This window comes from Flavobacterium succinicans (assembly GCF_001662485.1).
In the GTDB taxonomy this organism is placed as follows: domain Bacteria; phylum Bacteroidota; class Bacteroidia; order Flavobacteriales; family Flavobacteriaceae; genus Flavobacterium; species Flavobacterium succinicans_A.
On record NZ_JMTM01000035.1, the window covers coordinates 57,672 to 115,342 of the forward strand.

Annotated in this window: 55 protein-coding genes, 1 tRNA gene and 1 pseudogene (1 of these 57 only partly in view); 47 read left to right on the forward strand and 10 right to left on the reverse strand. The window is 33.1% G+C overall.

All coding sequences use genetic code 11. From position 1 onward, the window contains the following. The first annotated feature begins 51 nt into the window (after positions 1 to 51). The 3 genes from FLB_RS05780 to FLB_RS05790 are packed head-to-tail and all read left to right on the forward strand — an operon-like array spanning position 52 to position 1,519. Positions 52 to 594: an RNA polymerase sigma factor gene (locus tag FLB_RS05780; protein ID WP_064715014.1), complete on the forward strand. Its 543-nt coding sequence runs from the start codon at positions 52 to 54 to the stop codon at positions 592 to 594. Between the two features lie 32 nt (positions 595 to 626). Then, positions 627 to 1,040: a hypothetical protein gene (locus FLB_RS05785; protein ID WP_064715015.1), complete on the forward strand. Its 414-nt coding sequence runs from the start codon at positions 627 to 629 to the stop codon at positions 1,038 to 1,040. Positions 1,041 to 1,069: 29 nt separating this feature from the next. Beyond that, positions 1,070 to 1,519 (forward strand): hypothetical protein, encoded by a 450-nt coding sequence (locus FLB_RS05790; protein WP_064715016.1) that lies wholly within the window; start codon positions 1,070 to 1,072, stop codon positions 1,517 to 1,519. Positions 1,520 to 1,575: 56 nt separating this feature from the next. Here the strand turns inward: FLB_RS05790 and FLB_RS05795 are convergent, their stop codons facing one another. Further along, a complete protein-coding gene (locus tag FLB_RS05795) occupies positions 1,576 to 2,637 on the reverse strand; it encodes a sialidase family protein (RefSeq protein WP_064715017.1) in 1,062 nt (353 codons plus the stop codon). Positions 2,638 to 2,753: 116 nt separating this feature from the next. Here FLB_RS05795 and FLB_RS05800 point away from each other — a divergent pair, with 116 nt between their 5' ends. The 3 genes from FLB_RS05800 (at position 2,754) to FLB_RS05810 (ending at position 6,833) form a co-directional block, all read left to right on the forward strand. Continuing rightward, the gene (locus tag FLB_RS05800; protein ID WP_064715018.1) at positions 2,754 to 3,932 is read left to right on the forward strand and encodes a hypothetical protein; all 1,179 of its coding nucleotides are present in this window, start codon (positions 2,754 to 2,756) and stop codon (positions 3,930 to 3,932) included. A gap of 18 nt (positions 3,933 to 3,950) precedes the next feature. Beyond that, the gene (gene arsC, locus FLB_RS05805) at positions 3,951 to 4,295 is read left to right on the forward strand and encodes an arsenate reductase (glutaredoxin) (RefSeq protein ID WP_064715019.1); all 345 of its coding nucleotides are present in this window, start codon (positions 3,951 to 3,953) and stop codon (positions 4,293 to 4,295) included. 90 nt (positions 4,296 to 4,385) lie between these two features. Continuing rightward, a complete protein-coding gene (locus tag FLB_RS05810) occupies positions 4,386 to 6,833 on the forward strand; it encodes an outer membrane beta-barrel family protein (RefSeq protein ID WP_064715020.1) in 2,448 nt (815 codons plus the stop codon). A gap of 102 nt (positions 6,834 to 6,935) precedes the next feature. On the opposite strand, the gene FLB_RS14360 is transcribed toward FLB_RS05810, so the two are convergent. Continuing rightward, positions 6,936 to 7,106, reverse strand: a complete 171-nt coding sequence (locus tag FLB_RS14360; RefSeq protein ID WP_197488940.1) for a hypothetical protein — start codon at positions 7,104 to 7,106, stop codon at positions 6,936 to 6,938. Between the two features lie 150 nt (positions 7,107 to 7,256). Next, positions 7,257 to 8,459, reverse strand: coding sequence for an NAD(P)-dependent oxidoreductase (locus FLB_RS05815; RefSeq protein ID WP_064715021.1), 1,203 nt, complete (start codon positions 8,457 to 8,459; stop codon positions 7,257 to 7,259). 246 nt (positions 8,460 to 8,705) lie between these two features. On the opposite strand from FLB_RS05815, the gene FLB_RS05820 reads away from it, so the two are divergent. Next, a complete protein-coding gene (locus tag FLB_RS05820) occupies positions 8,706 to 9,908 on the forward strand; it encodes a serine hydrolase domain-containing protein (protein WP_064715022.1) in 1,203 nt (400 codons plus the stop codon). 133 nt (positions 9,909 to 10,041) lie between these two features. Here FLB_RS05820 and FLB_RS05825 read toward each other — a convergent pair whose 3' ends face one another. From FLB_RS05825 to FLB_RS05845, 5 genes are all read right to left on the reverse strand, one after another. Next, complete coding sequence (locus tag FLB_RS05825) at positions 10,042 to 12,747, reverse strand: DNA gyrase/topoisomerase IV subunit A (protein ID WP_064715023.1); 2,706 nt, start codon at positions 12,745 to 12,747, stop codon at positions 10,042 to 10,044. An 11-nt stretch (positions 12,748 to 12,758) separates the two neighbouring features. Then, positions 12,759 to 13,925, reverse strand: coding sequence for a YhcG family protein (locus FLB_RS05830; protein WP_064715024.1), 1,167 nt, complete (start codon positions 13,923 to 13,925; stop codon positions 12,759 to 12,761). An 81-nt stretch (positions 13,926 to 14,006) separates the two neighbouring features. After that, positions 14,007 to 14,189: a hypothetical protein gene (locus FLB_RS05835; RefSeq protein WP_064715025.1), complete on the reverse strand. Its 183-nt coding sequence runs from the start codon at positions 14,187 to 14,189 to the stop codon at positions 14,007 to 14,009. Positions 14,190 to 14,202: 13 nt separating this feature from the next. Beyond that, positions 14,203 to 14,817 (reverse strand): hypothetical protein, encoded by a 615-nt coding sequence (locus FLB_RS05840; protein ID WP_064715026.1) that lies wholly within the window; start codon positions 14,815 to 14,817, stop codon positions 14,203 to 14,205. A gap of 28 nt (positions 14,818 to 14,845) precedes the next feature. Further along, on the reverse strand, positions 14,846 to 16,708 hold the full coding sequence (locus FLB_RS05845) for a DNA topoisomerase IV subunit B (protein ID WP_064715275.1): 1,863 nt from the start codon (positions 16,706 to 16,708) through the stop codon (positions 14,846 to 14,848). A gap of 258 nt (positions 16,709 to 16,966) precedes the next feature. Between FLB_RS05845 and tpx the strand changes: the two genes are divergently transcribed. From tpx to FLB_RS06035, 40 genes and pseudogenes are all read left to right on the forward strand, one after another. Next, positions 16,967 to 17,464 (forward strand): thiol peroxidase, encoded by a 498-nt coding sequence (gene tpx, locus FLB_RS05850; RefSeq protein ID WP_064715027.1) that lies wholly within the window; start codon positions 16,967 to 16,969, stop codon positions 17,462 to 17,464. Between the two features lie 7 nt (positions 17,465 to 17,471). Continuing rightward, a complete protein-coding gene (locus tag FLB_RS05855) occupies positions 17,472 to 17,846 on the forward strand; it encodes a diacylglycerol kinase family protein (RefSeq protein WP_064715028.1) in 375 nt (124 codons plus the stop codon). An 18-nt stretch (positions 17,847 to 17,864) separates the two neighbouring features. Continuing rightward, positions 17,865 to 20,315, forward strand: coding sequence for a DNA translocase FtsK (locus FLB_RS05860; protein WP_064715029.1), 2,451 nt, complete (start codon positions 17,865 to 17,867; stop codon positions 20,313 to 20,315). A gap of 3 nt (positions 20,316 to 20,318) precedes the next feature. Beyond that, positions 20,319 to 21,014 carry a LolA family protein gene (locus FLB_RS05865; protein ID WP_082923224.1) on the forward strand — a complete coding sequence of 232 codons (696 nt, stop codon included), beginning with the start codon at positions 20,319 to 20,321 and terminating at the stop codon, positions 21,012 to 21,014. Positions 21,015 to 21,020: 6 nt separating this feature from the next. Then, on the forward strand, positions 21,021 to 22,469 hold the full coding sequence (locus FLB_RS05870; protein ID WP_064715030.1) for an LptF/LptG family permease: 1,449 nt from the start codon (positions 21,021 to 21,023) through the stop codon (positions 22,467 to 22,469). 8 nt (positions 22,470 to 22,477) lie between these two features. Beyond that, positions 22,478 to 23,611, forward strand: coding sequence for a 3,4-dihydroxy-2-butanone-4-phosphate synthase (ribB, locus tag FLB_RS05875; RefSeq protein WP_064715031.1), 1,134 nt, complete (start codon positions 22,478 to 22,480; stop codon positions 23,609 to 23,611). A gap of 166 nt (positions 23,612 to 23,777) precedes the next feature. Beyond that, positions 23,778 to 23,865: transfer RNA gene (locus tag FLB_RS05880), tRNA-Ser, on the forward strand. A 259-nt stretch (positions 23,866 to 24,124) separates the two neighbouring features. Next, positions 24,125 to 25,369 carry a site-specific integrase gene (locus FLB_RS05885; RefSeq protein WP_064715032.1) on the forward strand — a complete coding sequence of 415 codons (1,245 nt, stop codon included), beginning with the start codon at positions 24,125 to 24,127 and terminating at the stop codon, positions 25,367 to 25,369. Positions 25,370 to 25,404: 35 nt separating this feature from the next. Beyond that, complete coding sequence (locus tag FLB_RS14115) at positions 25,405 to 25,737, forward strand: DUF6660 family protein (RefSeq protein WP_317038994.1); 333 nt, start codon at positions 25,405 to 25,407, stop codon at positions 25,735 to 25,737. A 97-nt stretch (positions 25,738 to 25,834) separates the two neighbouring features. Then, positions 25,835 to 30,151, forward strand: a complete 4,317-nt coding sequence (locus FLB_RS05890) for a CusA/CzcA family heavy metal efflux RND transporter (RefSeq protein ID WP_064715033.1) — start codon at positions 25,835 to 25,837, stop codon at positions 30,149 to 30,151. 11 nt (positions 30,152 to 30,162) lie between these two features. Continuing rightward, on the forward strand, positions 30,163 to 31,431 hold the full coding sequence (locus tag FLB_RS05895) for an efflux RND transporter periplasmic adaptor subunit (RefSeq protein ID WP_064715034.1): 1,269 nt from the start codon (positions 30,163 to 30,165) through the stop codon (positions 31,429 to 31,431). Positions 31,432 to 31,462: 31 nt separating this feature from the next. Further along, positions 31,463 to 31,819 carry a hypothetical protein gene (locus FLB_RS05900; RefSeq protein ID WP_064715035.1) on the forward strand — a complete coding sequence of 119 codons (357 nt, stop codon included), beginning with the start codon at positions 31,463 to 31,465 and terminating at the stop codon, positions 31,817 to 31,819. A 5-nt stretch (positions 31,820 to 31,824) separates the two neighbouring features. Continuing rightward, positions 31,825 to 32,451: a class I SAM-dependent methyltransferase gene (locus tag FLB_RS05905; RefSeq protein WP_064715036.1), complete on the forward strand. Its 627-nt coding sequence runs from the start codon at positions 31,825 to 31,827 to the stop codon at positions 32,449 to 32,451. Further along, positions 32,441 to 34,432 carry a heavy metal translocating P-type ATPase gene (locus FLB_RS05910; protein ID WP_064715277.1) on the forward strand — a complete coding sequence of 664 codons (1,992 nt, stop codon included), beginning with the start codon at positions 32,441 to 32,443 and terminating at the stop codon, positions 34,430 to 34,432. Before FLB_RS05905 ends, FLB_RS05910 begins: the two co-directional genes overlap by 11 nt. 59 nt (positions 34,433 to 34,491) lie before the next feature. Further along, positions 34,492 to 34,869: a hypothetical protein gene (locus tag FLB_RS14460; RefSeq protein ID WP_064715037.1), complete on the forward strand. Its 378-nt coding sequence runs from the start codon at positions 34,492 to 34,494 to the stop codon at positions 34,867 to 34,869. A gap of 200 nt (positions 34,870 to 35,069) precedes the next feature. Next, positions 35,070 to 35,927 (forward strand): DUF3347 domain-containing protein, encoded by an 858-nt coding sequence (locus tag FLB_RS05920; RefSeq protein WP_231891051.1) that lies wholly within the window; start codon positions 35,070 to 35,072, stop codon positions 35,925 to 35,927. A gap of 5 nt (positions 35,928 to 35,932) precedes the next feature. Then, a complete protein-coding gene (locus tag FLB_RS05925; RefSeq protein WP_064715039.1) occupies positions 35,933 to 36,403 on the forward strand; it encodes a TlpA family protein disulfide reductase in 471 nt (156 codons plus the stop codon). A 1-nt stretch (position 36,404) separates the two neighbouring features. Continuing rightward, positions 36,405 to 36,893 (forward strand): heavy-metal-associated domain-containing protein, encoded by a 489-nt coding sequence (locus tag FLB_RS05930; protein WP_064715040.1) that lies wholly within the window; start codon positions 36,405 to 36,407, stop codon positions 36,891 to 36,893. Further along, positions 36,893 to 37,705: a hypothetical protein gene (locus tag FLB_RS05935; protein WP_064715041.1), complete on the forward strand. Its 813-nt coding sequence runs from the start codon at positions 36,893 to 36,895 to the stop codon at positions 37,703 to 37,705. The genes FLB_RS05930 and FLB_RS05935 overlap by 1 nt, the downstream gene beginning before the upstream one ends. Positions 37,706 to 37,726: 21 nt before the next feature. Then, positions 37,727 to 38,464: a DUF3347 domain-containing protein gene (locus tag FLB_RS05940; RefSeq protein WP_064715042.1), complete on the forward strand. Its 738-nt coding sequence runs from the start codon at positions 37,727 to 37,729 to the stop codon at positions 38,462 to 38,464. 1 nt (position 38,465) lies between these two features. Then, positions 38,466 to 38,924: a heme-binding domain-containing protein gene (locus tag FLB_RS05945; RefSeq protein ID WP_064715043.1), complete on the forward strand. Its 459-nt coding sequence runs from the start codon at positions 38,466 to 38,468 to the stop codon at positions 38,922 to 38,924. Between the two features lie 5 nt (positions 38,925 to 38,929). Continuing rightward, entirely contained in the window at positions 38,930 to 39,490 is a 561-nt protein-coding gene (locus tag FLB_RS05950; RefSeq protein ID WP_064715044.1) for a helix-turn-helix domain-containing protein, read from the forward strand. 78 nt (positions 39,491 to 39,568) lie between these two features. Next, positions 39,569 to 42,106 (forward strand): heavy metal translocating P-type ATPase, encoded by a 2,538-nt coding sequence (locus FLB_RS05955; protein ID WP_064715045.1) that lies wholly within the window; start codon positions 39,569 to 39,571, stop codon positions 42,104 to 42,106. 20 nt (positions 42,107 to 42,126) lie between these two features. Then, a pseudogene (locus FLB_RS14465) lies at positions 42,127 to 42,465 on the forward strand (MerC domain-containing protein); the annotation flags it as partial. Between the two features lie 51 nt (positions 42,466 to 42,516). Next, on the forward strand, positions 42,517 to 42,735 hold the full coding sequence (locus FLB_RS14470; RefSeq protein ID WP_035124236.1) for a GDCCVxC domain-containing (seleno)protein: 219 nt from the start codon (positions 42,517 to 42,519) through the stop codon (positions 42,733 to 42,735). Positions 42,736 to 42,794: 59 nt separating this feature from the next. After that, positions 42,795 to 43,667: a DUF2911 domain-containing protein gene (locus FLB_RS05965; protein WP_064715046.1), complete on the forward strand. Its 873-nt coding sequence runs from the start codon at positions 42,795 to 42,797 to the stop codon at positions 43,665 to 43,667. Between the two features lie 32 nt (positions 43,668 to 43,699). Beyond that, positions 43,700 to 45,970, forward strand: a complete 2,271-nt coding sequence (locus FLB_RS05970; protein WP_064715047.1) for a multicopper oxidase domain-containing protein — start codon at positions 43,700 to 43,702, stop codon at positions 45,968 to 45,970. Positions 45,971 to 46,003: 33 nt separating this feature from the next. Beyond that, positions 46,004 to 46,852, forward strand: a complete 849-nt coding sequence (locus FLB_RS05975; protein WP_064715048.1) for an RteC domain-containing protein — start codon at positions 46,004 to 46,006, stop codon at positions 46,850 to 46,852. A 113-nt stretch (positions 46,853 to 46,965) separates the two neighbouring features. Beyond that, positions 46,966 to 47,253 (forward strand): helix-turn-helix domain-containing protein, encoded by a 288-nt coding sequence (locus FLB_RS05980; RefSeq protein ID WP_064715049.1) that lies wholly within the window; start codon positions 46,966 to 46,968, stop codon positions 47,251 to 47,253. An 11-nt stretch (positions 47,254 to 47,264) separates the two neighbouring features. Then, a complete protein-coding gene (locus FLB_RS05985) occupies positions 47,265 to 48,098 on the forward strand; it encodes a hypothetical protein (RefSeq protein WP_064715050.1) in 834 nt (277 codons plus the stop codon). After that, positions 48,028 to 48,693 carry a hypothetical protein gene (locus FLB_RS05990; RefSeq protein ID WP_064715051.1) on the forward strand — a complete coding sequence of 222 codons (666 nt, stop codon included), beginning with the start codon at positions 48,028 to 48,030 and terminating at the stop codon, positions 48,691 to 48,693. Before FLB_RS05985 ends, FLB_RS05990 begins: the two co-directional genes overlap by 71 nt. Positions 48,694 to 48,756: 63 nt before the next feature. Continuing rightward, positions 48,757 to 49,377 carry a hypothetical protein gene (locus FLB_RS05995; protein ID WP_064715052.1) on the forward strand — a complete coding sequence of 207 codons (621 nt, stop codon included), beginning with the start codon at positions 48,757 to 48,759 and terminating at the stop codon, positions 49,375 to 49,377. A gap of 184 nt (positions 49,378 to 49,561) precedes the next feature. Next, positions 49,562 to 51,577 carry an ATP-binding protein gene (locus tag FLB_RS06000; RefSeq protein WP_064715053.1) on the forward strand — a complete coding sequence of 672 codons (2,016 nt, stop codon included), beginning with the start codon at positions 49,562 to 49,564 and terminating at the stop codon, positions 51,575 to 51,577. A gap of 27 nt (positions 51,578 to 51,604) precedes the next feature. Next, entirely contained in the window at positions 51,605 to 52,315 is a 711-nt protein-coding gene (locus tag FLB_RS06005) for a DUF3800 domain-containing protein (protein WP_064715054.1), read from the forward strand. Further along, a complete protein-coding gene (locus FLB_RS06010; protein ID WP_082923226.1) occupies positions 52,315 to 52,800 on the forward strand; it encodes a hypothetical protein in 486 nt (161 codons plus the stop codon). The genes FLB_RS06005 and FLB_RS06010 overlap by 1 nt, the downstream gene beginning before the upstream one ends. Positions 52,801 to 53,124: 324 nt before the next feature. Then, positions 53,125 to 53,406 (forward strand): hypothetical protein, encoded by a 282-nt coding sequence (locus FLB_RS06015; protein WP_064715055.1) that lies wholly within the window; start codon positions 53,125 to 53,127, stop codon positions 53,404 to 53,406. A gap of 8 nt (positions 53,407 to 53,414) precedes the next feature. Next, positions 53,415 to 54,203 carry a hypothetical protein gene (locus FLB_RS06020; RefSeq protein WP_064715056.1) on the forward strand — a complete coding sequence of 263 codons (789 nt, stop codon included), beginning with the start codon at positions 53,415 to 53,417 and terminating at the stop codon, positions 54,201 to 54,203. Positions 54,204 to 55,697: 1,494 nt separating this feature from the next. Then, positions 55,698 to 56,120 (forward strand): DUF6943 family protein, encoded by a 423-nt coding sequence (locus FLB_RS06025; protein ID WP_064715279.1) that lies wholly within the window; start codon positions 55,698 to 55,700, stop codon positions 56,118 to 56,120. Positions 56,121 to 56,149: 29 nt separating this feature from the next. Continuing rightward, positions 56,150 to 56,329 (forward strand): hypothetical protein, encoded by a 180-nt coding sequence (locus tag FLB_RS06030; RefSeq protein ID WP_064715057.1) that lies wholly within the window; start codon positions 56,150 to 56,152, stop codon positions 56,327 to 56,329. Positions 56,330 to 56,389: 60 nt separating this feature from the next. Further along, a complete protein-coding gene (locus FLB_RS06035) occupies positions 56,390 to 57,421 on the forward strand; it encodes an SMEK domain-containing protein (protein WP_157490556.1) in 1,032 nt (343 codons plus the stop codon). A gap of 69 nt (positions 57,422 to 57,490) precedes the next feature. Here the strand turns inward: FLB_RS06035 and FLB_RS14250 are convergent, their stop codons facing one another. Both FLB_RS14250 and FLB_RS06040 read right to left on the reverse strand, forming a co-directional pair. Beyond that, positions 57,491 to 57,667, reverse strand: coding sequence for a hypothetical protein (locus FLB_RS14250; RefSeq protein ID WP_157490557.1), 177 nt, complete (start codon positions 57,665 to 57,667; stop codon positions 57,491 to 57,493). Continuing rightward, a protein-coding gene (locus FLB_RS06040; RefSeq protein ID WP_064715059.1) for a hypothetical protein crosses the window boundary here: on the reverse strand, positions 57,654 to 57,671 show its 3' end. 198 nt of this gene lie beyond the right edge of the window; 18 of the gene's 216 nt are visible here — the last part of the coding sequence; its start codon lies beyond the right edge, outside the window; the stop codon is at positions 57,654 to 57,656. The genes FLB_RS14250 and FLB_RS06040 overlap by 14 nt, the downstream gene beginning before the upstream one ends.

The window sequence follows — 57,671 nt, forward strand, 5'->3', positions numbered from 1 at the left end:
GGATTAAACCTTTTTACAAAATGCTATTCTAACCCTAAAAAAGTGTAAAACTTGCAAGAAGAACAAGCATTTATCCAGCAATTACTAGATCCGAAAACGCAAAATAAAGCGTTCGAATTATTATTGAAGGAATATCAAAGGCCATTGTATCATCATATTCGAAACATTGTTTTGAATCATGACGATGCTGACGATGTTTTGCAAAACACATTTATTAAAGTTTTTCGTTATTTAAAAGATTTTAAAGGAGATAGCAAACTTTTTTCATGGATGTATCGCATAGCTACTAATGAGGCCTTAACTTTTTTGAGTCAAAAAGCGAAAAAAAATAATCTTTCTTCGCAAGAATTACAAGAAAAGACAATTGAAAACCTTCAAGCAGACACTTATTTTGAAGGGGATGAAATCCAGTTGAAATTGTATAAAGCCATAGCGCTTTTACCAGAAAAACAGCAACTTATTTTTAAAATGAAATATTTTGAAGACTTAAAATATGAGGAAATTTCAGAAATTTTAGGAACTTCAGTAGGAGGATTAAAGGCCTCGTATCATCATGCTACAAAAAAAATTGAAGCCTTTGTAACCGAAAATTAAACCTTTTGACACAGTAATAGTCTAAACACATTATGAAAGAATTTAAGTTAGATAACGAACCCAAAATACGTACTGGTTTTAGTGTACCTGAAAACTATTTTGAAAATTTTTCAGCAAAGCTTCTTCAGGAACTCCCCAAAGAAGAACCTAGAGTAATTTCATTATATCAAAAAAGAAAAAAAATACTTTTTGCCGTTGCAGCTGTTCTAGTTCTAGCGTTGAGTTTACCTATTTACAATAGTTTTTTTACAACCACTCAGGAACCTGACAGTACTAGTATGGAGAACTACTTAGCCTATCAACCCAATATTACGCAATATGATTTGATAAGTGAACTCGAAGCCGATGATTTAGTTTCTCTAAACGAAACATCATCAGCCGACAAAACGGTAATTGAAGAACATTTACTCAAAGGAGGTAATGTAGAACAACTTATTTTAGAATAATACCATCGTCACAACAAAACAAAACACTCATGACAATTAAAAGACTTTTTCCGTATTTATTTTTACTGCTATCAGTAACGATCTATGGTCAAAATGAACGATTAAAAGAAAAGAAAGACCAAATAAAAGCTATGAAAGTAGCCTTTTTAACTAGCGAACTCAACTTAACTTCTGATGAAGCAGCAAAATTTTGGCCCGTTTACAATACCTATGATGACAAACAATTTGAATTAAGACATCAAAAAATGAAAACGTATGCCAAGAAACTAAACGAAGGCTCTTTAGACAATATGAGTGACAAAGAAGCTCTGGCTTTTTTAAATCAAATGGAAAGTACGGATGAAGAGCTATACTCCATTAGAAAAAAGTTCAATTCCGCATTAAGAAATATATTACCTCCAACAAAAATTCTAAAACTTAGAAAATCAGAAGTAGATTTCGATAGAAAATTACTTCAACAATACCGCAATAGAAACTAAAAAATAATTTGAATTTAGTTGTAAGCCTTATACATTTCTATGGAATTTATAAGGCTTTATTTTTTTAAAGAGAGGCGAATCATTTTATTTTTGCCCGCGGCAATGGCGGTGGCATCATCTATAAAACGCAAGGTATACAAAGACACATCTGAACTGATTAACTTCCAAGTTGCACCTCCATCGGATGAATAATGAATCCCTGTAGCACCAACGGTTACCAAACCATTTCCTTTGCTATTGGGAACAAATTGCACACAGGAAATGTAACCGGGACCACTATTTTCGGCTACTAATTGCCAGGTTTTCCCGCCATCTTTGGTAATAGCTTTATTGCCAAAATTTTGATTAGGCAATTCGTAATTTCCTCCAGCAATACAACCAATCGATTGATCATAAAAGGCAGCACTAAAAATTCCAGTCATTTGTTGCCCTTGAATAATTGGAGTTTCTGTAACAGTCCATGATTTTCCTTTATCAGCAGAATGAAAAATTCTAGCTTTTTTTCCCCCAGAAACAACCCAAGTATGCGTTCCTTGAATCACAATATTGGTATTACTTGCAGCAAAAGCACCTTCTCCTTCATAGTTTTTATAAAAAACACTATTGGCTATGGGTTGCCAAGTTTTTCCGCTGTCTCTAGTGATTATAATACTAAAATAATTATCAATCGGGTCGCCCAAGGCTATTCCTTCTTTAGCGTTCCAAAACTGTAAACTATCAAAAAAAACATTCTCGTTTGCATTCTGATAGACCAACTCTGTATTCAGGTTTTTTTTATCAACCCTAAACAACAAAGCTGGACTAGCAATGGTCAAAGCAAAAAAATGGTTAGGCGTAATCGCACTGCTTCTACATTCAAACTTCAAGCTGTCCTTTGACAATTTATGAATAACCTTTTCTCTTTTTTTTACATCATAAAAACCATATCGATTTTGGTCGGCTGCAAACCAAATTTTGTCTTTATCAATAGTCAAGGAACGGATACTAATTTTATCTTCAAATAAGGTATCAATTTCAATTTTTTGAAAAAAAGAATCTATTTTTGCACTTTTCTGAGCATTACCGAGGTAGCCCCATAACACACTAAAGAACAAGATAATTGTAATTTTATTAAGCATTTTGATGTATTTTATTCAAGCTAAAATACAATTATATTTAAACATCGTTAGATTATTAAAACATTTCTTGGCACAGTAATTGGATTATTGGTTTCAGAACTTAAAAACTAACTGCCATGAAAACAAAATTACTTTTATTTGCACTCTTTACTACACTAGTAACTGGCAATTCAAATGCTCAAAATAGAACCACCATTTATGCAAAGAATGGAGAAATTAGTGATAATTTAGACTTGAAAGCAGTGGCTTCTGTTTTTGGAGAAGCTTCGAACTTACAAGATTTTGAGCGAAGATTAAATGATCCCAGACGCCAACTTTCTAACTTAGATTTGAATTATGACAACCAAGTAGACTATTTACGCGTGATTGAATCTGTAGAAAACAGAACGCATGTTATTGTGATTCAGGCTGTACTCGGGAGAGATTTATTTCAAGACGTAGCAACAATTGATGTAGAAAGAGATCGCTACAATAATATAAGCGTTCAAGTAGTGGGCGATGTGTTTATGTACGGTCCAAATTACATCTACGAACCTGTTTATTACCGAACCCCTGCTATTTATGCTTCTTTTTGGATAGGAAATTATCGTCCATACTACTCCCGTTGGAATTGGAATTATTATCCTTCTTATTACTATGCATGGAATCCATTTCCAGTGTATCGCTACAGATACAACATCAATAACTGTATCAATATACACAATTCCTATCACTATGTTTCGTACAGAAATAGCAACAGAGCATCTGAAATTTATGCCTCAAGACGTCACAATGCTTATGAAAAAAATTATCCAAATTATTCGTTTTCAAGAAGAAATAGTGAAGTAGTTAATCGTTATGAATTAGATCGAAGAAATGATAGCAGAAACGCTGACAGTGACAACAGAAACATAAATCGTTACGAAACAAGGAATAACAGAAATAATACCATAACAAGTGTTGAAGCTTCCAGAAGATATACCGATAATCGTTTAAATATTTCTTCAACAAGCCGCAATGATTACAGAGAAAATTCCTCTCGAGCAGACACTCCAGTAAGTGTAGAAGCAACCAGAAACTATTATGATAACAATAGAACAAATAGAAACAGTAGTACTAATTCCAGTGCAGCTCCAAGTAGAAATTCAAATTATTCAAACGATTCTAATTCGAGAACATACACCCCTGAAAGAACAGAGGAAAGAGCACCACAGATCATAGAAAACAGAAGGACTGATTCCAATAATAGTAACACAAGAGGAGAAAACCCATCAAAAAACAGAAGCGAAAACAGAGGAGGAAATAGAAGAATCTAATTAAAAAAAAACTAAAACATGTTACAAATTTTTCACAACAATCGCTGCGGCAAATCTAGAAACTGTCTTGCACTACTTGAATCTACAGGAAAAGAATTCGAGATTGTTTCTTATTTAACCACTCCACCAACAGCAGAAGCATTAAAAATCATACTCCAAAAATTAAATTTGTCACCCATCGAACTAATTCGTCAGAAGGAAAAAATTTGGATTGAAAAGTATAAGGGACAAAATTTTACTAACGAAGAGCTTATTACTATCATGGTTAATCATCCCATACTAATCGAGAGACCTATTTTAATTACTGATGAAAAAGCAATTATTGCCCGTGAGGAAAACAAAGTAATTGACTTTCTTAAATAAGAGTATATTTTTTTTAACATTTTTTTATCATTTCGCAATGAAACCTATTCTTACTTTTTAAGTCTAAAGGGGGTAAACAAAAATTAAACAATGAAAAAACTTACTGTTACCATTACCCTATTCTTACTTTGCTTTGGCTTATTAGGCTACGCACAACCAGGCAAAGCCAAACTAAAAGTTACCGGAAAAGTAATTGAAAAAATTTCCAAACAACCACTAGAGTATGCCACTATTACACTTAAAAACACCGCCAATCCGAAAATGATTGCAGGTGGAGTAACTAATAATAAAGGTGAGTTTACCATAGATGTAAGCTCAGGAACATACGATATCATTGTTGAATTCATCTCTTTCAAATCAACTACCATTAAAGAAAAGAACATAACAGAGAACCTTTCGTTAGGCGTTATCGGACTTACTGAAGATGCCGCACAATTGAATGAAGTGGTCGTTCGAGCAGAAAAAACAACGGTAGAAATTAAATTAGATAAAAAAGTATACAACGTAGGTTCTGATTTAATGGTTAAAGGTGGAACGGTAAGCGATGTTTTAGACAACATCCCATCAGTTGCCGTTGATGCTGAAGGAAATGTAAGTTTAAGAGGAAATGACAATGTAAGAATCCTTATTGATGGTAGACCTTCAAACGCTATTAATATTACCGAAGCATTACGATTAATTCCTGCGGACGCCATTGAAAAAGTAGAGGTTGTAACCAATCCTTCTGCTAGATACGATGCTGAAGGTGGTGGTGGTTTATTGAACATCATTTTAAAGAAAGGAAAAAACCAAGGCTTTAACGGAACAGTTATTGCCAATACCGGTTATCCAGACAATCACGGTTTGAGCGGAACTTTGAATTACAAAACAGAAAAGTTTAACTTGTTTACTACTCAAGGTTACAGTAACCGAAATAATCCTGGAAATGCCTTAAATAATTCAAAATACCTGAATAAGGATGGTTCAGCCAAAAATTATGTCTATGAAAATCGTGAAAACGACCGATTTAGCAATGCTTACAATGGAACGGCAGGAATAGAATGGTTTATCGACAAATCTACTTCCTGGAGCAATAGCATCAACTACAGAAAGAGCAATGGAGACAACACTGATAATGTATTTCAAAATTATTACGATGCCAACTTTGTTTATGATTATACCCGCAATCGAATAAACAAAGAAAAAAGTGATAGTGAAAACTTAGAATTTGCTTCAAATTTCATCAAAAATTTCAAAAAAGAAGGACATAAATTGAGTTTTGATGTATCGATCTCTAGTAATGATGACAAAAACACGGCAGTAATAACAGATACTAATTCAGGTAATACTAATTTAGGGTTAGACAACACGATCAATAATCAAAATCAAAAAAGGAATTTATTTGTGGTTGATTATGTATTGCCTTTAGGAAAAGGACAACAGTTTGAAGCAGGTTATCGTGGAGATTTTACCAATTTAACTACAGATTATCGAGTAGAAACAGGCGGAGTTGTAAATCCTAATTTTACTAATACCTTAGAATACAAAGAAAAAATCAACGCCCTATATTCTCAATACGGCATCAAAGCAAAGAAGCTTTCAATGCTTTTTGGTTTACGTTTTGAAGATTCCAATATTGATATCAATCAACTAGCGACTAATGATTTCAATACGAAAAAATACAACAACTTTTTTCCAAGTGCCTTTTTTACTTATGAATTATCAGACAAGAGCAGTACTTCTCTAAGCTATAGCAGAAGAATTCAAAGGCCTAGAGGAAGAATGTTGAATCCTTTTAGTAATCTTTCAAGTAACATCAATATTTTTGTTGGAAATCCAGATTTAGATCCCTCCTTTACAGATGCTATTGATTGGGGCTACATCAAAAGATGGGACAAAATTACGCTTAACACTTCCCTTTACGTGAATAAAACTTCAGATGTCTTTCAATTTACCCGAAGAGAATCAGGAAAGTTTGTAAATGGTGTTCCATTAATTATTAGCTCTCCAATTAACATAGGAGAAGAATACCGTGCAGGATTTGAGTTTACGTTAAACTATTCTCCTTACAAATGGTGGAAGCTAAATAGTAATTTTAACTTCTTTTCGGTACAAACAAGAGGTGATTTTTCTTATACCGACTTCAACGGAAACAACGTAGTTCAGAATTTTGATAATGATGCTACTTCTTGGTCCACACGATTGACCTCAAAAATTACCTTACCTGCAAAAATTGATTGGCAAACCAACATGTCCTATAACGGACCACAAGCCAACGCACAAGGAAAGAGATTAGGCGTGTTTGGAATGAATTTAGCGTTCAGCAAAGACGTTTTAAAGGACAAAGGAACTGTTGCATTCAACATAAGTGATGTTTTCAATTCAAGAAAAATGATTTCAGAAACCTATTTACCAGAAATTGTCAGTTCATACTCAGAAATGCAATGGAGAGAAAGACAGTTTACGCTTTCCTTTACTTATCGTTTCAATAAAACAAAAAACGAAAGAGAAAAACCTAAGAAAAACATGAACGAAGGCGAAATGGAATTCCAAGGTTAAAAAGAGAGACTCGTGCAAACGAGTCTTTTTTTATCCAACAAAAAAAGACAAGCACAAAAAAAAGGACTCTTTTGGAGTCCTTTTTTTATAGAGATAATTAGATTATCCTAATTCTTCTTGCTTCTGTTTTGCTTTTTTCTCTTTGTATGCTTCCCAAGATGCTCCACCTACCCAATAGGAAATGAAACCAACTAAGAAAAACATTAACCAAAACCCCATAGTAAGGATGGTTAAGAAAAGTAAGAAGCCTAAGTACTGTGAAAATTCAAACATGTTTTCCGGAATTTTGAATGTTGCGACAAATATAGTGGGAATATTTTTTTTAAACCAATTAAATCGATAAAAAGTCCTTTTTATTTTTGCTCACATAACAACAAAACGTTCTAAAGTATTTTAAATAAATCAGATGCAGTTACCTTCTTTCTATTTTCCATCAACGTAATCTTGTAAATACTGGAATCTTTCAGTTAATTTACCATCCTGAGTCATTTGGGCACGAGCTAAAATTTCGTCAGCATCAGTATTAAAAAAAGCAGGAACCACATGCTTGGTAAACATTTCACCAAAACCTTCGCTAGCATCTTTTGGCAATTCGCAAGGCAAATTATCAACAGCCATGACCACAATGGCTGCTGGGTGAAAAACATCAACTTCCTTGTTTTCGATAGGTAAATAACCATATAAGGGTTCTGCAATAGTCGATGCTCTCAGAGTACAAGCTATGGGACCATTGACATCACAAGAAACATCAGCCACAATTTTTATTTTACAATCACTTGCTTGAAGCATCTTTTGTGATAAAATTTCGGGAGCTGCATTCGCATGAAAATGTCCCGAAATATAAATATCAGCTGCTTTGCTGAAACGTTCAAAATCCGATTCGTAGTCGTGAGGATTTTTATAAAAATCGAGTGTATCCAACTTTTTACCATCGATTCTTTTGTTGTAATCTAAAACATCAATTTGAGTAAAAACCGGCTGCGTAAATGTTTTGGTCAAAAAATGATCTACCGAAACCTCTTTAATTTTCATAGCGGTCAAAATTTCTTTTACCCCACTTCCTACTTTTCCTGTTCCTGTAACCACAATTTTTATAGGTGGAATAATTTGTCTTTTAAGTTGTTGTACCAAAGCATCTTTTCCATTTAAAGCCTCTGCTTTGGGCATTTTGAACAATTCAAACTTAATTCCAAAAGCTCTTATTGCGTTGTAAGCACCCACTATTCCTGCATAACGTCCAAAACCAATTAATCGCTTATTTGCAGCGTCAACAATAGTTTCGTGATCATATAAATCGATATGCTTTTCTAGAACAGCTTGCAACAATTTTCTATTGTACGACTGTTTTTTGATAGTATGCGAAAAAAAGAAGTATTTTTTATTTGGAATCAAAGCTTCAACAGGAACCTCTTTTACCCCAAACAAAACTTCACAATCGGATAAATCTTCCGTAACTTCAATACCGAGTTCTCGATATTGCTCATCAGTGAAAACTCGAATATCAGATGGTTCCACCTTAAACGTGACTGCTGGAAATTGCTCTTGAATGGTTTTGATTTCATTGGGAGAAAAAACAACTCTTCTGTCTGGTGGGTTTTTTCTTTCTTTGATAATTCCAAACTTCATTTTTACAGTATTTAAATTACATTAATATTTAACTTTATTCAATTATATTGTTACAAATATAACAATTTAAACCAAAAACATCTACTTTTAGCACAGTATTATCAAAACATAGAAACATTAATTATTGAACTCCAATACACTATATTTACTACCTGTTTTCAATAACTTAAAAGGAGTAATATTTTGAAAAAAACTAGAAACAAAAAGCATTTGATTCTATATATTTGTTCTCACAATTTACACTCAATGACTCTTATAAAAAAAGCAAATATAGCACAATTACTTGTCCTTTCTTTGGCAATTAGTTCCTGTGCAAAAGAAATAAAAAAGGTAGAATTAACCGACGCTCAATTACCTAAAAATGTACTTCCCTTCGTAAAACCTGCTAGTAAAGATAGTACCCAATTACCTGCTGACTATATAGCCGCAAAAAAAGTAAAAATTGATGCATTTTATCAAAAAAACTGGCTCAACAATTCGATGAACGGTAGTTTTCTAGTGGCTCAAAATGGTCAAATTATTTACGAAAAATACCATGGACTAGCTAATTTTAGAGATAAAGACTCCATTACAAGCGAAACCCCATTGCATATAGCTTCTGTAAGTAAAGTACTAACTGCTACAGTGATTTTAAAATTAGTCAACGCCAAACGCATTGATTTAGATCAAAAAGTTACTACGCTTTTGGATCGTTTTCCTTATCCAGAAGTTACCGTTAGAACGTTGTTAAATCACCGAAGTGGCATACGCAACTATTCTTATTTTACAGACAGAAAAACCAATATTTGGGACCGTCACAAAACACTAACCAATCAAGACCTTTTGGATTTGATGGCTACAAAAAACATTGATCTGGAATTCAAAACTGATAGTCGTTTTGCTTATTGCAATACCAATTATGCGATGCTTGCGCTAATTATCGAAAAAGTAACCAAGCTTTCGTATATAGAAGCGATGGACAAAATGTTGTTTCAACCTTTAGGCATGACACATTCCTTTGTTTGTGACATTAAAAAAGATAAAAAAAGAATCGTTCCTTCCTATAAAGCAAATAAGGTAGAAATTGGTGTCGATTTTTTGGATGGCGTATACGGCGACAAGAATATTTATTCCACACCTAGAGATTTGTTAAAATTTGATTTGGCCAGAAATGCTAAAAACTTTTTAGAACCCGAATTATGGGCACAAGTTTTTAAGCCCTACAGCAATGAACGAAAAGGAACTAAAAACTACGGTCTTGGAATAAGAATGATCAATTGGGATACAGGTCAAAACTTTTATTTTCATAATGGCTGGTGGCACGGGAACACCTCTTCGTATATTACCCTACCTAAGGAGAAAGTGGTTATTATTGCTTTATCAAACAAAATGACAAAAAACACCTATGCTGTTAGAAAACTGGCAAAACTATTCGGAGATTACCCTTTTAAATTGGAAGATGAGGAATAAAAACCTCATTTTTCAAGGCTACTTCTTCAGCGTTCAAAAGACGATATTTTTGACTCACTTAAAAAATTGGGCGATACCTTTGAAAAAATACTAAAAAAAACCGTTTCCTTTTGAAGTTGGAAACGGTTTTAAATTATTCTAAAGATAAAGTGACTTGTCCATCATCTTCTAATTGAATAGAAGCATCATCAACGGTATCTTCTATATTTTCTGTAGGTTCAGGCAGAACCTCTTCTGGCTCTTCATAAGGCAAAGGATCTAATAAATTCACTTGTTTTAACTTATCGGTTGTCAATTGGTTTCCTAAAGCTTTAAAGCCTTTTACCGCAATAAAACTCTCGATATCTACAACTTGATTTTCTTTTTGAACACCTTTCACTTTAGCAAAAATCAATTCGGCTACTGGACGATAATCAGTAGCAACAATTTCTAGTTTTGAATTCGGATGATCGGTAATAAACGATTCTTCTTTATGCTCCACCTCTACTAAAAAACGCTTGATAAAATACCGTTCTTTTTCGCCGTCAAAATAAATCGCAGAAATCGGTTTTTTAGGATTCCATTTTTCTAAAACTATCATATCCTCATCAAAATGAGTAGACAATTCAGGTATAATAACCTTGAGTTTTCCAGCTTGAGAAATAACTAATAATTTGTCGCTTGGTCTAAATTCACCCAACAACTCGCCTCTTCCATCCACATTCAATCGCTGCACGGTATCGTCAAACCAAACTTTTCTTGGCAATAAAGTAGAAATACCTTTCTCTTTTAATTCAATTTTCTTGATTGGATATTTGGTGACCAAATTTCCTTTAGAAGCTCTTCCTTTGATGGCTAATTTGGCGAAGTCAATATCAAATTTGAGTTTTTTGATACTACCTACTTGACGCAGAATAATATTAATTACTTCGGCTTCACCATTTGGATTGCATGAAAAATATAGGATCTGTGAACCAGGTGTTTCATTGGTCAAATCATACGCTTTATCTCTGGTAACACCCGAAACATTGAATCGCTTAATGTAAGACGGACCCGATTTTCCATCACGATAAATCATATTGTAAATCGTGCGTTTATCACCTTTATCGAAAATAGCAACGTGAATAATGTCTTTACCCACAAAGGTTTTAGCATCGACTTTGGTAATCATCATCGTTCCATTACGAAGAAAAACAATCACATCGTCAATATCCGAACAATCCACCACATATTCGTCTTTCTTAAGGCTAGTTCCCACGAAACCTTCCTCGCGATTGACGTATAATTTGGTATTACGCAAAACCACTTTGGTCGCTTCGATATCATCAAAAATGCGGAGTTCGGTTTGGCGTTCTTTTCCTTTACCGTATTTTTCTTTAAGTTTAGCAAAATAAGCTATCGCAAAATCGATGATGTGATCCAAATGATGTTGCACTTCCTTCATTTCGTCCTCTAATTTCGCAATGAAATCATCGGCTTTATCTGAGTCAAAACGCGTGATACGAATCATTGGGATTTGCGTTAGTTTTTGCAAATCATCATCGTTTATTTCCCTTACAAAGGAGGCTTTGAAAGGCTCGAAACGATCATACATATACTTGTACAAAGATTCTCTATCAGAGTACAATTTGAAGTCAATGTACATTTCTTCACGAATGAAGATTTTCTCCAAAGTAGAGAAATGCCATTTATTTTTTAACTCTTCTAATTGAATTTCGAGTTCTTGACGCAATAAATCTACGGTACGGTCTGTCGAAATTTTTAACATATCCGAAACCCCAATAAAAAGCGGTTTGTTGTCTTCAATGACACAACCTAATGGCGCTACAGACGTTTCGCAAGCGGTAAAAGCGAACAAAGCATCGATGGTTTTATCTGGAGAAACACCCGGGAAAAGATGGATTAAAATCTCAACCTCGGCAGCAGTATTGTCTTCGATTTTCTTGATTTTGATTTTCCCTTTTTCATTGGCTTTCAAAATACTATCAATCAAACTAGAGGTATTGGTCGAAAACGGAATTTGGGTAATCACCAAAGTGTTTTTGTCCAACTGACTGATCTTGGCACGCACACGCACACGTCCGCCACGCATACCATCGTTGTAATTCGATACATCCGCAATCCCAGCAGTTTGAAAATCTGGATATAAAGTAAAGGGTTTCCCTTTCAGAATTTTTATAGAAGCATCGATTAACTCATTGAAGTTATGAGGCAACACTTTGGTAGAAAGCCCCACCGCGATTCCCTCTGCTCCTTGTGCCAAAAGCAACGGAAACTTCACGGGAAGATTATTCGGTTCTGCACGACGACCGTCATACGACACGCCCCAATCTGTAATTTTAGGCGAATACAATACCTCTAAAGCAAATTTAGACAAACGCGCCTCGATGTAACGAGAAGCAGCTGCGCCATCACCTGTTAAAATATTACCCCAGTTTCCTTGGCAGTCAATCAATAAATCTTTTTGACCAATTTGCACCATAGCATCGGCAATACTCTGATCCCCGTGAGGATGGTATTGCATAGTGTGTCCTACCACATTTGCTACTTTGTTATAACGACCGTCGTCTAATTCTTTTAACGAATGCATAATACGACGTTGCACCGGCTTGAATCCGTCTTCTATTGCGGGTACGGCACGTTCTAAGATCACATACGAAGCGTAATCCAAAAACCAATCTTTGTACATTCCTGTAACTTTGGTAATGGTATCGTGCTCGTCTGCATTATTTTCGTAAAAATGGTGCATCCCACTTGAAGTCGAAATGTCATCGAAACCCTCTTGATCATTAGCATCAAAACTGGCGTCGTTGTTTTCGTCTTCGTTAGGAAGGATGTTATCTTCTTCTTCGTCTTTCATTTATGATATTTTTAATCGCTATTTTGAAAAGATTTTACATCGTTTTTAATTAAGTCTTTAAGTTCATCTTCCGTTGGAAGTTGCAATTTATATTTGCTAACAAAAACTTCTTGTGATAATCCACCCGTAGCATAATGAACCAAAGCAGCATCTCTTTGACTGCATAATATAATACCTATAGGAGGATTATCATTTTCTGCCATTTCATTTTCTTTGAAATAATTCAAATAAAGATTCATTTGTCCGGCATCTGAATGGTCAAACTCTCCGATTTTCAAATCAATTAATATATGGCATTTTAATATTCGATGATAAAAAACCAAATCAATTCTGTAATGCTTGTTATTGAATGAAATTCTTTTTTGTATCGCTTCAAAACAAAATCCACGTCCCAATTCTATCAGAAATTGTTGCAAATGATTGATAATACTTTGTTCTAAATCATTTTCTGAATAAGTCGCTATTTCAGGAATATTCAAGAATTCTAAAATATAGGGACTTTTTACAATATCAGAAAAAGCACTAAAATGATCATTTTTGACTTTATCTAAAAGTAATTCTTTATTGGTACTCAAACCAATTCGCTCGAAAAGCATTGAATTAATTTCTCGTTGAAGTTGTCTAACCGTCCAATTGTTTTTTATGGTCTGAATTTCATAAAAACTCCGTTGCAAGGCATTTTCTATTTTAATAAACTCCAGAATATGTGTAAAACTTATTTTGCTAATGAATAAACTAGGATTCTCATCTGCAATAGATTTTACTTTTTCTCTAATTTTAGGTTGTTCAATTACTGATTGACGAATTGCTTTATCTTCTAAATTGAATTCTCCAATCAGTGATTGGATAATTACAAAATCTTTATTTTCAACATTTTGAAATTGTTCAGTGACTAATTGAATAATTGAGGGATAAGTCAAAAAGAAGTTTTTAAAACTATGCAACATCATAAAGGACATACCCTTTATGTTTTTCTCTTTTAATTTTTTTGCTAAATTCTTATATATTTTTTCACCATATTCAGCCCTTTCTTTTCCCTTTTGTTCAATTTGAAACAAATACATACCAATCAACCAATTACGCAATGTATACGCATAATTGACCTGACGATTTGCGTAATCGCTAAAATAAGAATGAATATTCTCTATTTGAATTGATATATTTTCAATGTCTTCCATTAAACAGAAACAAAATTTTACTATTGGAACTTTATCTGGTTAGAGTCGTTTGTCACAACTAAAAAGTTAAAATGAAGTTCACTAAAAAGCATACTTTTCTTTGCAAATATGTTCTTCTGTGGTCACCCAATTTCCGTTTTTGTCTTTCACTTTTTTGGTAACAATTTCACATTCTTTATGATCATTACTTTTGATAATAAAAAATGTCCCACCAAAACCTAGTACAAAAGCTAAAACAATGATTACTAACGTTTTTTTATTCATTTTTTATTACTTTTCAATTCAAATTCATAAGCCCTTTACGCTTTACAAACTCTGTTTCTTCTTGATGATCTTCAAAGGTTACAAAAAGTTTTATTCCAAATTTTCGAAATAGTTCAGCCATATCAGCATAACAATATTTTTGAAATCCTTCCAAATTTTTTGAACTTCTCGAGCCAATACAACTTATACAAAACTCATTGTAACCAACAATTCTATTTTTTTTATCTCTAAACAATATCATATGCCTAGGATCATAACAAGCAGCTTCAATCTCTTTCGGAACACAGGTGTCACTTATCAATAGATTTAAAAGTTCTTTCTCTTGACTTTTATTTAAAACCACTCTCTCTTGTATCATTGTACTATCAAAAGTAAGTTTATAATTATCAACTAATAGTTTATATGAGGGCCGCTCACCCTTATATTTTATAGTATCCCAAAGAACTCTATTATAATAAGAAACCAATTCAATTTTAGAAAAATTCTTTATTGGAAAATCTCTCTTGCTAATTATTTTACTAATTGATTTTTCAATCGGAATTCCTTCGGATTCTATTGGTTGTTGTGCATTTTCATTTTTGCAAGAAACCAATAGTAAAATAGCCATCAAAAATATTACTTTCCGCATAAACTAAATTTTTCGCTTTAAAACAATACTATTCTTTCTCAATCACATCCAAATCTACCTTCAAGTTTTTGATGATAAAATCTTGTCGGTCTGGGGTGTTTTTGCCCATATAAAAGGACAATAATTGCTCGATAGAGGTGTTTTTATCCATCATAATAGGATCCAATCGGATGGTTTCTCCAATGAAATTTTTGAACTCATCTGGCGAAATTTCCCCGAGTCCTTTAAATCGAGTGATTTCGGGTTTGGGTTTTAATTTTTCAATGGCGTCTCTGCGCTCTTCATCAGAGTAGCAATAAATGGTTTCTTTCTTATTTCGAACCCTAAAAAGCGGTGTTTGCAAAATATACAAATGCCCTTCTTTGATTAATTCAGGGAAAAATTGCAAGAAAAAGGTAATTAACAATAAACGAATGTGCATTCCATCGACATCGGCATCGGTGGCGATTACAATATTGTTGTAGCGCAAGTCACCCATATCTTCTTCGATATTCAAGGCCGCTTGCAACAAATTGAATTCTTCATTTTCATACACAATCTTCTTACTCATTCCGTAAGAATTCAAAGGCTTTCCACGCAAACTAAAAACCGCTTGTGTATTCACATCACGCGATTTGGTAATCGACCCCGAAGCGGAATCTCCCTCGGTGATAAACAACGTACTTTCTAAATATCTTGGGTTTTTGATGTCTGGCAAATGCACGCGACAGTCTCTCAATTTCTTGTTGTGCAAACTCGCTTTTTTAGCACGGTCTTTGGCTAATTTTCGAATGCCTGATAACTCTTTTCGCTCTCGCTCGGCTTGTAGAATTTTTCGTAGCAACAAATCAGCTGTTTCTGGATTTTTATGTAAAAAATTGTCTAATTTATTTTTCACAAAGTCATTCACAAACGTTCTCACCGATGCCATTCCAGGCTCAGAGCCCATATCCGTAGAACCTAATTTGGTTTTGGTTTGGGATTCAAAAACAGGTTCCATCACCTTGATACTAACCGCACTCACAATGGATTTACGAATATCCGAAGGGTCGAAGGTTTTGTTGTAAAATTCACGAATGGTTTTGACCACCGCTTCTCTAAAAGCGACTAAATGGGTTCCCCCTTGCGTCGTATTTTGACCGTTTACAAAAGAATGGTATTCCTCGCTGTATTGCGATTTACTATGGGTCATTGCAATCTCAATATCCTCCCCTTTGAGATGAATAATGGGATACACCATATCTTCCTCTGCAATATTTTCATCTAATAAATCTTTCAATCCATTTTCAGAAAAATATTTTTCGCCGTTATAAATTATCGTTAATCCAGTATTTAGGTAACAATAGTTTTTAAGCATTTTGACTATATACTCATTTCTGAATTTATAGTTTTTGAAGATGGCTTCATCTGGGGTAAACGTAACTTTGGTTCCTTTACGCTTGGTGGTTTCGATAATATCTTCTTCCAAAACCAAATTTCCCGCGGAAAATTCAGCTGCTTTTTGCTTCTCATCACGAACCGATTCTACTCTAAAATAATTAGACAAAGCATTCACCGCCTTGGTTCCTACTCCATTCAATCCAACGGATTTCTTAAATGCCAAGGAGTCATATTTTCCTCCTGTATTCATTTTAGAAACTACGTCGATTACCTTTCCTAAAGGAATCCCTCGACCATAATCGCGAACCGCAACCGTTTTGTCTTTTATGGTCACTTCGATCGATTTTCCAGCGCCCATGACAAATTCGTCAATACAGTTGTCTAATACTTCTTTTAAAAGAATATAAATACCGTCATCCGGCGAAGAACCGTCACCAAGCTTTCCGATATACATTCCAGGACGCATCCGGATGTGTTCTTTCCAATCGAGAGAACGTATATTGTCTTCATTATAAATATTTTGCTCAACCATAAACCAATTTTGGATTTTTACGCAATATAGCATATATCTGCAAAAAATGAAAGGTGATACTCTTTAATTTATATTTTAAAAAAAGGATAAAAAAACATATTCAAAACGAGTTACTTCAGTACTAAAAAAGAGCTAGCACTACATTTTGCCAGCAAACAAAAGAATCTACAAGGTATTTCATCTTGGGGAAAATCTTGAATACGGAAACCCAAATCTTAAAAAAAATTCATACTTTTGAAGCTCAAAAAAAACAACGATATGGCGACAGTAACATTAGGTGGAAACCCAATTCACACTTCAGGCGATCTTCCTCAAGTAGGAAGCAAATTAATAGATTTTAAACTAGTTAAAAACGATTTATCAGTAGCAACATTGGCTGATTTTGCTGGTAAAAAATTGGTTTTAAATATTTTTCCAAGTATAGACACTGGAACTTGTGCTACATCCGTTAGAAAATTCAACGAAAGTGCTAGTTCTTTAGAGAATACTACTGTTTTGTGTATTTCAAGAGATTTACCATTTGCTCAAAAACGTTTTTGTGGTGCCGAAGGTTTGGAAAATGTAGTGAATTTATCCGATTTTCAAGAAGGTAGTTTTGGTAAAACCAATGGTTTAGAAATTACTGACGGTCCTTTAGCTGGATTACACTCTAGAGTAATACTAGTTACTGATGAAAACGGCGTTATCACTCACACAGAACAAGTAGCAGAAATCGCTAACGAACCTAATTACGAAGCAGCATTAGCGGCACTATAATTTATTTATGGAATTTCAAAAAGACAATTCTTTTGTAACTGGAAGATTAAAGAGCGTAACTTATGCATTTAAAGGAGCTGTTAAATTAATTAGTACGGAACACAGTATAATGGTTCAGTTTTCTATTGGAATACTCATTAGCATTTTAGGCTTTACAATGAATATTTCTGCTACAGAATGGTTGTTTCAAACCTTTGCTATTGGCTTAGTTATGAGCGTCGAAGGACTGAATACCGCTGTAGAAAAAATAGCCGACTTTATTCATCCGAATTACAGTCAACGAATAGGTTTTATCAAAGACATTGCTGCGGGATCTGTTTTCTTTGCTGCAATTACTGCTATCATTATAGGTTTAATCATTTACGTTCCAAAATTCATATAGGCTTACTTCAAAAAAAGAATGGCAAAAACAAGAAAAAAAAACACCCCTGATTCTCCTTCTGACTCAGCTAATCCTAAGCTACAATTTTGGAAGGTATCTAAACAAAACAAACTCATCATTGGTAGTTTGCTGCTACTATTTTCTATCGGATTGTTAATCGCTTTTGTTTCTTATTTTCTTCATGGACAAGAAGATCAAAGTGCGGTAAACGCCATGACCGATAGAAACGAAGTGGTGCAAAATTGGTTAGGGAAAATTGGTGTTTTTCTTGCAGATGCTTTACTATATAAAGGATTCGGAATCGCTTCCTTTTTATTCGTTCGCTTATTTTTCTTAACAGGTCTATTTTTATTTTTAGATCTGAGACTGAAAAGACTCAAAAATATTTGGTTTTGGGACTTATTTTTGATTGTAATTCTCTCCGTTTTATTTGGATTTTTTGCAACATCTGTACCTGAATTAGGAGGGACAGTGGGCTATGAACTCAATTTACTATGTCAAGATTACATCGGAAAAACAGGTACTTTATTAGTGCTGATTTTTGGTGTTTTGATTTACTTAATTTTCAAATTAAAAGTTTCGCCAGAAAAAATCCAAAGTTTGTTTCACTCGACTAAGGAAGAAATTAAAGACGAAATAGCGAACAATCCTTTTTCGAAAGAAACTTCAAACGCTTATAATCTAGAAGAATTTGCCATTGAAGAGGAAGAAGATATAGAAGATACCATTCATCTGAAAACCTCAGGCTCACAGTTTGAAATCAATAAAGAAGCCTTGAAACCGACTATTAGTAGTGCTTCAGAAATCAATTTGGAACCTCAATTGAAGCCACAACCCTTAGTTACTCCAGTTCGAAATGAAGTAATCGCTACCAACGATGAAGCTTTTGTAATAGAAAAAGCAGCAGAAGAAGATATTATTGAAGAAAATCTTGCTTCTCGTTTGGTTTCTGATTTTGGGCTATTTGATCCAACGTTGGATTTATCGCATTATAAATACCCAACGATTGATTTATTAAAAGAATATTCTACAGGAGGAATTACCATAAATCAAGAAGAATTAGAAGAAAACAAAAATAGAATTGTTGACACTTTACGCAATTACAAAATTGAAATTGCTCAAATTAAAGCAACAGTTGGTCCATCGGTAACCTTATATGAAATTGTTCCAGAAGCAGGTATCAGAATTTCAAAAATAAAGAGTTTAGAAGACGATATTGCTTTGTCATTATCCGCTCTCGGAATTCGTATCATTGCACCAATTCCAGGAAAAGGAACCATTGGTATCGAGGTTCCAAACAAGAATCCTACTATGGTTTCTATGAAAAGCGTTATTGGCTCGGCTAAATTTCAAGAAGCCGAAATGGAATTACCAATTGCTTTAGGAAAAACCATTTCTAATGAAACTTTTGTAGTTGATTTGGCAAAAATGCCTCACTTATTGATGGCAGGTGCTACAGGACAAGGAAAATCAGTAGGATTAAATGCCGTGTTGACTTCTCTTTTGTACAAAAAACATCCAGCCGAAGTGAAATTCGTTTTGGTCGATCCTAAAAAAGTAGAACTTACTCTTTTTAATAAAATAGAAAGACATTATTTAGCCAAATTACCCGATACCGAAGATGCCATTATTACCGATAATGCAAAAGTTGTCGCTACCTTAAACTCACTTTGCGTTGAAATGGACAATCGTTATTCGTTATTGAAAGATGCAATGGTGCGTAACATTAAAGAGTATAACGAGAAGTTCAAATCTAGAAAGTTAAATCCAGAATTAGGACATCGTTTTTTACCTTACATCGTATTGGTAGTAGACGAGTTTGCCGACTTAATTATGACCGCAGGTAAAGAAGTAGAAGTTCCTATTGCTCGTTTGGCTCAATTGGCTCGTGCTATCGGAATCCATTTGATTATTGCTACTCAAAGACCTTCGGTGAATGTAATTACAGGTTTGATTAAAGCCAACTTCCCAGCTCGTATCGCTTTTAGAGTAACTTCAAAAATTGACTCTAGAACCATTCTGGATACACAAGGAGCAGATCAGCTAATTGGTAGAGGGGATTTATTATATACCAATGGTAACGATGTGGTTCGTGTACAATGTGCCTTTATCGACACTCCAGAAGTAGAAAAAATAACCGAATTTATAGGTGCTCAAAAAGCCTATGCCACTGCTTATTTACTTCCAGAGTTTGTGGGTGAAGAAAGTGGCATTAATCTTGATATAGATGTTTCTGAAAGAGACCCCTTATTTAGAGAAGCCGCCGAAATTATTGTGAATGCACAACAAGGTTCCGCTTCTTTACTACAACGCAAACTCAAGCTCGGATACAACAGAGCCGGACGACTAATCGATCAATTAGAAGCTGCTGGAATTGTAGGCGCGTTTGAAGGAAGCAAAGCCCGTAGCGTTAATATACAAGATATGAGTTCTCTTGATCAATTTTTCAATAACGAACTAAACAATTAAATCATGTTCCCTAGTATTCAAAACTCCCTTGTTCATTCAAATAACAAGTTTCAATCTATTTCGTCGTTCTTTACTGCAATCGCCTTATTTTTTGTTGTTTTTTCATCATCAGCCCAAGACAAAAAAGCAAAAGCCCTATTAGAACAAGTCACTAGCAAAGTAAAAAGCTACAACAACATTACCATTGACTTTAAGTACAGCTTGCAAAATGCTAAAGAAAACATCAATCAAGACAGCAAAGGAAATGTAGTCCTAAAAGGAAACATGTATGTACTCAATTTTATGGGAGTTACGAAACTTTTTGACGGCAAGAAAACCTACACTATCGTTCCTGAAGATGAAGAAATCACGATTTCTAAACTGAATGAAAATGACGATAACGCCATTACCCCTTCAAAAATGTTGACTTTTTTCAACTCGGGTTACAAATACACCATGGACATTGTTCAAGATGTTAGAGGTCGAAAAATACAATATGTAAAACTGGTTCCTACAAATGCAAAAGACCAAAGAAAGGAAATCCTACTAGGAATTGACATTCGAACTAAGCATATTTACAACTTAATCGAATTTGGAAAAAAAGGAACGAAAACAACACTTACGGTTAATTCTTTTAAAACTAATCAGCCATTATCAAAAAATCAATTTACCTTTGTGCCGAGTAAATACCCCAATTACTACATCAATAAATTAGATTAAACATAGGTGAAGATACTTGACAAATATTTATTAAAATCGTTTCTGATTACATTTACTACGGTTTTTGTTATCCTTTTTTTCATCTTTATTCTCCAAACGGTTTGGCTTTTTATAACAGAATTAGCTGGAAAGGATTTGGATTTTATAATGATAATTAAATTCTTACTGTTTGCCATGCCAAGGATTATTCCTTTGGTTTTACCACTTTCCGTTTTATTAGCCTCAATCATGACTTTTGGAAGTTTTTCCGAAAATTATGAATTGGCAGCCATGAAATCATCTGGAATCTCATTGCAACGCTGCCTTCGTACTTTGGTAATTTTCATCTGTTTCTTGAGTATTGTGGCGTTTATGTTTGCCAATAACGTAATTCCCTATGCCGAGTATAAATTTATGAGTTTCAGAAGAAACATTGCTCAAGTAAAGCCCGCTTTAGCTATAGCAGAAGGACAATTCAACACGGTTGGAATTTACAACATCAAAGTGAACAAGAAAACTGGAGAGAAAGGTAATTTTTTGACCGGGGTTACCATTCATAAAAAATCATTAATGGGCGACGGTAACAAAACCGTAATCAAAGCTAAAACTGGCGAATTGATTAGCGACGAATCTTCGAATTTATTGCAATTGGTATTAAAAGATGGCTATTATTATGAAGATGTGACACCAAATAAATATGAAGATCGAGAAAAAATGCCTTTTGTAAAAAGTTCATTTAAGAGAGACATCATCAACATTGATTTGTCTAAGTTAAACACAGCCGCTGTTGAAGAAGACGACGATGATGACAATAAAGGAATGCTTGACGTATCGGAACTAAGCTATACCATCGATTCCTTAGCAAAAAGTAAGGCTACAGAGACCAAATCTTTTTCTGAAAACATCAATCAGAGAGTCACTAATCCATTAACCTCTTCCACAACACCAACGAATGACACGGTAAAAAAAGCAAAAAAGATCAATCCCAGTGATCCACTAGCCATTTTTACAGATGACGAAAAAGCAACGGTTTACAAAAATGCTTTAGCCAATACACAAAGTACTATTTTAAGTATTGACGGTACTCTTTCTGATTTGAATTTAAAGCAAAAAAACATTAACAGCCATAAATTTGTCATTTATGAGAAATTTGTAATTGCCTACGCATGCTTCTTGATGTTCTTTATTGGTGCTCCATTAGGAGCTATTATACGAAAAGGAGGTATTGGACTCCCTATAGTATTTGCGGTTTTGATATTTATTACCTTCCATTTTATCAACACCTTCGGAAAAAGAGTTTCGCAAGAAGACGGCCTCACTCCTTTCATGGGAGCTTGGATAGCTTCTATACTATTGACTCCTTTGGCTATTTTGTTAACCTATAGAGCCATCAACGACATTGGTATCATCAATATGGATCGTATAGCAGAACCTTTTCAAAAATTGGTTAAAAAATTATTCCCTTCTAAAAATTAATTCTACACATGGTAGCAGATAAAATACAACTCAATACAATTGAGGAAGCAATTGAAGACATTCGTCAAGGCAAAGTAATTATTGTAGTAGACGATGAAGACCGAGAAAATGAAGGTGATTTTTTGGCTGCTGCCGAAAAAGTAACTCCAGAAATGATCAACTTTATGGCGACCCACGGAAGAGGACTAATTTGCGCACCACTTACCGAAAGTCGTTGCAAAGAACTAGGGCTTCACGTGATGGTGAGTAACAATACCGATCCAATGGAAACCGCTTTTACCGTTTCGGTAGACTTAAGAGGAAATGGTGTAACCACCGGAATTTCTGCTGCTGATAGAGCAAAAACCATTCTCTCTTTGGTAGATGCTAACACCAAACCACACGACCTAGCGCGACCAGGACATATTTTCCCGCTTATCGCTAAACAAGGCGGTGTTTTGAGAAGAACGGGACATACAGAAGCTGCGATTGATTTTGCGCGTTTAGCAGGCTTTAAATCTGCTGGAGTCATTGTAGAAATCATGAACGAAGACGGAACCATGGCTCGTTTGCCTCAATTGGTCAAAGTGGCTAAAAAATTCGATTTGAAATTGGTTTCAATAGAAGCATTAGTGGCTTACAGAATGCAACACGACAGCCTAATTGTTAAGAAAGAAGATTTCGACATTCAAACCCGTTTTGGTACCTTTAGATTACGTGCTTATCAACAAACGACCAACAAACAAGTCCATATTGCCTTGACCAAAGGTACATGGAATTTAGGAGAATCTATTTTAACAAGGATCAACTCTTCACAAGTAAATAATGATCTATTAGGCACATTGACCAACAATGCCGACAAACAGTTGGACGACATGTTTACTACCATTAACAAAGAAGGCAAAGGAGCGGTAATTTTCATCAATCAAGACATGCAAGCGATAAACTTGTTGAGCCGAATTGCTGAATTAAGAGAATTACAAGCCAACGGTGAACTCAAAGCGCCTAAAATAAAAATTGATAGTAAAGATTTTGGTATTGGAGCACAAATTCTTCACGACCTTGATATTTCAAAAATACGTTTAGTAACCAATTCTGCTCACGAAAAACGTGTTGGAATGATTGGTTACGGTCTTGAAATTACGGAATACGTAAACTATTAAGTTTTTTGATATTTTTTTTTATTTTTTTTCTTCTCCTAAAACATAGATAATGAAATGATTAAAAAAAAGCTCAAAAAAAAGGTGCAATTTTTATAAAAATTCATTTGCAAAACCAAAAAAGAGTCTTATATTTGCACTCGCAATCACGAAATGATAGCGACTTACTGGAGAAATGGCAGAGCGGTCGAATGCGGCAGTCTTGAAAACTGTTGACTGTAACAGGTCCGGGGGTTCGAATCCCTCTTTCTCCGCCAGTAGAAATACAAACGGTACTAAAACCCACTAAATTCAACAATTTAGTGGGTTTTTTCTTTTAGGGCTGTATCAAATTATTCATTAAATCTCAAAGTTTAGGTGTCTTTTAAGGTGTCACTAAAAAAATAAATTTTAAGTGACACCTCGCAACGAAAGCACCGATACTACAAGGTGTTCAACAACATATTCAAAAAATGTACATCTTGTGTGTAGTTATTAAATCGAATAAATTTAATACTAACTTTAAGGTCACCAACAATGAACACATCAGTATCAATTCTCTTCTACATCAAGAGAGCAAAAGCCAACAATTTAGGGGTTTGTCCTATCTACACTAGAGTTACTGTCAATACCAAACGTTTTGAGTTTAGCACCAACAAATATATCAATCCTGATAAATGGTCCTCAGAAGGCAGCAAAGTAAAAGGTTCCACAGAAGAAGCTAGAACAATCAATAGTCATCTTGATTACTTAAAAAGTCAAGTTTTAGAAGCTGAGAAGAAACTTTTCAAAAAAGACATCAGTTTAAATTCAGAAAATCTAAAGAATGAATTGTTTGGTCTATCAGAAACCAAGCGTATGCTTGTTCCCATCTTCCAAGACCACAACAACAAAATAAAGGAATTAGTTGGAAAAGAATACGCTCCAGGAACATTAGAACGCTACACTACTTCACTCAAGCATACTATTGAGTTTATGCAATGGAAATACAACGTTTCAGATATCGATATTACAAAGATTGATCATGCCTTTATAACCGATTACGAGTTTTGGTTGAGAAGTGTTAGAAACTGTGCTAATAACACAGCAGTTAAGTACCTTAAAAACTTCAATAAAATAATTAAGCTTTGTTTGGCCAATGACTGGCTAGATAAAAACCCATTTGCAAACTATAAGTCAAAAGTCAAAGAAGTTGATCGAGTTTATTTAACAGAAAATGAAATTCAAAGCATAATTGAAAAAAATTTCAAAACAGAAAGACTATCTCTGGTTCGCGATATCTTCCTTTTCAGTTGCTTTACTGGTTTGGCATACATTGATGTCAAAAACCTAACAAAATCCCATATAAGCTTCGGTATTGATGGCGAGAAATGGATATTCACTCACAGACAAAAAACAGAAAGTGCTTCCAAAATCCCAATCCTTCCAGTTACACAAATGATAATCGATAAATATGAAAATCATCCACAATGTAACAACGAGGATAAACTACTACCTATTCTATCAAACCAAAAAATGAACGCTTATTTAAAAGAAATAGCTGGAGTTTGTGAAATTGAAAAAGAACTTACATTTCACATTGCTAGACATACTTTTGCAACAACAGTAACACTTACTAATGGAGTTCCTATCGAAAGCGTAAGTAAAATGTTAGGTCATAAAAACTTGAGAACTACTCAACATTATGCTAAAGTGCTGGACAGAAAAGTGAGTGAAGATATGAAAATATTAAAAAATAAATTTGTGGGAAATATAAAGGCACCTAAAAAAAATGTAATATAAGAATTTGTTTTAAAAATATTTTTATCTTTGTATTCGTGAAACTTTTAAATTACATATTATCAATCTATCTAATTGCACTATCATGCTTGCCTTGTGCAGATATGGAAGTAAGTAGTGCAGCACACAAAGCTGTTGAGATTTCAGATAATCATGATGAAAAATCTCATAATCACGATAAAGAAAATGATTTATGTTCGCCTTTTTGCAACTGCAACTGTTGTGGCTCACAAATAGTGAGTTATTTTAAGATTACTACTTTTAGTTTTACACCAATTACAAAGAGTATAAAAACGCAATTACCGTCCTATACCTCTATAGTTACTTCTAATTTCTACGGAAGTATTTGGCAACCACCGCAAATAGCATAATGAAGCCCGAGTAATTTCGGGTTAGAAACTTGTGAACTTTTCACAAATAATAGCAAAAGAAATTTTGCTAATCTTCTAATTCATTATACTATTTTCAATGTTAGACAAAATAATACAGTTCAGTATCAAGAACAAGTTTATAATACTATTATTTACTTTAGTTCTAGTAGCTTGGGGAAGCTATTCTATCAAACAATTACCTCTCGATGCGTTACCCGATGTAACCAATAATCAAGTACAAATAATTACTACTGCTCCAACTTTAGCCAGTCAAGAAGTAGAGCAATTAATAACTTACCCTCTAGAACAATCAGTAAAAACCATTCCAAAAGTAATCGAGTTACGAAGTATTTCTCGTTTCGGGCTTTCAGTAGTAACCGTTGTTTTCAAAGACGATGTAGATATTTTTTGGGCAAGAGAACAAATATTCCAACGGCTTCAAGAAGCAAAAGAAAATATCCCTGCCTATGCTGGTACTCCAGGTTTAGCACCAATTTCAACAGGTTTAGGCGAGATTTATCAGTATGATGTCTATGCCAAAAAAGGATATGAAGACAAATACGATGCAATCAAATTAAGAACTATTCAAGATTGGATTATCATACCGCAATTACAAGGTATAGAAGGTGTTGCCGAAGTCAGCACTTGGGGTGGAAAACTAAAACAATATGAAATCGCAGTCAATCCAAACACATTAAACAGTTTGGGTGTAACCATTACCGAAATCTTCGAAGCTTTAGAAAAAAACAATCAAAATACAGGTGGTGCTTATATCGAAAAAGACCAATACGCTTACTTCATTCGTGGGGTTGGTATGGCTACAGGCATTAAAGATTTAGAAAATGTAGTAGTCAAAAACAGAAATGGCGCACCGGTTTTAGTTCGTGATGTCGCTACTGTTCGAGAAGGAATTGCATTGCGTTATGGAGCATCAACCAAAGACGGAAAAGGCGAAATTGTTTGCGGTTTAGCACTAATGTTAAAAGGCGAAAACTCAAGTGCGGTGGTTGATAGGGTTAAAGAAAAAATGGCACAAATCAATAAAACCTTACCCGAAGGAGTGGTTGCAGAAGCATTCATTGACAGAGGTAAACTTGTAGATAACGCTATAGGAACAGTTACTAAAAACCTTTTGGAAGGTGCATTAATAGTGATTTTTGTACTGATATTATTTCTAGGAAATCTTCGTGCCGGATTAATTGTAGCATCGGTAATTCCATTATCAATGCTTTTTGCAGTAATCTTAATGAACCATTTTGGAGTAAGCGGAAACCTAATGAGTTTAGGAGCAATCGATTTTGGTATTATTGTCGATGGTGCAGTAATTATTGTTGAAGCCACGATGCACCATTTACAAAAACTCAAAAGGCAAAAGAACTTAACCCAGTCCGAAATGGATAGCGAAGTATATAAATCGGCTTCAAAAATTCGTAATAGTGCAGCATTCGGAGAAATCATAATCTTAATCGTTTACTTGCCAATCCTTGCATTAGTAGGAACAGAAGGAAAAATGTTCAAACCAATGGCAATGACAGTAGGTTTTGCGGTTATTGGAGCGTTTATACTTTCTTTGACTTATGTACCAATGATGAGTGCGATGTTCTTATCAAAAAACACCGAACACAAAACTAATTTTAGTGATAAAATGATGGCGTGGTTTGAAAAAATCTACACACCATTTTTAGACCGAGCATTACGATTTAAAAAAGCAGTTCTAGGCATTTCGTTAGCAATGTTTGTCTTTGCCATAGTTGTTTTTCAAAATATGGGCGGAGAGTTCATTCCAACTATCGAAGAAGGTGATTTAGCAATCAATGCGACCATTATGACCGGAAGTTCGCTATCCCAAATGGTAGAAACAACAACCAAATACGAAAAAATCTTAAAAGCAAAATTTCCTGAAATCAAAACTATTGTTACAAAAATTGGAAGTGGAGAAATCCCAACCGACCCAATGCCAATAGAGAGTGGCGATTTGATTATTGTTTTAAAAGATAAAGACGAATGGACATCTGCTGATAATTGGGAGGATTTAGCCAACTTAATGAAAGAAGAAATGGAAGCCATTCCTGGTGCAAACATCGAAATTTCGCAACCCATTCAAATGCGTTTCAACGAATTAATGACAGGAAGCCGAAGCGATATTGCCATTAAAATTTTTGGCGATGATTTAGAAGTTTTAGATACAAAAGCCAAAGAATTGATTTCTAAAATAAATAGTATTGAAGGTATTGGTGATTTAAAAGCCGATAAAGTAACAGGACTTCCTCAAATCACAGTCAAATACGATTATAATAAAATTGCTTTGTATGGTTTAAATATTGCCGACATCAATCAAATTATACGTTCTTCTTTTGCAGGCGAAAGCGCAGGTAAAATTTACGAAGAAAGCAAGCGTTTTGATGTAGTCGTTCGTTTAAACAAAGACAATCGTAGTGACATTACAGATGTTAGCAATTTGTTTATTCCATTACCAAATGGGCAACAAGTACCACTTTCTCAAGTAGCCTCTATTAATTACGAACAAGGTCCGGTTCAAGTTTCTCGTGAAAACGGAAAACGTCGAATTACAATAGGTTTAAATGTTCGTGGTCGAGATGTAAAAAGCGTGGTCGAAGAAATCCAACAAAAATTAGATAAAAGCTTCAAACTTCCGGCTGGTTATTATGTAACTTATGGTGGTCAATTTGAAAACTTGGTTGAAGCTAATAAACGCCTTTCTGTTGCGTTACCAATCGCATTAGGATTAATTATGGTGTTGTTGTTTTTTACATTCAACAGTATGAAACAAGCGGCGTTAATTTTTACAGCCATTCCATTATCAGCAATCGGTGGTGTTTTTGCACTATGGTTGAGAGGAATGCCATTTAGTATTTCGGCTGGTATTGGATTTATTGCTTTGTTTGGAATAGCAGTACTAAACGGAATTGTACTAATCTCCTATTTCAACCAACTGAAATCAGAAGGGATAACCGACCCATTACAACGCGTTTTAATAGGCACAAAAACCAGACTTAGACCAGTATTAATGACTGCTGCGGTAGCTTCATTAGGATTTTTGCCTATGGCATTATCAACTAGTGGCGGAGCTGAAGTGCAAAAACCATTAGCAACAGTAGTTATTGGCGGATTAGTTTCTGCAACATTACTAACCTTAATCGTTTTACCAATTTTGTATTTACTTTTTGAAAAAGGAATTAAAAGAAGAAAAAAAATGTCAAATCCAATTGTAACAATACTCGTTTTATTGATTAGCTCGTTTTCATTTGCTCAAAACAGCCAAACAATTACTTTAGAAAAAGCCATTGAAAAAGCAAAGGCAAATAACATCGATTTAAAAATTGCTGATAAAGAAATTGAAAAGCAAACCGTTCTCAAGAAAACGGCTTTTCAAGTAGATCCTTTGCAAGTGCAATACCAAGGCGGACAATTCAATAGTGTTGATTATGACCACAACGTTTCTATTCAACAATACTTTCCTATTGGTAAAATCACAAAAGCCAATCGCCAACTGCAAGAGGAATTAGCCAAATTGGCTGAAAAACGAAAAGCATTAACAGAATATGAAATTGAAAAAGCGGTAACATTAGCCTACTATCAATATTTATATGGAGTTTCTATTCAAAAGTTAAATAATGAGTTGTTCGAGATTTATGCTAAATTCCTAAAAAATGCAGAGCTTCGTTTTCAAACCGGAGAAAGTGGCAACATTGAAGTCATAAGTGCCAAAGCCAAATCGAAAGAAATCGAAACCCAAAAAGCACAGTTAGAATATGACTTGGTGGTTTATCAAAAGCAATTGCAATATTTCATTCAAACAGATGAAAATATAGTGCCTGATGTCAATTCACCTATGCAATATGCTAATCCAACAGATTTAAATAATACTAAAGTAGAAGGATTAGTAAACGATTATTACACACAGCAAATTTCAGTTTATCAAAAAGAAGCCAATACATTTAAAGCCATGCGAACGCCAAAATTAGGTCTAGGTTATTTTGGTCAAACAATCGATACCAAATCCTATTTTCAAGGTTTTACAGCAGGTTTACAAATTCCATTATTTGGTGGTGCAAATACCGCAAAAGCCAAAGCATCACAAATAAGTGTATCGCAATCACAGTTAGAATTAGATAAAAGCAAACTGACCTTAAAATTGCAAAAAGAGGAATTACAGAACGAGTTCGAAAAACAGAAAAAAGCGCTTGTTTATTACCAAAACGAAGGATTGCAATATGCCGAGCAAATTATTACAACGGCTCAGAAAAGTTATGCCAATGGCGATATGAGTTACTGGTCGTACATCAGTTTTTTAAACCAAGCCATTGACATCAAAAAACAAAATGCCGAAGCAGTGAATTCTTATAATCAAAGCGCAATCCAATTGCAATTTCCATCTTTCAACAACAATTAATATTCCATTATATGAAAAATATTTTTTTAAAACCAAATTATAATCGAAGTTCATACTTCAACCTCTTTATTCTATTTTCTATTCTCTTTACTCTAAATTCTTGTGGAGAAAAGAAAACCGAAGAAACCCACGAAGAAGAAAAATCAGAAACCGAAGTTGCCTTGACAGAAGGGCAATTTAAAACTATTGGTATCGAAACAGGCGGTATCGAAATGAAAAACCTAAATACGGTAATCAAAGCCAATGGTTATACAGCAGTTCCACCACAAAACATGGCTAATATTTCAACCTTAATTGGTGGTGTTGTTAAAGATATTTATGTGTTAGAAGGCACATTTGTTTCAAAAGGCAAAATATTGGCAACCATCCAAAACCTTGAAGTTACAGAAATGCAGGAAGATTATAATTCTGCTATTGCAAACATCGAATACCTGCAATTAGAATACAATCGTCAGAAAACATTGAGCGATGAGAATGTAAATCCTCGTAAAACATTTCAGGAAGTAAAATCAAAATTAGCAGTAGAGAGAGCCAGAGCGCAAGCGGCAAAAAACAAACTACAAGCATTAAATGTTAGTTTAACCGGAAACACTTCGCTAATTCCTATTGTTTCGCCAATAAGCGGCTATGTGGGTAAAATTAGCATAACAAAAGGAGCATTTGCAGAAACAGGCGTAACACTTTTTGAAGTGGTCGATAATAGCCAAATGCACTTAGACTTAAATGTGTTTGAAAAAGATTTAGGCAAAATTTCCGTAGGTCAAGAAGTCGATTTTGTATTAACCAATCAGTCCAACAAATCAATACGAGGGAAAATATTTGGCATCAATAAATCATTTTCCAACGAAAGCAAAACAGTTGCGGTTCATGCCAAAATCAATCCAAGCGATGCCAAAGATTTAATTTCCGGAATGTATGTAGCTGCCAATATCAATATCACCAATCAAACCGTTCAGGCACTTCCAAAAGATGCAATTGTTAGAAATGGCGATAAATATTACATTTACATTCAAGAAGAGCACCAACAAGAAGCTCCAAAAGTAAAAGAAGAAGAGCATCAACATAAAGAAGGAGAAGAACATTCAGAACACGCTGAAGGCAAAGAAGAAGGACACAATGAAGTGCACTTCAAAGCAATCGAAGTGGTTCCTGGAACTACTGATTTAGGTTACACCGAAATAAAATTAGTCGAAGAAATTCCTGCCGATGCGAAAATTGTTATAAAAGGTGCTTTTTACTTACTAGCAACTTCAAAAGGTGGCGGAGAACACGAACATTAAAAATAAATTATTAATCATTAAATAAAATCAAATGAAAAATTCAATTTTAAAATCAATCTTTTTTTTAACACTATTATTTTTTACAAGCAATACTGCTTCTGCACAAAAAGCCAATCAAAAAGCTGTAATCAAAACTTTTTTACATTGTGATCATTGTAAAGAATGTGAAACTTGTGGTTTAAAATTCAAAACTGAAATGCTCAAAATTAAAGGTTTAAAAATGTATGAGCTTGACGATAAAGCAATGACATTTACAGTGTATTATAATGCAAAGAAAACAACCTTACAGACCATTAAAGAAGGTATTTCTAAATTAGGATACGATGCAGATGAAGTAAAAGCCGATCCAAAAGCGTATGAAAATTTAGATGGATGTTGTAAAGCGTAATCCAAATGGAAAACAAAAAATCACATTGGGAAAATGTTTTTGCAACCAAAAATCCTAATGAAGTAAGTTGGACACAAAAATATCCAAAAACTTCAATGGAGTATTTAAAAAATGTAAACCTATCAAAAACTGCCAATATAATTGATATTGGCGGTGGCGATAGCAATTTTGTGGATGCCTTATTAGAAAAAGGATATCAAAATATTTGGGTATTGGACATCTCTGAATTTGCTTTAGAAAGAGCCAAAAAACGTTTAGGAGATAAAGCCGATTTAATACATTGGATTGTTTCTGATATCACAGAATTTAATCCCGAAGTCAAGTTTGATTTTTGGCACGACAGGGCTGTTTTTCATTTTCTAACAGGAGAAGAAAGTATAAGGAAATATGTTACAATCGTTAGTAATGCTATAGCTCAAAATGGAAATTTTCTATTAGGTACTTTTTCAGAAAATGGTCCTTTAAAATGTAGTGGATTGGAAATAAAACAATATTCAGAAAATTCGATGAAACAAACTTTTATAGAAAATTTTGAAGCAATAAAATGTTTTACAGAAAACCATACCACACCATTTGATACCATCCAGAACTTTCAATTTTGTGGATTTAAAAAAAATAGAAATGGAACATAAACATAAATACGATGCTAAAGGCAATCAGCTTTGTTGCACTCTCGAAGAAAAAATAAATAAAAAAACCGAAAATCATTCTGATGATGACGGACAAGACCACGAGCATTCTAGTGTAGAAAAATCTACGTTTCAAATGTTTTTGCCAGCAATCATAAGTTTTATTTTATTATTGATTGCCATAGGTTTTGATAATTATTTTAAACAATCATGGTTTACAGGTTATGTTAGAATAGGATGGTATATTCTAGCATACATTCCAGTGGGATTTCCAGTAGTCAAAGAAGCGTTTGAAAGCATTCGCAAAGGCGAGATATTTTCAGAATTTCTTTTAATGAGTATTGCAACTATTGGAGCGTTTGCTATAGGCGAATTTCCTGAAGGTGTTGCCGTAATGTTATTTTATGCCATTGGCGAAATATTCCAATCATTGGCGGTTCAAAGAGCAAAAGCTAACATCAAAACGTTACTTGACCAAAGACCAGACGAAGTAACTATTCTCGAAAACAATGTTGCCAAAACTATCAAAGCATCAACCGCTAAAATTGGAGATATTATCCAACTAAAAGCAGGAGAAAAATTAGGATTAGATGGAGAATTACTTTCAGATACTGCTGCATTTAATACTGCTGCACTAACGGGAGAAAGTAAGCCAGACACCAAAGCAAAAGGAGAAACTGTTTTAGCAGGAATGATAAACATACATTCGGTTTGTCAAGTAAAAGTAACGGTTGCTTATACAGATAGTAAACTGTCAAAAATTCTCGAAATGGTGCAAGATGCTACAGCCAAAAAAGCACCAACAGAATTATTTATCAGAAAGTTTGCCAAAATATATACACCAATTGTAGTTGTTTTAGCCATTGCAATATGTGTTGTACCGATGTTATTTGTAGAAAATTACCAGTTTAGAGATTGGTTGTATCGAGCTTTAGTTTTCTTAGTTATTTCGTGTCCTTGTGCATTAGTTATAAGTATTCCTTTAGGTTATTTTGGTGGAATTGGAGCAGCTTCTAAAAACGGAATCCTTTTCAAAGGAAGTAATTTTCTTGATGTAATGTCCACTATTCAAAACGTGGTAATGGACAAAACAGGAACAATGACCGAAGGCGTCTTCAAAGTGCAGGAAGTTGTTTTTAATACTGATTTTAACAAAGATGATTTGTTACAATTGGTAAATGCTTTAGAAAGTCAAAGTACACATCCTGTTGCAACTGCCATTCATCAATACGTTGGAAAAATTGATAGTAATATCAAATTAGAAAATGTAGAAGAAATTTCCGGACATGGTTTAAAAGCTGAAGTTAACGGAAAAGAATTGTTAGTTGGTAATTTCAAACTAATGGATAAATTCTCAATTGCTTATGATATTGATCCAAAAAGTATTGTTTACACATTAATTGCAGTAGCTTACGATAAAAATTTCGTTGGTTATCTTACAATAGCTGATAGCATAAAAGAAGACGCACAAATCACAATCGACAAACTAAAAGCATTAGGTATAAAAACCACAATGTTAAGTGGAGATAAAGACAATGTAGTTCAATTTGTAGCACAAAAACTCGGAATTACAAATGCCTTTGGCGATTTATTGCCCGAAGATAAAGTAAACAAAGTCAAAGAAATCATCGCCAAAAATGAAACAGTTTGTTTTGTTGGCGATGGCGTAAACGATGCGCCAGTAGTCGCATTAAGCAACGTAGGTATTGCAATGGGCGGTTTAGGAAGCGATGCCACCATCGAAACTGCCGATGTAGTTATTCAAGACGATATGCCTTCAAAAATTCCAATGGCAATAAACATTGGTAAGCAAACCAAAAAAATTGTTTGGCAAAATATTACGTTGGCTTTTGTAGTAAAAGCAATTGTTTTAATACTCGGTGCAGGAGGTTTAGCCACAATGTGGGAAGCTGTTTTTGCCGATGTAGGTGTGGCACTTTTAGCTATTTTAAATGCAGTCAGAATTCAGAAAATGAGATTTTAACATCAATTTTAACAAAAAGCAATAATTTTTATTTAATTTTGTACTGTTTTAATAGAGATATGAAAAAATACCACTTTATACTATTAGTCTTATTAGGCATATTTCTTATGCCTGGTAGTGCTATAGCTTGTGGTAAAGGTTCAGAAAAAAGTTCTTGCAAAAAAGAAATTTCATCCAATCAGAAAGAAAAAAAGAGTTGTTGCGATAGTGATAGTTCAAAGGGCAAAGACAACAAAGGTTGTAAAGGAAATTGCGGTCATTCAAAATGTGGATGTTCTTCAACGTGTCCAACTTCCTCAGTAAGCTTTGTATCTGAAATTAGTTTTAAAAATTACAAGTATAGTTATTCTTCAATCGAGAAGACTAAATTTTCATACACAATACCATCAATCTCAGATGGTTTTCATTCTATTTGGCTCATTCCTAAAATAAGCTAAATCCATTTTTGACAGCCATAAGTGTGTCAAATTCATAGCGTTGTGCTATCCAATTCAACAGTTTTAGTATTGTTTTTTATACCAATATTGGTATTGCAATAACATTCTTTCGCAACTGTTATTTATCCAAATTTATTTTTATCAACCAATCAAGGTAGTTTACTTTGATTACAATTTTATTTAAAATGAAAAATTCATTTATGAAAATAATGATAGCAATTTGTGTATTGTTATCAACTACAAGTAATGCACAAATAAAAAATGCCAAAACCGAGACGGTTAAGATTTATGGCAATTGCGGCATGTGCGAAACCAAAATCGAAAAAGTAGGAAACATCAAAAAAATAGCCAATGTAGATTGGAATCAGGAAACCCAAATGGCAACATTAACGTATGATGCAACCAAAACCAATCAAGATGAAATACTAAAAAGAATTGCATTAGTTGGTTATGATAGTGACAAATTTCTTGCTCCAGATGAGGTGTACAATAATCTTCACGGATGTTGCCAATATGACCGTGTAGCAAAAGTTCCTGTAAAAGAAGCAACAACAGCGATTGCTAGCAACGGAGACCATTCCAATCATAGTAATCATTCTGAAACAACTACTTCAAGAGTTCAAAATGACAATCAATTAAAAGCGGTTTTTGATAATTATTTTTTAGTAAAAGATGCATTAATCACTTCTAATGGGAATAGCACGGCATCAGCTTCAAAAGAATTGGTAACGGCCATCAATAATGTCAAAATGGACAAGCTTGATATGGATGTTCACATGGTGTGGATGAAAGTTGTAAATACGATACAGAAAGATGCAGAAAATATCGCTAATACAAAAGATGTAAAAATCCAACGCGATCATTTTACATCATTATCTAAAGAAATTTATACATTAATCAAGATTTCTAAATATGAAAATCCGGTGTACTATCAATTCTGTCCAATGTTCAATGACGGCAAAGGTGCTAATTGGTTAAGTAAAGAAAATGCTGTAAAAAATCCTTATTATGGTTCAATGATGTTGAACTGTGGTAAAACAGTAGAAACAATTAAATAAACAAAATGAAAAAAATTGTAATGCTACTTTTTTTAATTGGTATTTTCTCAACTACTAAAGCTCAAATAAAAATAGGAGAAGCTATACCATCAATTACATTAAAAAGTAATACCAGTAATGAGGTTAATATCACATCCTTTAAAGGCAAATATGTACTTATCGATTTTTGGGCATCTTGGTGTGCGCCGTGTAGATTAGGCAACAAGAAGTTAGTAAAACTTCACAACGAAGCTAATGCAAATAAAATTGAAATAATAGGAATATCAATCGATACAGACATAAGTAAGTGGCTTAAAGCTGTTGAAAAAGATAAAATCAAATTTACACAGTTAATAGATCCTGAAGGTTTTGATGCCAATACAGCAATAAAATTTGGTGTTGATGAATTACCATCAAAATACCTATTTAATCCCCAAGGTATTCTAATAGCAAAAAATCCCTCAGAAGAAGAAATAATTAAATTAATAAAAGAATAAAATGAAAACAATATATATTCTGATTACATCAATGGTTTTGATGTTTTCACTTAATAGTAATGCCCAAATAGTAAAAGCCGAAATTAGAGCCACTGGTTTAACCTGTTCTATGTGTTCAAATGCTATAAATAAACAGCTAAAAACAGTGCCCGAAGTGGTTAACGTTGAAATCGATTTAAACTCCAATACCTTTACAGTAACGCTAAAAGAAGGAAACGAATTAAGCCCTAAAATATTTAAAGAAAAAGTAGAAAAAGCAGGTTTTTTTATCGGTTCATTAGTAGTTACCGCAAAATCAAATACCATAACTCAAAGTTCATACATAATGGTTAATGATAAAAAAAGTAATGCTTCTGAAATACAGTTTCAAGTGGTTGATAAAGGATATGTAACCGAGAAAGAATTTAAAAAATTATCAAAGTCCTATAAGAATATTGATACGTATGCTTCGAATAATGAAGATGATTTTCACATTAAAATGATAAACTAATGAGAAAGGTAATTTTATTTTTTGCAGCCATCAGTTGCCAAACTATTTTTAGTCAAGAATTATTTGTAGTAACAGATCCTGCAAGTAATGTTCCTGCTAATTCATTAGCCGTAAATGTGATGCAATCTGCTTTTAAAGAAAAATTTGAGCCAGGTTACAACTATCATTTAATGCCCGAGGTAACTTATGGTATAAATAAAAATTTAATGGTTCGTGGTTCCGCTTTTATCAGCACAAGAACTAATGCATTGTATGCAGAAGGTGGTGGTTTTATGGCTAAGTACAGGTTTTATTCTACAGATGATTTAAACAGTCACTTTCGCTTAGCAACTTATGGAAGATTTAGCTTCAATCGTGCTGATATTCATCAAGAGCAAATTGAAATAGTAGGACACAATACTGGTTTTGAAACCGGGATAATCGCAACAAAGTTGGTCAAAAAGGTAGCCATAAGTTCATCGCTTAGTTTTGAAAAAGCATTGGATAACAAACCAAAATATCCTTTTCCGGATACTATTGGTGATAATGCAACGAACTATACTTTGTCTTTTGGAAAATTGATGTACCCTAAAAAATATACGAGTTTCAAGCAAACCAACATCAATTTAATGGTTGAATTTGTAGGTCAAACCATCAACGAAAATGGTAAATCCTACTTAGACGTTGTGCCGGCTGTACAATTCATTTTTAACAGTCAAGCACGATTAGATCTTGCCTACCGTCAAGAGTTAGTAAGTTCAATGATACGTTCTGCTCCAAATGGGTTTTACTTCAATTTATATTACACTTTTTTCAATTTAAAAAAACAATAAAAATCTAAATAATAACATGTCATGAAAGCACTTATTCTATCAGCTATTATAGCTATCACTTTAGTTTCTTGTAATCAAAAAAACAAAGAGACAGAAAACAAGACCACAGAAACTTCAACAAATTCAAATGAAATATATGCGTGTTCCATGCACCCAGAGATTACAGGAAAAAAAGGAGAAGAATGTTCCAAATGTGGTATGGAATTAACAGAACCAGTTGCCCAAGTTGAGCCAATCCATGAAGAAAATGAAAAAACTCAAGAACTCAAAGACACCACAAAACTACCAACTAATGACGTTAAAGAAAAAGTAATTGAAACAAAAACTCCTTTTTCAATTAATGCAATAGTTGCAAACTATTTAAAAATAAAAAATGCACTAACAAAAGACGATGCCAAAGCCGCTGCTATTGCAGGTAAATCATTATTCAACGATTTTAATACAATCAACTCAAATAGTTTAACTACTACTCAAAAAAAAGAGTATTTAGATATTGCAGACGATGCAAAAGAACATGCAAAACACATTAGTGATAATGCTGGGAAAATCGACCATCAAAGAGAACATTTTGTTACGCTAAGTAAGGATATTAATGATTTGATTAAAATGTTTGGAACAAAGCAAAAATTGTATCAAGATTTTTGTCCAATGGCAAATGATGGCAAAGGAGCTATTTGGATTAGTGAAACAAAAGAAATTAAAAATCCATTTTATGGCTCTCAAATGTTGACTTGTGGTAGTTTGAAAAAAACGTTATAAAATGACACGAAAATTAAAAAAGATTGCATTAGTATTCTTTTTAATGTTTGTAGCTATTCAATTCTACCAACCAAAACAAAATGTAAGTAGTTCATTCGATATTGGAAAAAACTTTGCTAATAATTATAAAGTACCTCCAAAAATTCTTAATTCATTGCAAAAAGCTTGTTATGACTGCCATAGTAATACTACTAAGTATTTATGGTACGATTACATTCAACCAGCAAGATTATTTGTAGAAAGCCACATTAAAAATGGAAAAGAAGAACTGAATTTTAATGAATTTGCGACTTATTCAAATAGAAAACAACAAAGTAAACTAGAAGCAATAAGTAGAGAAATAAAATCGGGTACTATGCCATTAAGTTCATACACACAATTACATCAGGATGCTATTCTTGATGAAACCCAAAAGCAAGAAATAATCAGTTGGATTGAACAGACAATCAATAAAGAATAGTAAGCATGAAACTTTATATTAAAAATATGGTTTGTAGTCGTTGCAAAATGGTGGTTAAGTCCGAGTTAGAAAAGCTTGGACTAAAACTTTTATCTATTAATTTGGGTGAAGTCGAAATTATGGAACCCTTTTCTGATGTTCAAAAAAATGAAATTAGTAAAATATTGAAAGTATTTGGCTTTGAACTGATTGATGATAAGAAAAGTAAAACGATTGATAAGATTAAAACAGTAATCATTGATTTGGTTCAAAACAAGAATAATGATTTGAAAATTAATTTATCCAACTACCTTTCACAAGAACTGCATCAAGACTATAATACCCTGAGTAATCTCTTTTCAGAAGTTGAAAACACTACTATTGAGAAGTATTTCATCAATCAGAAAATTGAAAAAGTAAAAGAGTTAATTATGTACGATGAACTCTCATTAAGTGAAATTGCGTATTCTTTAAATTACAGCACGGTTTCACATTTGAGCAATCAATTCAAAAAAGTAACTGGCTTTTCGCCAACCTACTTTAAGAATATCAAAACCATTAAAAGAAAGCAAATAGAAGATTTATAAATTTTGCATATCAAACCCAAAATTATGCAAATGCAAAAATCGGTTATGATAGAAATTTGTATTAAAATAATATAGAAGATGATACATACTTACAACATTACCGGAATGACTTGCGATGGTTGTCGAACCAAAGTCGAAAAAACATTGAATGCTATTGATGGCGTTGAAGCTAAAGTTTCATTAAAGCCACCCATAGCAACTATAACTATGGAAAAGCACATTCCAACAACACAATTGCAAGAAGCATTAACTGCTGTTGGAAAATACACCATAGAAATGAGCAGCGCTAAAACCAAGGAGAACACTTTAACGAAAGATGTTGCTGAAAAATCATGTTGCTCCATGAATTCCCACAATCATAAAAAAGAAACTGTTGTCCAAACCAATGCGCCAGGAAAGTATTATTGTCCAATGCATTGCGAAGGCGAAAAAGTTTACGACAAAGCAGGTGACTGTCCTGTGTGTGGCATGGATTTAGTCAAAGCACCTGAACTAACTGCAAACAAGACATTATATACGTGTCCTATGCACCCCGAAGTTATTCAAGAAACTCCGGGTTCATGTCCTATTTGCGGAATGGATTTAGTGCCCATGAATCCTACTGATTCCGAAGACCAAAAAACCTATGAGGATTTAGTTAAGAAAATGAAAATAGCCGTTGTTTTTACGATTCCCATTTTCGCTATCGCAATGATAGAAATGGCACATAACAATCCTTTATTTAAAATAATGGATGCTCCTAAATGGAATTGGGTACAATTACTGCTTTCGCTACCTGTTGTTTTTTATGCCTGTTGGATATTCTTTGTCCGAGCATGGAAATCTATCATTACTTGGAATTTAAATATGTTTACACTTATTGGAATTGGAACAGGAGTAGCTTTTTTATTTAGCTTAGTCGGAATGTTTTTTCCCGACATTTTTCCTAGCGAATTCAAAACCGAATACGGTACAGTATTACTCTATTTTGAAGCAACAACGGTTATTCTAACTTTAGTTTTGTTAGGACAACTATTAGAAGCCAGAGCACACAGTCAAACCAGCGGAGCAATCAAAGAATTATTAAAACTAGCCCCAACCGAAGCCACTTTGGTTATTGATGGTAGCGATAAAGTAATTTCAATCCACGATATTAAAAAAGGTGATTTACTTCGAGTTAAGCCTGGTGACAAAATTCCAGTTGACGGAAAAATAACCGATGGAGAAAGTAGTATTGATGAAGCAATGATTACAGGAGAACCAATACCCGTTGATAAAAAGAAAGACGATAATGTAATTGCAGGAACAATCAATGGTAATAAATCTTTTATTATGGTTGCAGAAAAAGTGGGTTCAGAAACTTTGCTTTCACAAATCGTGCAAATGGTTAATGACGCTTCTCGTTCGAGAGCGCCAATTCAGAAATTAGCAGACAGTATTTCCAAATACTTCGTGCCCATTGTAGTCATCATTTCTGTTATAACCTTTTTCATTTGGGCAAAATTTGGTCCCGAACCGGCATTAGTATATGGTTTTATAAATGCCATCGCAGTATTAATCATCGCGTGTCCTTGTGCATTAGGATTGGCAACGCCTATGTCAGTAATGGTAGGTGTTGGTAAAGGCGCACAATCAGGGGTTTTGATAAAAAATGCAGAAGCTTTAGAAAACATGAATAAGGTTAATGTTTTAATTACAGATAAAACAGGAACAATAACCGAAGGAAAACCATCGGTCGAAAAAATTTATGCGACCAATAACAATGATAACGATTTATTGCAAAGCATAGCTTCATTAAACCAATATAGTGAGCATCCATTAGCACAAGCCGTAGTCAATTATGGCAAAACAAAATCCATTTCATTAATCGAAGTAAAAGATTTTGAAGCCATTGCCGGAAAAGGAGTTACAGGAACAGTAACCAATAAAAAAGTAGCATTAGGTAATAAAAAACTAATGGAACAAGTAAAAGCTAGTATTTCTGACGATATAGAAAACAAAATCATTACCGAACAAAAACTAGGAAAAACCGTTTCATATATTGCAGTAGAAGGTATTGCTGTTGGATTTGTATCCATTACTGATGCCATAAAAACGTCAAGTGCCGCTGCAATAAAAGAACTGATGCAACAAGGAGTTGAAGTAATTATGATGACAGGCGATAATATCAATACAGCCAAAGCAGTTGCAGAAGAATTGAACCTGTCTTCCTATAAAGCAGGATGTTTACCCGAAGACAAATTAAACGAAATCAAAAAATTACAAGCAGAAGGCAAAATTGTGGCCATGGCTGGCGATGGTATCAACGATGCACCGGCATTAGCACAAGCCAATATCGGAATAGCTATGGGAACAGGAACAGATGTCGCCATTGAAAGTGCCAAAATAACTTTAGTCAAAGGCGATTTACAAGGCATTGTAAAAGCCAAGAACTTAAGCCATGCTGTTATGAAAAACATCAAGCAAAATTTATTTTTTGCCTTTTTCTATAACGTATTGGGTGTTCCAATCGCAGCTGGTGTTCTATATCCATTTTTCGGTATATTATTATCCCCAATGATTGCGGCTTTAGCCATGTCATTTAGTTCTGTATCAGTAATTGTAAATGCATTGAGATTACGAAATTTAAAACTTTAAATAATAACAAAAACAACAAAATGAAATTAATTAATAATGTAGATAAATTAGGCACTCTGGGGCTTTTTTTCACAGCACTGTTTTCGCCTTGCTGTTTTCCTCTTTTTGCATTTGCAGCATCAGCTCTTGGACTTGGAAGCTTTGAATTATTTGGAGGATGGACGATGTGGATTTTTCAAGCGATGGTTTTAATTTCCATTGTTGGCTTAATCATTTCCTATCGTAAACATCGTTGCCTGTATCCTTTATTAATAGCAATCCCGAGTGGAATAACAATATTATTTGCCTATTATTTTAGCAAATCAGAAAATGCAGTTTATTTAATTTATGCTGGTATGCTTGGGCTTTTCATAGCTACGATAGTAAATTATTATCGAAACAAATTACACGGAAATTGTGATACTTGCACTATCTACAATGGAAAATCAGTAGAATTAAAATCTACATTAACATGTCCAAATTGTGGGTATAGTAAAGACGAAATAATGCCAACCGATGCTTGTCAGTTTTTTTATGAGTGTGAAAAATGCAAAACAGTTTTAAGACCTAAACAAGGCGATTGTTGCGTTTATTGTAGTTACGGAACTGTAAAGTGTCCACCAATACAAGCCGGAGATAATTGCTGTTAGAAATCACAAAATCAATATAACATAAAGTATAAAAATACAGTAACCAATAATTCAAAACAATGAAAAAAATATTCCTATTTCCCCTAATTATTTTACAATCAGTATTTATTTCTGCACAAAACAAAGTCCAGATAAGAATTACTTCTGCCAGTCCGGCAGCTTCATTTGAGCAAGAAGTAGGTAGTGCAAAAATCAAAATAACGTACAGCAGACCGTTGGTCAGAGGGCGTAAAATATTTGGTGAGTTAGTACCTTTTGATAAGCTTTGGCGAACTGGCGCAAGTGATTGTACCGTCATAACCACTTCCGAAGATATTTCTTTTGGTAACAATGTATTAAAAGCAGGAAGCTATTCAATATTCTCAATTCCTTCAATAAATGAGTGGACTATAATTGTTAACTCAGATACTACCTTGCATGGAGAAACGGGCTATGATGAAAAAAAAGATATAATGCGTTTCAAAGTCCCTTTAGAAAAAAGCCCCAATTTTTATGAAACTTTTACTATTGAATTAAATGATATCAATAGCAAAGGCGAAGCATTCCTAAAAATACTTTGGGAAAATACAATGGTTAAAATACCGGTAAAGAGCAAGGAGGACGATACAATAGTGGCATTGATAGATCAACATATAATTAAGGGTAAAACTCAGGATGCCAATTTATTATTTCAGGCAGCTAATTATTATTACAGTACTAATAGAGATTATAAACAAGCAATTATATGGCTTTTGGAAGCAGAAAAAATAAATCCTCAAAATTTCTATTATCCTAATCTAAGACAAAAATTAGCTTCTGAAAACAAAGATTACACTATTGCAATTGAAGCTGCAAAGCGAGCCATTTCAATTGCTGATAAGGAGAAAATGAAAAAAACTATTGATAGTTTGAACAATAAAATTTCAGATTGGGAAATCTTGTTAAAAAAATAATAGTGTAAAATTAAAATAATACAATTACTATAATGGATATACAAAACATTCTTTCAAAAAAACTGTTACCAATCGTAATCTTCGTTTTGGCAACACAAACGCTGTTTTCGCAAAACATAGTTCGTTACGATTTATATGTTCGTGATACCATCGTAAACTATTCTGGAAAAGAAAAAAGAGCAATTGCAGTAAATGGTCAAATTCCTATGCCAACATTAACATTTACAGAAGGTGATATTGCTGAAATTTATGTACATAACGAATTAAAAGAAAGCACTTCATTGCATTGGCACGGACTATTTTTACCTAATAAAGAAGATGGTGTCCCAAACCTTACACAAATGCCAATAGAACCGGGAACTACTCACAAATATTCGTTTCCAATAATTCAAAGCGGAACTCATTGGTACCACAGTCATTCAGGATTACAGGAACAAATTGGTATGTATGGTATGTTCATTATGAACAAAAAACAAAATGACAAAACATTCCGAAAAGGTATAGATGATTTACCAACTGTGCCTATTATTTTAAGTGAATGGACCGATTTAAAACCCGAGAACGTTCACAGAATGTTACACAATGCAACCGATTGGTTTGCAATTAAAAAAGGAACAACACAAAGTTATGCTGAAGCCATAAAACAAGGTCATTTCAAAACAAAAATAGCCAATGAATGGAAACGAATGAATGCTATGGATGTGAGCGATGTATATTATGATAAGTTTCTGATTAATGGTAAAAATGAAAGTCAGTTATCACAGTTTAAAAGTGGAGATAAAGTTCGTTTGCGTGTGGCAAATGGTGGAGCTTCATCATACTTTTGGTTAACTTATGCTGGAGGAAAAATAACAGTTGTAGCTAGTGATGGTAACGATGTAGAACCTGTTGAAGTAGATAGATTATTGATAGCAGTATCCGAGACTTATGACATTATAGTTACAATTCCTGCAAGTAATACTTCTTATGAATTTTTAGCAACTCCAGAAGACCGCACAAAATCTACTTCATTATACATTGGAAATGGCATCAAACAATTGATTGCTCCGTTGCCAAAATTAAAATATTTTGAGGGAATGAAAATGATGAACGGAATGATGAAAATGAATGGGGATTTAGATGATATGGGAATGAGTATGTCCTTAAATCAAATGGATATGAATGTAGTAATGTACCCAGAAATAACTGGTGCAGTAAGCGCAAAACATAAGGGTACTATGAGCGATATGGAAACGAGTACCGATCATTCCAATCACAATCAAAATCAGTACAATGCCAATGCGTTATCTACAATTACAACACTCAATTATGCCATGTTGAAAGCGACCGATAAAACAACTTTACCCAAAGATGCCCCAGTAAAAGAACTTCGTTTTGAACTAACAGGTAACATGAACCGATATGTTTGGAGTTTAGACAATAAAGTAGTTTCTGAAACAGATAAAATCCTAATAAAAAAAGGAGAAAACATTAGAATTACACTTTACAATGGTTCCATGATGCGTCATCCAATGCACTTACATGGACATGATTTCAGAATATTAAATGGTCAAGAGGAATATGCACCATTAAAAAATGTAATGGACTTAATGCCTATGGAAACCAACATAATTGAATTCAATGCCAATGTTGAAGGAGATTGGTTTTTTCATTGTCATATTTTGTATCACATGATGGCAGGAATGGGAAGAGTATTCACCTATGAAAACCAAACGCCAAATCCGCTAATTCCAAATCCAAAAGTAGCACAAAGAAAATTATTTGCCGATGATAGAGCTTTTCATTTCATGGCAGAAAATGATTTTGCTACTAATGGAAATGATGGTATGGCAATGATCCAAAATACACGTTGGAGTTTAGGTGCAGAATGGCGACTAGGATACAATGATATGCATGGTTATGAAGCCGAATTTCATTTAGGCAGATACATAGGAAAAATGCAGTGGTTGATGCCTTTTATTGGTTTCGATTGGCGTTACAGGAATATGGATGGAATGATAGAAAAAAACATTTTTGGACAAGAAAATACCAAAGATAAAAGAGCCGTTCTAAGTGCCGGGGTTAATTACACATTACCAATGTTAGTAATTGCTCAAGCAGAAGTATTTCAGGATGGAAACATAAGATTACAGTTAATGAGAGAGGATATTCCAATTTCAAAACGCTTAAGAATGGGGTTTATGGTAAACACCGATACAGAATTTATGCTAGATGCACGTTACATTTTAAAAAGAAATATAAGTTTAAGAACACATTACGATAGTGATATGGGATTTGGGTTAGGTATTAGTTTAAATTATTAAAAAAGTTTCAATCAAAAATTAATACCAAAGAAATTGAGCCCAAAAATCAACCAATTATTAACAGATTTAAACGAACAGTTAAATTTTACTGATTTAGAAATAGACGACCCAATAAAGCGTTGTGAAAGTGCTATAGATATTATTTTGAAATCACTCCAAAAATTAAAAGTATTATTTGAAAAAGAGAAAAATAAATCAAGTCAACAAGAAATAGAGTTCTTTAAAAATGTAAAGCCCAAATTTACGTCAAAACTAATTTATTATAACGTTATATTCAAAATTGAAACGAAGAAACCGCATGGTGGTGAAAGAATTATCAAAAAATACCTTAATAACGAATTAGATAAACTTAAAAGATATTTTGATGGTAACTTAGACTTCTACAGATATTACAGAACAGGAAGCAGCTATTTAGATCACAAATATTTTTTACGAGGAAAAATCGATGTAAAATTAGCTTTAGATAGTTTTTATTTTGAAGCAGATCATACATTTTCAACCTCTCACGATTTTAAAGTAGCAAAGATTTTAGCGCACGATTTAATCCAAGTTTATCTCGAAGATAAATTGTTGATGATGGAAAATAAAGACACAAAGGAAAAATCACAAGTCAACCCGAAGGTAAAGCAAACTTGGACAGGTTCTAAAGTCGCATTAATAGAGCTTTTGTATGCTTTGCATACCGAAGGTGTGTTTAATAATGGAGCATCCGATTTGAAAGATATTGCGGAGTATTTTGAAAACATATTCAACATCGATTTAGGTCAGTATCACAGGGCTTTCCTTGAAATTAGAATGCGAAAATCTGACCAAACCAAATTCCTAAACGCATTAAAAGAAAAATTAGTAAAACGGATGGAAAACACAGACGACTTACTTTAAGACCAATAAATACAACACTTTGTATAAAAATCAATCACAACTTGTGATTGACTTGTGATTTAAAACTATTCAAAAACTACAAATTTGTGCCATAACAATCTAAAACATACGTTATGGCAATCGAAGTTATTACACGCGAAGACTTAAACGAATTCAGAAGTCTTCTTTTGAACGATTTAAAAGAAATCATTCAATCCAAACCGCAACAAACAAAACAGTGGCTCAAATCCAATGAAGTCCGTAAACTGTTAAACATTTCTCCAGGTACTTTGCAAAATCTCCGCATCAACGGAACACTCACCTACACCAAAATAGGTGGCATAATGTATTATGACAATTCAGATATTGATAAGTTATTAAATGGAAATAAGGTAAATGCTTTACCTACTCTGTTCAAATAATTTTAGCAATTATGAATTATATCAAACACTTAACTGGTTTCTTCGAAAAAGTAGCCATTGATAAAACGCTAAATCCAACACACGTAAGTTTATACATTGCATTGTTTCAATTTTGGAATTGCAATCGTTTCAAAAATCCAATCAGTATTAATCGCGATGAGGTAATGCGAATAAGTAAAATAAGTTCCAAAGCAACCTATCATAAATGTCTGAAGAACTTGCATAGTTTGGGTTATATCAATTACGAACCATCATACAATCCATTCAAAGGAAGTCATGTCATTTTATTCAACTTTTCAGAAGATTTAAAACCGCTGCCAAAATCCGAAAGAAAACCAAAAAATGAACCACTTATTGAACTTGTTTCTGAACAAGCTTTGAACAAGTCTTGTACTAGTAGTGAAACAGGTACTGAACAAGCAGTAGTACCTTCTATAAACTATATAAACAATACAAACATTTTAAACGATAAAAACGTTTCAAACTTGGAAAAGCACTCAAAAATTTTTGTAGAAATAAATAATTTGGATTTAAAAAACGATGATGAAGAAAAAGAAAAAAGTTCCGCAAAAAAAGAAAAAGAAGAAAAGTCACAGCCAACAATCGAAGAAGTCAAAATCTATTTCCAAGAAAATAACTTTCCGGAACAAGAAGCTCAAAAATTCTTCAACTATTTCAAAAGTGTCGGTTGGTTAGTCGGAGGTAAAACACCAATGGTCGATTGGCAAGCAGCAGCACAAAATTGGATGATTAACGCACCAAAATTTATTTCAAATGCAGAACAACCAAACAGAGCAAAACAACTCAACACAACAACCGACAAAGACTATTCAGAGCCATTATAGCTATGATGAGGTCATTACTTGGTTAGAAAATAAAGGAGTTGAACTATATGGCAATCATTTCAAAATCATTGAAACCGATTATCCAATTGTGTACAAACTAATCGCGTATTTCTTAAAAGACGAACCAACATGTTTTCAATATGGAATAAACCTCAACAAAGGAATTCTACTAACCGGACCAATCGGCTGCGGTAAAACATCATTGATGAATTTAATGAAATACCTAACAGCAACAGAACATAAGTTTTTCGTAAAACCATGTCGCGATATCAGCTTTGAATTCATCCAGGACGGCTACCAAATAATCCACAAATACAGCAATGGCAAACTATACCAATCAGAACCAAGAACCTATTGCTTTGACGATTTAGGAACAGAAAACAACTTAAAATATTTTGGTAACGAATGCAATGTCATGGCAGAAATTCTATTGAGCAGATATGATCTATTCATTTCAAAAAAACTATTTACTCACATAACCACCAACCTATCAGCCACAGAAATTGAAAAACATTACGGCAATCGAGTTCGCTCACGATTACGAGAGATGGTAAATTTAATAGCATTTGAAAAATCAGCTCAAGACAAGAGATAAAATCCGTATAAATCCGCGTTGCGAAGCATCTGTTTCATCCGCGTTCCAATAACAAGAAACAATATGAACACAATAACCAACTTCTGGAACTACTTCCAACAAAACAACTTCGTTTTCCTTCTTCTAAACGAAATACCAAAAGACCAACTAAAAATCCATTTCGACAAACTAATCGAGATACTACATCAATACAACAAAAACCTAGACCTCATCATTAAAAACAAAAAAAACGGTGCAGAATTAATCATCACCGCAAACGGAAATCCTTACCTATTCAAAGAAGTAGAACTACTAGTTCATCATGCTCCAGTTGTAGAGCGTTGGAAAATAACAGCGTTCCTTCAACCAGAGATGAATATTGAAAAATACGAAAACGGCACCGACAAACCATTAGAATATTACGGCATAACTTTACGAATAAGCGAAATGTATTTCATCCCATTAGAAAACCCAAACAAACCAACCGATTTAGGAATAAAAGTGTTACTCAAAAACTATATTGTCCACAAAGACAACCCAAGACTTCGAGAAGCAGTTTACGTCCATATCGAACATCTAATTGGTGAAAAAGCATTTGCTAATGATATTGCATTTATTGAGATTGGACAATTGGAAGGAGATAGTGAAAGCCAAATTGAATTATATAATTTAAAATCATACATTGAGATTGAAATGACAAATTAGTTCTATAATTAAATTATCAAAAATTAAGCTATTTGAAAGAGTGAAACTAATTTCATATCAAAGTAGATTGAATTATGAAAATTGAGTAATTTATTATTAACTTTTTTGTTATATTTTTGTGGAATTGTTTTCATTTGAAACTTTAAAATTTATTCATTAGAATAGATGTAATCATATTTAATTTATGAAAAAACATACCACAAAATTAACATCTAAAAGTATTGAAGGTAGTGGATTACCATCAGATTATAAGAAAGCTATAGCTGAATATATTTGGAATGGTTTTGATGCTGGAGCATCTACAATAAATATTGATTTTTCAGCAAACTCCATTGGAACACTTGAAAGTTTTTCAATTTCTGATAATGGTTCAGGAATTAGTTTCGATAATATATCAGATACTTTTGGAAATTTTATGGTTTCATTGAAAGCGAACTCGTTTTCAGAAACAGGATTTGTAAAAGGAAAAAAAGGAAAGGGAAGATATTCTTTTTCAACTTTTTGTAATAAAGCAACTTGGAGTACAATTTTTAAAACAAAAGAGGATAAATTTTTAGAATACAATATTCAAATCAAAAAAGAGAGTAGTCAAGATTTTGAAACATTTGATAGAGTAATTTCAAAAGAACAAAAGACAGGTACTAAAGTGATTTTTGAGGGCTTTACTGAAATTTATGGAGATTTATTAGATAATGAAGAATTTGAAAAGTTTTTAGCAAATGAGTTTGGCTGGTTTCTATACTTAAATAAAGAGAGAGATTTTAAAATACTTCTTAATAATAATCCTTTAGATTATTTTTCTGTAATAGATGATACCGATGAAAAAAATATTCCAATTGGAGATTATAATTTTAAGGTTAGTTATATAAGATGGAAGGAGAAAATAGGTGATAAATATTATTATTACTTTTTAAATGACGAGAAAAAGCAAGTTTTTAGAAAACACACTTCATTTAACAATAAAGCTGTAGATTTTCATCATTCTCTATATATTGAAGCAACCTATTTTGACAACTTCAATGCCACAAAAGAAGATAATCCAACATTTGACTTTTCTGGTAAAAACCAAACAGATATTACATTTAGAAACCTTGTAGAGTTACTAAATGAATTTGTTTCTGAAAAAGAAAAATTATTCATTAGAAATTCAAAAGCTAATGAGTTAATTGAAAGTTACAACAAAAACAAAGTATTTCCAGTTTTCAAAAACAATTCATATGATCATTTAAGAAAAATTGATTTAGAAAATGTAATCAAAGAGTTATATAGTGTTCAACCAAAAATTTTTCAAAGTCTAACTACAACTCAAAGCAAAACAATTGTTGGGTTTTTAAATTTACTACTTGATACTGATCAAAGAGAAAGTGTTTTGACTATTGTTGAAAATGTTGTAAAACTTACAGATGACGAAAGAGAGGAACTAGCCAGAACTTTAAAGAGAACAAATTTATCCCATATAAATACACTAATAAAGTTACTAGAGAATAGATTTAATGTTGTTGAAATCTTAAAAGCATTAATCTTCGATTTGGAAAAATTCACAAATGAAAGAGAGCATATTCAAAAAGTTATAGAAGACAATTATTGGTTATTTGGTGAGCAATTTCATTTAGTTTCTGCTGACAAGAATTTTGAAATCTTATTAAATAATTATTTTGCACACCTCGAAATTGATAATAAAAAACCAGAAACAATAGATAATAAAGAGAAGCTTAAAAGGCCTGATATTTTTATTAGTAGAAAATCAGACATTCCAGATGCTACAAATAATGATTTAACCATTGAAGAAAATATTATTGTTGAATTAAAACGACCTTCTGTAGTAATTGGTTCTGAACAATTTCAACAAGTTGAAAGATATTTAAGGTTTATTATAGAGGAAGAACGTTTTAATAGTTTAAGAAGAAATTGGAAATTTATTTTAGTTGGTAAAAAAGTTGATGATTATATTATTGATTTATATGAAAACCAAAAAAATAAAGGACAAAAATATCTAGTCCAATCAATTAGAAATTACGAAATATATGCAATGACTTGGGATGATTTATTTATGCTGTTCAAAATAAAACACAAACACTTAATTGATAAATTAGAATTCAAATCTGCCGTAATTGAAAACTTAGAAGCAAAAGGAGTAAATTTAAATAAAGATGCTTCAGATGAATTAACAAGAATTACTACTAACAGTCAATTAAATTAAAACTATAATTAGCTCATAGAACTTCTAATGAATAACAAATATGATTTTTATATAGATGAAAGTTGTCATTTAGAACATGACAATATTCCGGTAATGTGTATCGGATACATCAAAGTACCTATGAATGAGTACGCTGAATTACAAAAAGAATTCAATCAAATCCTTACGAAATACAATCAAAAATCAGAATTGAAATGGAATAAATTTTCAAATGCAAGAACTGAATTATACAAAGAGCTAGTCGATTATTTTTTTAGATCATCATTACAGTTTCGATGTGTTTTAGTAAAATATAAGGAGCGTTTAAATCATATAGATTTTAACCAAGGTTCTCATGATAATTTCTACTATAAAATGACCTATTATTTATTGCATCCAAACAATAGTAATGGCGATGAATACAGAGTTTTTATTGATATTCAAAATACTCGTGGTAGAGAAAAACTAAAAAAGATTAATGAAGTTTTTAATACCGAATATAAAGGCAATAGTCCATTCAAGCAATTTCAACATTTACATTCTCACGATAATAATTTCTTTCAACTTGCCGATTTCTTTATTGGAGCAATAACATATAAAACAAGAGTAGTAATGAATAATATTGTAAATCCAACTCAAAACAGAATGGATTTCATTAAATATTTAGAAACTAAATCTGGTTTTAATCTCGAAGAAGGAACAGAACCTTGGGAAACAAAGTTCAATATTTTTGATCACCAACCTAAAATAAAACTATAATGGATTTATTAGACTTGGACGATCACATATCTAATTTAGGAATTGACCCATCAGCAGAACATTTAGAAGAATTATTTCAATTATTCAAAGCCGATTTTATTGATAATGTTTTTTATTTTGATGGCTGTAAAGTAAAGATTGATATAGCAAACTCAAAAGAAGAAGGATTTGAAGCTTATCCTCATACTTTTGTAAAAATCATTACAAGAGGAGATAAAGGCAAAAGAAGCTTTGATAAAAAAAGAGCTAATAAAATTCATTGGATAAGACCAATATTAGAAAATAAAGATACTGAAGATGTGACTTGCTTTCAATTTTTGGAAGCTGATGGTAAAATCAGAGATTATTTTTGGTTTAAAGAAGGAAACTTTTTAGTTGTAATGGAAAAAATAACTCCTGACTATATGATTATTTCTTGTTTTCATATTGATGATGCTAGAAATCAAAAGTACTATGAAGATAAGTATGCTAAGAGGATAAAATAAAAAAGCCACAGGCTACGGTGCTGTGGCGTACGTTTTCACGAACCAGGTCCTTTTCCCTAGGGAAATGACTTTGCAAATATACAACTCTTGTACCAAAAAACAAATTTTATATCAAAAAACGTATTAATAGCCAACTTCATATAATGTTTTCTTAAGAATGATTTACAAAAAATATACCACAAAAAGGAAATTACTTTAACTAACTCATTATCTCATTCAGCTGCACAAAAATCGCTCCTAGTCCAAGTATTCCTAGCATCAATTCTTTGTTTGCTTCATTTCGCTAATTTCGTTAAACAATATAGTAATTTAAAATAAATAAAAATGAGTAGAATTTTAGGTCTTGATTTAGGTACAAACTCAATTGGTTGGGCAATGATTGATAATGAAACTGTAAGCTTATTAAACTCCGGAATGAGGGTTTTCAAAACTTCTCCAAAACAGAAAGTGATAAGAAAGAGGAACAATCAAAAGGCAATTATTTCATTAAACACAATATCTATTATAACATTAATTTTAGTTATTTTAAATTTTGAAAATTGGCAATTTTGGTTGAATGCTACACTAACTTCTATTATCACTAAAATCACAATATCAAATCAATAAATCTAACAATGGAATTTAGAAATCCTCATTACATAGTTCCTCCAGGTTCTGCTAAACAAATTTTGTCCCATCCATTTTTAAGAAGAGGAGTTACAGAGTTAGCTATTTTTCAAGAACACAGATATGCTTTTTTTTATTGGTTAAAATGGACTAGAGAGAATACAGATTGTAAACCACCGTGCTTAGTAAGTTTAGATTGGCATCAAGATTTGTGTTATCCTTGTGAAACCGAAAAAAAGTGGTTATCAGAACTTGATCAATCAAATGATGGTAAAGTAGCTTTATTTAGTTGGGCTAAATTAGCAGGAAATAATGATGGTCACATTTTATCTGCTGCATATCTTAATATTATTGGAGATATTTATGTTCACTGCCGACAAGGTACTTTTGAAAGTAATTGGGAAGATGAAGAATTTATTGATATAAATGGTAACAAACATACAATTAAAAAGTTTAAAACACATAAAGAGCTAGAAGATTGCTTGTTAGCTTCTAATGAAACCAAAGTATATTTCGACATAGATTTAGACTTTTTCACCTTGAATAATCCTTATAATGGAAAAGGTAAAAAATTCACATACATGGAAAAAGAAGAAATGCAAAATATACTTTCAATTAGTAATCCTTTAACACAATGGATATTTGAAAGATTATGTGGCTTCACAATAGCAACTGAACCGAAACATTGTGGTGGTCTTTTGAAGTCTAATAAACTTTTAGATATTATAAACAAAATATATTTCCAACCAAGTATCTTTTCAGAAAATTGCGATTGGAAACATAAAAGAGAAAAGTAAAAGAGAAAATTTAGTTTTCAATTGCCACTCCTTCCCAACGCTCCAAAAAAAATTACTGTCATGGTTTTTGTCCCAACGCTCATCAAGCACTTTGCCTAATGACAGGAAAATTATGCTTTAATTGAAAAATCGTGCACGCCATTAGGCAAAGAGCTTGCCCAACGCACAAAACAAAAACACGTACGCTTCGCAACTCATGCCAGTAATTTTTTTTCCCAAAGCTTCTTTACATAATGTGGCATTATAGTGCATAAAGAACTATCCTGCTACTAATCAAAATCTCGGATGCACTATAATAACATTATGTAAAAAAGCCGCTCTCCCAACGCGCTTGCCAGTGGCTCCAGGACAACATTTTTTTGCAGCTCCCATCGCATCACCCAGCTACAAAAAACACCGTCCTTCGCCACTGTCTTTAACAACGTTCGCCATTTCATAGGAAGCATTACGTTTTTCATTGCTTTTAAGAACGTTTACGGTAACTGTTTTATCAACTTTGTGGTTAAATAGGAAGTATTTGCATTGCTTTTGTAAGTAATAAAATGGCTTTTAATTTTATTAAATTTGCCTAGGGTAAAAGCCATTTTATTACCCACAAAACCAAAATTCCCAGTAAGAGTATTATTTTTTATTTGCCAGAAACCCCACAGTTATTGCTCCAGCGAAAAAGCTGATGCCATACCATTTTTTAAGATAATCTGCTGCATACTGAACACTGTGACTGTCAACTGAATTTCAGGCATCAGCTTTTTCACTAAAGCAATCAGAAACATCCCAATAAGCAAATAAAAAATGATACCCTTACTTGCGCTACTGCCACATCGCACTCGGTAGTATGATGCATTGTTTTTTGAAGATGCTTCACATTTTCATAAGACATTTTTCTGCTAACTGAACACTGAGACTGCCAACTGACTTTCAGGCATCCTCAAAAATCAAAACCAAAAGAAAGAGTATCAAATTCTTTGGCCGGATAAATAGCTTGTGTATTTTATGATTTGGTTTATTCATCCATCCAAAGAATTTGATACCCTTTCCGAAGACGTCTATCTTTCAAATCAACACTCATTCCTTCAGATAAAATCCGATTAAACAAGAACATTTGATTTGAATATTCAAAATAAAAAATAAAAAAAAGAGAGCAAAGATAAGTTCCAGGTATTCAAAAAAGCAAGTTCAAGCCCTTCGGGTTTCAGAAAAAATCTCCACCCAAACAGTTTCAAAACATATTTCACTTCTGATTAGACGATGCCGATTTCAATCACGTATCGGGTAGTATTTTTTCTGAAAAACTTGCTTTTTTGAAACCTTCCACTTGGACGTATGGCTTTCTTTTTTTCTTTTTTTTCTTTTGAAATGAATATTCTTCGCTTCCAATTTAAAATAACTTTTGGCGAAAAAAATTTTAATGGGCGGAGCGTAGCGAGGCACATCTGCATTCATCAGAAACTCAACAGGAAATTAGAAGAAAACCTAATTTTTAAATCCGAAGCCATGATGAATTTTATCGTTAAAACCCACAAGAAGGACACAATTTACAACAAACCGCACTTTTTTGTTTTAAACAAAGGAATGAATAGCGGAAAACCACAAAATGAGCCATTCACAAATAGCTTTGTAGTAATCTTTGATAGTGAAGCTGACAGTGAAAATATTTTCTGGATTGCTTATAGCTTGTGGAAATCCAAATTTTGGTATCAGCATTTAGTTGGCTCTGTGATTTCGTTTTTGCGTCTTCCTGATTTCAAAAGAGAGTTTTTTCCAAAATCTAAGCTTTTAATGGAAGAGTTCGAAGAACATTTGAAGCATGTTGCAGCTTTAAAACTTCTTGAACTAAAAGAAAAACAATTCAACGAAAACATCAATTTAATCAACGATATGCGTAGAGTTATCGTGCATCGTTACAGTAATAGATAATTTATTTTTTAATCTTTAAAATCAATTCTATGAGTGTATTTTTATTATTTCAAACGGATAGTTGGAAGTCAAAAGCATCAAGAGTTTTCTTTGGAGCTTTTGATAGCAGAACAAAAGCATTAGATTATGCAAAATACAACGATTTGTATTGGTATAATTCAGAAGTTGTAGTGGTTGAGGTCGTTCTCAATCAATTTGGAGAAGTTTAAAATCAAAAAAGCCAGGTCTTACGACTTGGCTTTCAGCATCAATAAATATTCATTAAATTTGTGAAAAAAGTAATGATAACAAGAGGTATTATAATTGGTAAAATAGTTGATGATTTTTCTAGCCTGAAGTATCAAATTGAAACTAGAAATAGACTAGGACAATTTGATTTGACAAAGTTTTGCGAAGACTTTATAAGGGAAGTATTGAATATTTGTTTTGATTTGAATTTAAAAAATTTAAATAAAACTAGGAGTAATTTTCCCGGCTTAGATTTAGGCGATAAAAAAAACAAAAAGGCTTATCAAATAACATCCCAAAAAACTTCTGCGAAAATAAATGAGACTATAGTAAAGATAATCAGCAATGATGAAGAAAATTATGATCATTTTTATGTTTTTATAGTTGGAGAAAAGCAAACATCTTACACAATTCATGTTGACAATGCACAAAAAATTAATTTTACTCAAGAAGGAAATGTTTTTGATATTGATGATATACTTCAAAGAATAGTTGTCCTTGACATACAAAAATTAGAAAGCCTTTATACACTATTCGTTAGAGAATTTAGGCAAGTAAAAATAGAATTAGAACCTTTAGATGAAAATGGTAATTTTGAAAGTTCATACTTTAATTATTTAGAAAAAAAACCTTCTTCACCACCATTAAATGCAGTTAAATTCTTAGAATGTAATATTGAAGATGCTGGTTATAAAGATGCTTTCCAAGATGTATTGAACATATATGAAAATCTATCTTATGTACCAAGAGTAACAAGAGAGCTTATCGCTATCATTGTTGATAAAGGTGTAAAAAAAGATGCCAATTTTAATGATAATGGTAAAATAAAAATATTGCCTCAGTCACTTGAAAAGTTTTTAAATTTAAGTGAAAGAGAGGTTTTAATTGAAATAAATATATTAGAAAACGCGAAATTAGTGGAGTTAGATGAAGATGAAGTTGGAGAAAGACCTCAATATTTTATTAAAATTAAAGATGAAATGCTTAACCATTTGTTATATTGGTTCATAGATAAAGGAATTTCTATAAGAACTGTTTTCAATACAATGGATTTTACAATATTAGATGAATAAAAAAAGCCAGGTCTTGCGACTTGGCTTTCATTTTGTTTAACCCAAAGGTCACCACAACTAGGGCTAAACTTATTTTTTGTGCTTCTTATTTATGCTTTTAAGCAGTAACGAAATCGTAAAACTGACCACAGCTCCAACAGTAGCTAAGATAACCGTTTTGGCAATATCATCAGAGGAAAGATTAGGTACAATACTTAAAAATGTGCCTCCAGCAGTTCCCATCAATGTGGGGTTATTTGCTGTCATCAGT

Coding starts and splice junctions, on each gene's coding strand:
- FLB_RS05785 (WP_064715015.1), top strand. CDS start 627: ATGAAAGAATTTAAGTTAGATAACGAACCCAAAATACGTACTGGTTTT.
- FLB_RS05790 (WP_064715016.1), top strand. CDS start 1,070: ATGACAATTAAAAGACTTTTTCCGTATTTATTTTTACTGCTATCAGTA.
- FLB_RS05795 (WP_064715017.1), bottom strand. CDS start 2,637: ATGCTTAATAAAATTACAATTATCTTGTTCTTTAGTGTGTTATGGGGC.
- FLB_RS05800 (WP_064715018.1), top strand. CDS start 2,754: ATGAAAACAAAATTACTTTTATTTGCACTCTTTACTACACTAGTAACT.
- arsC (WP_064715019.1), top strand. CDS start 3,951: ATGTTACAAATTTTTCACAACAATCGCTGCGGCAAATCTAGAAACTGT.
- FLB_RS05810 (WP_064715020.1), top strand. CDS start 4,386: ATGAAAAAACTTACTGTTACCATTACCCTATTCTTACTTTGCTTTGGC.
- FLB_RS14360 (WP_197488940.1), bottom strand. CDS start 7,106: ATGTTTGAATTTTCACAGTACTTAGGCTTCTTACTTTTCTTAACCATC.
- FLB_RS05815 (WP_064715021.1), bottom strand. CDS start 8,459: ATGAAGTTTGGAATTATCAAAGAAAGAAAAAACCCACCAGACAGAAGA.
- FLB_RS05820 (WP_064715022.1), top strand. CDS start 8,706: ATGACTCTTATAAAAAAAGCAAATATAGCACAATTACTTGTCCTTTCT.
- FLB_RS05825 (WP_064715023.1), bottom strand. CDS start 12,747: ATGAAAGACGAAGAAGAAGATAACATCCTTCCTAACGAAGACGAAAAC.
- FLB_RS05830 (WP_064715024.1), bottom strand. CDS start 13,925: ATGGAAGACATTGAAAATATATCAATTCAAATAGAGAATATTCATTCT.
- FLB_RS05835 (WP_064715025.1), bottom strand. CDS start 14,189: ATGAATAAAAAAACGTTAGTAATCATTGTTTTAGCTTTTGTACTAGGT.
- FLB_RS05840 (WP_064715026.1), bottom strand. CDS start 14,817: ATGCGGAAAGTAATATTTTTGATGGCTATTTTACTATTGGTTTCTTGC.
- FLB_RS05845 (WP_064715275.1), bottom strand. CDS start 16,708: ATGGTTGAGCAAAATATTTATAATGAAGACAATATACGTTCTCTCGAT.
- tpx (WP_064715027.1), top strand. CDS start 16,967: ATGGCGACAGTAACATTAGGTGGAAACCCAATTCACACTTCAGGCGAT.
- FLB_RS05855 (WP_064715028.1), top strand. CDS start 17,472: ATGGAATTTCAAAAAGACAATTCTTTTGTAACTGGAAGATTAAAGAGC.
- FLB_RS05860 (WP_064715029.1), top strand. CDS start 17,865: ATGGCAAAAACAAGAAAAAAAAACACCCCTGATTCTCCTTCTGACTCA.
- FLB_RS05865 (WP_082923224.1), top strand. CDS start 20,319: ATGTTCCCTAGTATTCAAAACTCCCTTGTTCATTCAAATAACAAGTTT.
- ribB (WP_064715031.1), top strand. CDS start 22,478: ATGGTAGCAGATAAAATACAACTCAATACAATTGAGGAAGCAATTGAA.
- FLB_RS05885 (WP_064715032.1), top strand. CDS start 24,125: ATGAACACATCAGTATCAATTCTCTTCTACATCAAGAGAGCAAAAGCC.
- FLB_RS05890 (WP_064715033.1), top strand. CDS start 25,835: ATGTTAGACAAAATAATACAGTTCAGTATCAAGAACAAGTTTATAATA.
- FLB_RS05895 (WP_064715034.1), top strand. CDS start 30,163: ATGAAAAATATTTTTTTAAAACCAAATTATAATCGAAGTTCATACTTC.
- FLB_RS05900 (WP_064715035.1), top strand. CDS start 31,463: ATGAAAAATTCAATTTTAAAATCAATCTTTTTTTTAACACTATTATTT.
- FLB_RS05905 (WP_064715036.1), top strand. CDS start 31,825: ATGGAAAACAAAAAATCACATTGGGAAAATGTTTTTGCAACCAAAAAT.
- FLB_RS05910 (WP_064715277.1), top strand. CDS start 32,441: ATGGAACATAAACATAAATACGATGCTAAAGGCAATCAGCTTTGTTGC.
- FLB_RS14460 (WP_064715037.1), top strand. CDS start 34,492: ATGAAAAAATACCACTTTATACTATTAGTCTTATTAGGCATATTTCTT.
- FLB_RS05920 (WP_231891051.1), top strand. CDS start 35,070: ATGAAAATAATGATAGCAATTTGTGTATTGTTATCAACTACAAGTAAT.
- FLB_RS05925 (WP_064715039.1), top strand. CDS start 35,933: ATGAAAAAAATTGTAATGCTACTTTTTTTAATTGGTATTTTCTCAACT.
- FLB_RS05930 (WP_064715040.1), top strand. CDS start 36,405: ATGAAAACAATATATATTCTGATTACATCAATGGTTTTGATGTTTTCA.
- FLB_RS05935 (WP_064715041.1), top strand. CDS start 36,893: ATGAGAAAGGTAATTTTATTTTTTGCAGCCATCAGTTGCCAAACTATT.
- FLB_RS05940 (WP_064715042.1), top strand. CDS start 37,727: ATGAAAGCACTTATTCTATCAGCTATTATAGCTATCACTTTAGTTTCT.
- FLB_RS05945 (WP_064715043.1), top strand. CDS start 38,466: ATGACACGAAAATTAAAAAAGATTGCATTAGTATTCTTTTTAATGTTT.
- FLB_RS05950 (WP_064715044.1), top strand. CDS start 38,930: ATGAAACTTTATATTAAAAATATGGTTTGTAGTCGTTGCAAAATGGTG.
- FLB_RS05955 (WP_064715045.1), top strand. CDS start 39,569: ATGATACATACTTACAACATTACCGGAATGACTTGCGATGGTTGTCGA.
- FLB_RS05965 (WP_064715046.1), top strand. CDS start 42,795: ATGAAAAAAATATTCCTATTTCCCCTAATTATTTTACAATCAGTATTT.
- FLB_RS05970 (WP_064715047.1), top strand. CDS start 43,700: ATGGATATACAAAACATTCTTTCAAAAAAACTGTTACCAATCGTAATC.
- FLB_RS05980 (WP_064715049.1), top strand. CDS start 46,966: ATGGCAATCGAAGTTATTACACGCGAAGACTTAAACGAATTCAGAAGT.
- FLB_RS05985 (WP_064715050.1), top strand. CDS start 47,265: ATGAATTATATCAAACACTTAACTGGTTTCTTCGAAAAAGTAGCCATT.
- FLB_RS05990 (WP_064715051.1), top strand. CDS start 48,028: ATGCAGAACAACCAAACAGAGCAAAACAACTCAACACAACAACCGACA.
- FLB_RS05995 (WP_064715052.1), top strand. CDS start 48,757: ATGAACACAATAACCAACTTCTGGAACTACTTCCAACAAAACAACTTC.
- FLB_RS06000 (WP_064715053.1), top strand. CDS start 49,562: ATGAAAAAACATACCACAAAATTAACATCTAAAAGTATTGAAGGTAGT.
- FLB_RS06005 (WP_064715054.1), top strand. CDS start 51,605: ATGAATAACAAATATGATTTTTATATAGATGAAAGTTGTCATTTAGAA.
- FLB_RS06010 (WP_082923226.1), top strand. CDS start 52,315: ATGGATTTATTAGACTTGGACGATCACATATCTAATTTAGGAATTGAC.
- FLB_RS06015 (WP_064715055.1), top strand. CDS start 53,125: ATGAGTAGAATTTTAGGTCTTGATTTAGGTACAAACTCAATTGGTTGG.
- FLB_RS06020 (WP_064715056.1), top strand. CDS start 53,415: ATGGAATTTAGAAATCCTCATTACATAGTTCCTCCAGGTTCTGCTAAA.
- FLB_RS06025 (WP_064715279.1), top strand. CDS start 55,698: ATGATGAATTTTATCGTTAAAACCCACAAGAAGGACACAATTTACAAC.
- FLB_RS06030 (WP_064715057.1), top strand. CDS start 56,150: ATGAGTGTATTTTTATTATTTCAAACGGATAGTTGGAAGTCAAAAGCA.
- FLB_RS14250 (WP_157490557.1), bottom strand. CDS start 57,667: ATGACAGCAAATAACCCCACATTGATGGGAACTGCTGGAGGCACATTT.